The following is a 57671-nucleotide window of genomic DNA, read 5'->3' as shown; positions in this document are numbered from 1 at the left end:
CTGTGAAGATTTGGATGCCGAGTTACTGCGAATGAAAGACGACGGTGCCACCCTGTGCTGCTTATCGTCCCACGCGGAACACTCGCTTTTTGATTACAAAGCACAGGGCAGCATGGTTTATATTCTTGGCAATGAAACTGAGGGCGTGAGTCGCAACTTAGAAAAGCGCTGCAATACCCGCTTAAAAATCCCTATGCACAACGGCGTCGAGTCGCTGAATGTCGCGGTGACAGCTGCATTAATTGCCTTTAGCGGGGTTTGATCGAGCGAGATAAGAGAAGGGCGCAAACGATAGAGGCTAGCGTTTGCGCTTAGATTTATTTAGCTAAATAGGTCATGGCCTGCTCAAGCCCGCCCAAAGTCATCGGGTACATATGCCCTTCAAGCTGCTGTTCAACCATTTTAATAGATTGGGTCCAACCCCAGTCAGATGGCGGCACTGGGTTTAACCAAGCCACTTTATCGTAGGTCTCGCGCAGGCGTCGCATCCACGCCTCCCCCGCCTCCTCATTCCAATGCTCAACACTGCCACCAGGCTGAACAATTTCATAGGGCGACATCGACGCGTCACCCACAAAAATCACTTTATAATCCGAGCTGTATTTATGCAGGATATCCAGCATTTGAATGCGCTTGGCGTGACGGCGCATATTATTATCCCAGACCGACTCATAGATGTAGTTATGGAAGTAATAATACTCCATGTGCTTAAATTCACTGCGCGCAGCCGAGAACAGCTCCTCACAGACTTTAATATGGGGATCCATAGAGCCACCCACATCAAAGAACAACAGCACTTTCACCGCGTTGTGGCGCTCTGGCACCATCTTTAAATCCAGCATGCCGCCATTCTTGGCTGTGGAGGAAATAGTATCGTTGATATCTAATTCGTCGGCAGCGCCAGTGCGCGCAAATTTACGCAGGCGGCGCAAGGCAACCTTGATATTGCGCGTTCCTAGTTCAACGTTGTCGTCGAGATTTTTGAAGTCACGACGCTCCCACACTTTAATCGCTTTTTTATTCTGACTTTCGCCGCCAATGCGAATGCCTTCTGGATTGTAACCACTATGACCATAGGGCGAGGTGCCGCCGGTGCCGATCCATTTGTTACCGCCAGCGTGCCGACCTTTTTGCTCTTCAAGACGCTTTTTAAACTCTTCGATCAGCTTATCTAGGCCGCCCAAAGACTCAATCTTGGCTTTTTCTTCTTCGCTAAGTTGCTTAAGAAACTCCTTACGTAGCCAATCGTCAGGAATCATCGCCTCAATAATATCGTCGAGGCTGCTGAGATCGCTAAAGTAGCGACCAAAGGCTTTATCGAAGCGGTCGTAATACTTCTCATCCTTGACCATGCACAGTCGTGCCAACTGATAAAACTCGTCGACATCGACAAACGCTAGGCGTGCTTGCAGCCCTGCCAATAAATCGAGCAGTTCGCGAATGGTTACCGGCACACCGGCATTGCGTAAACTGAGAAAAAATTGAACTAGCATAATTTAATTGCGGCCATCGCGGCGATGCATAAAGGCCAAACGCTCAAGCAAATGGACATCCTGTTCATTTTTCAACAGCGCGCCGTACAGCGGCGGTATCGCCTTGCTGGCATCACGGTTTTTAAGAATTTCACCTGGAATCTCATCCGCCAGTAGCAACTTCAGCCAGTCTATTAACTCTGAAGTTGAGGGCTTTTTCTTTAAACCAGGAATTTTACGAATTTCAAAGAAAACTTCCATCGCCTCGGCCACCAGCTCTTTAGCGATATTTGGATAATGCACCGCAACAATCTTCTGCATGGTTTCCCGGCTTGGGAAGGTTATAAAGTGGAAAAAGCAGCGGCGCAAAAAGGCGTCTGGCAATTCTTTTTCATTATTACTGGTAATGATAATAATTGGTCGGTGCTTAGCTTTAACGGTTTCGCCCGTCTCATAAACAAAGAATTCCATGCGATCAAGCTCAACAAGCAAATCATTGGGAAATTCAATATCGGCCTTATCAATTTCATCAATCAATAACACCACTTGCTCATCGGCTGCAAAAGCCTCCCAAAGCTTGCCGCGACGGATATAGTTGCTGATATCTTTTACTTTCTCATTACCCAGCTGGGAATCGCGCAAACGTGAAACCGCATCGTACTCATACAAGCCCTGCTGAGCCTTGGTCGTCGATTTAATGTGCCATTGAATTAGGGTTTTGCCCATTGATTCAGCGACTTGTTCAGCCAATAGGGTTTTACCGGTACCCGGCTCACCCTTGATTAACAGCGGACGCTGTAAAGTCACCGCCGCGTTGACAGCCATACTCAGGTCGTCAGTTGAAACATATGAATCCGTACCGGTAAATTTCATTCGTATTCCCTAAAACTTGTCGCACTGTTCTAAACTGCTCAGGCGATGATTAAAATGACTGCGCAGAAGACTACCCAAGCTGGCATTATAAGGCAATTACAAATCAGGCCAGCTATACAATCCACTTTCGGTGCCAGTTTGGCGAAATAAAGCCAGAAGTACCTAATAAATGACATTTCAGGCTATTGGAGACGACCATGACCGCCCCTTACGATGACCTCAGCCTCACCATTGGCAACACCCCCCTCATTAAAGTGAAACGTATCAGCCAGCACAATATTCTGGTGAAAATGGAAAGCCGCAACCCTGCCAATAGCGTCAAGTGCCGTATCGGCGCCAATATGATCTGGCAGGCAGAGCAAGATGGCAGTCTCAAAGCAGGCATGGAGATTGTTGAGCCCACCAGCGGGAACACGGGTATTGCTTTGGCTTTTGTCGCCGCCGCGCGGGGCTACCCAATCACCCTCACCATGCCCAGTACCATGAGCATGGAGCGGCGCAAGGTCTTACTCGCCCTCGGCGCCAAACTGGTTCTGAGCGACGGCAGCAAGGGCATGAAAGCCGCCATTGCGGCCGCTGAAGCCATCGTGGCCAGCGACCCTGAACGCTATTTTATGCCTCAGCAATTTAGCAATCCCGCGAACCCAGCTATTCACGAACGTACCACCGGCCCCGAGATATGGGAGGACACCAAGGGCGAAATTGATATTTTGGTCGCAGGGGTAGGCACCGGTGGCACGCTATCGGGTATATCGCGGTATATTAAAAACCAGTGTGGCAAGGCAATCACCACCATTGCCGTAGAACCCAGCTCTACCAACCTCATTCGCAGTGCTCTCAATGGCGGCGAAGTCCAGCATGCACCCCACAAAATTCAAGGTATCGGCGCCGGTTTTCTGCCCGACAATCTTGATTTGAACATGGTTGATGCAGTGGAAGCCATCGACGACGACGAAGCCATGCAATGGGCACATCGTTTAATGAAAGAGGAAGGTATTTTAGCCGGTATTTCTAGCGGTGCGGCGATGGCGGTCGCTGAGCGCGTCGCCAGTCGACCTGAAAACGCCGGTAAAACGATTGTGGCAATCCTTCCGGATTCGGCGGAACGCTACTTAAGCTCAGCCTTATTTGCCGGTGCCTTTACTGAGATTGATGGCTAAGTAAGGATTTCTTCAGGCCTAGTAACTCCGGGTTCTGGGCCAAAGACTCGTACTTCAAAAGCTCATCTATTTGCTGAACTCGCTGCCTTGGCTCTGCTGACGCAGCGATAATCGCTTCGCTCATCGCCACAACTAAACGGTCTAGCTTTTTCATTACTTCGCGGTTGTGCGGATGCAGCACATAGGCCCGATCTAGGTAGTGCAGCGCACCGTTAATATCGCCAAACTTCAATGCTAAATCGGCTTCAGCTAAATGTGATGTCAACTGTTGCTGCACCGCGACCGGTAACTCGCTAAACGGGATGTCAGGCCCGATTTCCGGCTCATACACGGCAAAGAAAGCAATTGCCGACAGCACGACGACTAACAGCGCAACGCTAAGCTGCTTTACTCGCCGTCCGGCGCCGCTAAATTGCCGATAAAATTGCCCCGCATCAGCACAGCGCGCGTCTCGATCAAAAGCCAAGGCATTGTTTATGGCCTGCCACTGATAAAGTGGAATGCCTTTGATTCGCTTTGGTTTTAAGCCCTGATCACGCGCGAGGGTGGCCTTTTTCTTGGCAAACGGGTGCTCGCCGGTATACAACTGATAGGCAATGATCCCTATCGCATAGACATCGTCTGAGGTGTGCGGTGGCGCCGCGGCAAACATTTCACAGCTTGCGTAGCCTGGGGTCAGGCCGACAACTTCACCAATATCATCTCCGCCCCCATATAAGGCCCGCGCGATGCCAAAATCCAATACCTTTATAACACCTTCGTCGGTTACAAAAATATTCGCGGGTTTAAGATCCGAGTGCACAATATTGCGTTTGTGGGCATAGGCAATCCCTTGCGCGAGAGCCTCAATATAGCTCCGTGCATGACGCTGGCAATGCGCCCTATCATTAATGATTTCATCAAGCGTGCGGCCCTTTAAGGCCTCCATCGTCATGAAGAACACATCACCGTCACGATCAAAATCGTAGACCGTAATAATATTGGGGTGAGCGAGCTTTTGTGACTTATCGGTTTCGCGCTGCAGCGCAATATAGGCCAGCGGGTCTTGCGAAAAGTCACCGGCGATCAGTTTGATCGCCACATAGGGGTCCTTGTGCTTGGCCTCTAATTTGCGTTCATCGACAGCGAGAAACACGGCTCCCATACCGCCCTCTCCAAGCTTTTTCTCCAGGCGAAATCGATCTTTAAGCACACTGCCAACATTAAAGCCCAGGGGCTGGCGCGGGCCATCGGAGCCCCCGTCATCAATAAAAAAAGCGGTATTCTCTTCCGGCACACTAGCCAGCTCAGTGACATCACTTAGCAGGGTCGCGTCATCGTTTACTAACGCTGTTTTATCGTTGTTCGCCTCGATGTCCGCGCCCCCCCTGACCGCGCGGCGATAACAAATCAGTACCGTCTGCATCAAAAGATACTTGTGTTGCATCGTCATCGCGCGCGGAGGGAACGAGGGTACTGATACGGGTTTTGTCCTGTTCACTCATCTTCAATCCTCAGCACCAACACGCCAATTGCTATTAGAACGGCTTAAACAGCCCACTACTATTTGATTAAGTCTGGCCACTGCTCGCGCCAGCAGCAATGATGGCTAAAGTTCGGGACTAGGACTAATTCGCCACCGTGCCGGGCAATAAATGCCCGCGTCAGTTGGGTGGGAACATTATCGTCATGTTCACCAGAAAAATGCCGATACCTGACATGTGTGGGATAACGCAACAGCATGGGATTCAGCGACTCATGCAAGGGCAAATACCCATGATGTTTCGCCCAGCCGTCTGTATCTAAATTCGCAGCCACAGTAACCACTTCGTCTACAGACACCATATAGGCGAGCATTAACATTGCTAAGCTACCGCCGCCACTGAAACCAATCAGGCTGACGCTGTTTGCCCCCCGCTCTTGTATCAACGCCTGCGCGGCAGCTGCCATACTCCGTACCACCGCGTCACCATAACGTGCCGACGTCCACAGATTCTTGTTGCACATTGGCTCATCATGCAAACCCAAATAGCAGGGTCGCCCCAGATAGACGACATCGGCCTCTGTATCAAGACTGGCCAAGCCTAAGACTAAGGGATTTCTGGGCGTCGGGTCATTGGCAATATATCGACCGTGTCGCCAAGGACTACCATCACCGTCGAGATAAATATGCAGTGTTTTTGTCGTTGAGTGAGGCTTGGCGTAAGTAACATGACGGAAGTTAAGCCCCTCAACAAGCCCCTTAGTCATACCCAAACGCTCTGCGGTGACGTCAATACGTTGAGTCGGCGTGGCACAGGCAGCGAGCATTAACATCCATACAATAGTGAAAACATACCCATACCGAGGCGCATTCACTGATAAAGCACTAATTGCTCAGCCCATTAAGGTAATTCAATGCGTAAGCCTATGGTCGCGGTATATTTATTCATATAGTCATGCATTAACAAACGCTCATAAGCCGCATAGGCCGCCAAGCCGCGCTTAAATTGCGCAGCCACGCCGAAGGAAAGCGCTAAGGTACTCGAATCCGGCTCGTCAGACTGATCAGAAATACTCGCGAGGAAGCTTTTATCAGCATCATTCAAGGTCTGGCCATTCGTCTTATAGGCATCACCCTGATCAAAATTAAATTCCGCCCGCACCGATGGTGACAGCACGCCCCAGGACTGCAATAAAGAATAGTCTGCCTGCACAGCCAAACTCAAAACAGTAGAGTCGATATCTTGGGCATTGACACTGCGCACCGCCCCACTACCGGAGGCAGACCGCTCGGTGTAGCTGTCCACCTCACCTCGCATAAATAAGGCCCGCACACTCGGGTTTAATCTCAGCGGGCCGTAGTCATAATCAGCGCCTACGGTAAAATCAGCATACCAATAATCACCCTCGGTTGACGCCGAAAATGCATCGCTTGTGGTGCTGCGATCCACATCAATATCGATTGCCCCATAAGCTAGAAACGCCGATATATAATGGCTGTCCCAATATTTAGCACCGTGGCTTCCCAGCATTAGCGACGACACCTCACTACCACCCAAACGACTGTCTAGATCACTGTCACCATCACTGACACTGATCGACATACCTGCAAAGCTTGCCTCATCAACACGGTAATCGAAGCCTATGGTTATCGCATTGCTCTCTTGATCATAACCACCACTGCTGGCCGTTGCCTCGCGGTCCCGCTTGGTGTATTCCGTAAAACTGAACAGAGACAGGCGACTGTCATCAAGTAGCGCATTATCAGCGCTAGCTGCGCCACCAAGAGGTGAAAAATTCAAACCAGCTGTCTGATTGGTATTGCCTGACCTAGATCGCAAATTATTAATTTTATTGAGAACGGTCATTGCTAACTCTTTCGCTTGACTAGCGCTGCCCTCAGTCACCGTAGCGCCACAGCTATCATTTAATTCCGTCTGCGTCGGCTCTGGGCTCTCGCTTTCGGCGACTCTTACTGCTGTAGGTGATTCAAAGCTCACGTACTCACCACCCGTGCCAACGCCCCCCGTTGGTGGCGGCGGATTCTCGGAATTTGAATCAGTTTGCTTGCGAGCTTGGCAATTTTCGGCTGCACTCGCTGGCAAGACCAGTGTTGTAGCCGCGAACAGCCCCAGCAAAAAGCTCATGTTTAGCGTTAAATTTTTCACTGCCAATCTCCCTATCTAAAAAGCACTCACCCATTTTTATTGTTGCAACAGCCTCCGGCATGTCGACAAGCACTGGGGGCTTATTGCACGAGGCTACTAGGTACAAAGAAAAAATCACCAACTTCGTGCCCAGCACCTTTTATACTTTTATAAACCGGCTCTTGAACAAACTGATTCGCCGCCGCGCGTACTTTTACTGGGCCGCGTATGCTGGCATATAAATCCGGCGCAGAAAGCACGTCTTTATTTTTGCGCAGCACATCGATTAGTTCTTGAGCAAACACGGAATGATCGCCGCCGCCTTCGTCAATAACCGGCTTATCGCCACCCGAGGACAATAATAGGCGCGAGCGGCGTGGTAATTTATATTTTATATATTCACTGCTTGTTGAATTGGCGTTTTGCCCAAAAAACAAGTGCCCCGGTGCAGAAGAAAGTAAGCCGCCATAACAAGAATCAGCAATGACCAAAACCCGCTTCGCCTGAATACGGCCTAAATGATTACTAATAAACTCATTCGAAACCCAAGAAGCGTCATTCGGTGGCGGATCCGCATTAATCGGCAGCCAATAGCCAGTATCGCGCTCGCCAATATTAATCATTGAACCGTGGCCTGCGTAATAAATAAGTAAATTGTCATTTTCGGTCAGCACGCTGTGAAGCTCATTTATCGCTTTCATAACGGTTAAGCGGTCGCTATCCAATAATAGTTGAACGTGAAAACCGTATTGCTTTTCGAGTATTTCGCCCACTTCTCGGGCGTCATTTAGGGGTGTTTGTAAATTCTCTAATTGGGCATAATTTCGGTTGCCAATGACTAAGGCGTAATAACGCCCAAAATCCATGTCCGCCAACTTAATTTCACTGCCGAGCGTGTTCGACGCGGGACTGGATTTGAGCGTTGTTGCGGGCGTACGCAAACGGGGAATAGTTGACAGTTGACGCTCTACGCTAGCGCGATCATCTTGGAGTGACTGAACTAATTGCGCCAAGGTGACTAATTTCTCTGCGCCGCCATCAGCAAGCTTCTGTGATTTATCATTATCGGCTAATTGTTTTTTAAGTGCGTTAAGCTGACGTTCCATTAATGCGAGTTGATTGCTTTTACTCGCCAACTGCTTTTCCAGCTCACTGCGTAAGGCCATTTGTTCAGCGCGTGCAGCATCTTGAAATATCACGCTATCGTCAGGTAGGCCCCAGGCATCGCGATATAAATTAAGGGCTTGTAGTTTATCCTTCTCAACACCGAGGCCCTGCTCGTACATTGTTCCCAAATTAAATTGCGCGCTTTTATTTCCCTGCGCCGCCGCTTTTTGGTACCAAAGCACTGCGGCCTTGTAATTTGGCTCGGTGCCTAGGCCCTTCTCAAAAATCTCGCCGACCGCCAACTGCGCCTCTGCGTCGCCCTGCTCAGCGGCGGGCAGCCAAATTTTTAATGCTGTTTTATAGTTGGCGCGATCATAGGCAACATACTCCCCGCCACGAATATTACAGTCTGCTGCAGTCGTTTTTATTGGCCGTCGCGGCGACAGATACGTCATATTGCCAAGCTTGCGCATTTGCCCCGGTAACAGGCAGTCAACAATTTGCAAGCCCGCTATAATCACTTCCGTGTTGACACTTGGCGACTGCGCACTGCGGTCATCTTGGTTCGCTGCGCAGGACACCAGTATCGCCAAACTGATTGCAACGCTGACTCTTACGAGCCCATATATTATTTTCATACGATCTGCCTCTGTCATCTAATCCCTGATGAGCCGGAGCGTCTATTGGCGACCACTTCGTCTAAACAAACTCAGTGCAATTGACGAAACACCATATCAATACGTCCCAAGCTAAGTAATTGGCCGTCGTGCAACGCGACTTTGCTACTGGCTTCACCATTAATTCTAATACCATTGGTAGAGCCGATATCTTCCAGCCACCAACTGCCACTTTTATGAATTAATTTCGCATGTAACATCGACACACTTGGGTCATCAATTCTTATTTTTAGATTTTCCTGACGCCCAATAGTCCAAAATGTATCGGCATTTTTAGCCGACACCCCGAACACTAAACTACGGCCATCGGCAAAGAAAAACACCAGCGCTACTTCGGTGCTGGTTTGCTTTGCGCTAATCGCTCGTTGAATTCGCTGATCTATCACTTCCTTAGAATATTTTGTGCTACGAATCGCTGTATCGGTCCATCCTGGGGGAAGTTGGTAGGACTGCTGAAATGACGTTAATTCGCTATCGGGCTCATCTTCTATTACAACAGAGCCACCGCCAAAATTATCTTTCTGAGGAAGCCGCGCAGCGACGATAGTGCGCTCTTCTTCGGCAGTACTTTTTAGGTAATATGCCGCTTCGCCAAATCGAATAACATCACCACTTTTAACCGCGGCGGGCTTGTTTAGTAGTCGGTTGTTAACACAGGTGCCGTTAGTCGAGGCAAGATCTTCGAGTATCCATTCCCCAGAGATATAGCTTAACTTAGCGTGATGGCGAGATAACAAGCCTTTGGCAATAGTAATATCGCAGTCGTTATCACGGCCAATAACCACCGACCCGCTTGCAATAGCATAGGCTTCGTTGCCATCCAAGCTGACGAGTTTCAAATCCATTCGCTTACCTACTGAACTGCCTTCAATTGGCTTGAGATCAGCGCAATCTAATTGTTCATTTTGACCAAGCAATGGCTTGGGGTCCAAGCCAAAGTATAGCGAATAAATATCAAGATGGAATCCGCTCTCAGCCGAACCCAAACAAAATAACAGCCATCCTTACAGTGACGGCTCCTTTCGCTCATTATTGGGAGCTAATTTCGCACTTTTTTTCACTGCCGGACGAGATTTAGCCGGTGTCTGCCCTGACGGAACCCAGGTCATGGCCGCTGCAGCCAAAATCAATGCCAATATTTGCCCGGCCGCCAAAACCAGAAGGATAGACATCGCGTCTTCAATGCCCTCGGTCAATACAGTCAGTACCGCCGCGGCACTGCCCGGCACCCACAACTCCGGCGATGCAGGGTGGCGCCCCGGAATAAATAGGAATGCCACCGCCGCGAAAAGCAGCCAATAGCGGACAAACACCGACGAAATTCGCCGTAAAAGCAAGAACCACACTGCAATGGCCAGCGCACCCACGCCCATGTAAACCTGCCACGCCAAGCGGTAATCGTCTAAATTAATCATGTGACACCTTAGTTTACCCAGTGAATAATGTGGTCTTCCAGCGATTCTTCAGCCACTGCCAGCTCACTGACGCAGCGCCCCCGTACCGATATTTTAGCGCGGTGTACACTTTCATCGCTGTCGGACAGCAATGGGTGCCACGGCGCTAACCGCCCACCTTCACTTAGCACCCGATAAGCGCAGGTTTCGGGCAGCCAGTGAAACTCGCTGATATCATCAAGTTTAAGTTGTATGCAATCGGGTACGCGCTCCCGGCGGTGGGAATAATCGCTACAACGACAACTCGTGGTGTCCAGTAAACGACAAGCAACATCGGTATAGAAAATATCGCCGCTGTCCTCGTCCTCAAGTTTCTGTAAACAGCACTTACCACAACCGTCGCAGAGCAACTCCCACTCTTGAGCCGACATTTCGGCCAGAGATTTAACCTCCCAGAACGGTGGTCGCACGACATCAGCCATCGCGTTCGGTCCCCACCATGGGATTTAAACGCTCCGGTTGCGGCGGTAGTTGCAGGTAAAAGCCATTGTCGGCAATCTCTTGCATCACCTTGCCGACGTCGGCGCGGGATAATTTGCGCTCGGCAGTTAACACCAGGGTCATTGCCCGCACTGGTTTACCGAAACGCAGCAATAACGCCTCGGGCACCTTGCTTAAATCTTCCTGATGATCGACATATAAATACATTCCCTCGGTACGAGAGCTGCGGTATACCGCGCAAATACGCTTCATTAATTTTTCCCGCTTAGGCGTAAAAGCCCATCACCAACCAAAGGTTTACGCCAGCCGCTCAGCGCTGGCGGCAAAACACCGGCGCGGATCAACTCTTCTAAATCACGCTTTTTAAGTAGCACTTCCGGCGCCACATCGGCGGCTTCTGCCGCCGCCTCACCCAGCGCCTTCATTTGCTTTAATAGCTGGGTTTGCGCTGGCGTCAGCGGTTTTGGCGCCGCCGCTGGCAAATCGGTGTCGGCGGCCGAGCGCGCCTTACTGATCAACTCCAATATAAGATCACCGTAACGGCGAATACTGCCCGGCGACAGGTCTTTGACACGCCCTAACTGCCCCAAGTCATTAGGCATTTGTCTGGCTACCTCAAAGCACACTGCATCTTTTATTACTCGGCCCCGCGGAATATTGCGCTCTTTGGCTTCAATCTCACGCCAGGCGCAAAGTTGCTGCAGAGCATACTGCTGACGCTGGCTAAGCTTCCACAGCGATTTGATACGCTGATAATAGTCTTGGGGCAATGCTGGGCTTTCCGCTTGCGTCGTGATTGTCGCACAGTCTTCCAACCACCAACTTAAGGCGCCTTTGGCTTCTAAACGCTGTTTGAGTAGGGGATAAACCTTTTGCAAATACAAAACATCCAGCGCCGCATAGGTACACTGACTTTCACTTAAGGGACGGCGCAACCAGTCTGAGCGGGTTTCGCCCTTCTCCACGTGAATCCCGAGGCATTCCATAATCAGTTTTTGATAGCTAAGACCAAAACCCAAGCCTGCCAAGGCCGCGCCAATTTGCGTATCCAACAAGGGCTGCGGCACACATTGGAACAGCACCTGAAAGACCTCTAAATCTTCACTGCAAGAGTGGATGACCTTGGGAATATCCTGGCGCCGCAGTAATTCAGTGAATGCCGACCAATCACTAATCTTAAGGGGGTCAATCAAATACAAACGACCAGCGGCCCCAACTTGCAACAACCCGGCAATGGGGTAAAACGTATCTGTGCGAATAAATTCGGTATCAATAGCCAGAAACTCGGCCTGCGCCCAAATTGCGCAATTTTCATTTAAAACGCTATCGCTATCAATATAGAGACAAGATTCCAGAGGGTCAGTCAATGCGTCGTCGTCCTTTAAGTGCGTGAGCAAGGGTGCCGCTGTCGACGTATTCCAACTCGCCACCCAGTGGTACGCCATGGGCAATCCGGCTTACCGCGATCCCCCGGCTGCGCATTTGTTCGGTAATGTAATAAGCGGTGGCTTCACCCTCAACTGTAGGATTGGTGGCCAAAATCACTTCACTCACCGCCAATTCAGTAGCTCGCGCCAGAAGATGATCGATTCCAATCTCCTCTGGGCCAATACCGTCAATGGGCGATAAATGCCCCATTAACACAAAGTAAAGCCCCTTGTAGTCGCCACTCTGCTCAAAGGCGACAACATCTGCTGGAGACTCAACCACACAGATGGTTTGGCTATCTCGGCGGCTATCGGCGCAGATAAAGCACTGCTCATTCTCAGTTAATGTGCGACAGCTTTTACAGTGCCCCACCTTCTCCACGGCCTTGGCTAAGGCTGCCGATAATCTCGCGGCACCAGGCCGGTTGCGCTCTAATAATTGAAAACTCATACGCTGCGCCGACTTGGCGCCAACCCCAGGCAGACAGCGCAGGGCGTCAATTAATTCATCAATTAAGGGACTGTAGCTCATCGTTAAAACGGCACCTTAAAGCCGGGGGGCATACCCATTCCCGACAACATACCGCCCATTTGATCTTTGTTACTTGCCTCGATCTTCCGCACTGCGTCGTTCATTGCCGCAGCAATTAAGTCTTCAAGTATTTCCTTATCTTCGCTCATTAAGCTCGGATCAATATTCACGCGGCGAACATCATGGCGCCCTGTCATGATCACCTTAACTAGGCCTGCGCCGGACTCGCCCTGCACTTCTGCATTGGCTAATTCCTCTTGGGCTTTTTGCATTTTTTCCTGCATTTCAGCCGCTTTTTTCATTAACTCATTTAAATCTGGTTTCATCTGCCTATCTCTATGTTACTCACACAATTCAACTTACAAGCTGGACCGACTCGATATCCAACACACCGTCAAACTCGGCAATTAATTTATTCACCATTGGGTCGGCAATAAGTGCGTCCTTAGCAATCACCAGACGCTCATCCAAACAGCGCTGACGGTACGCCGCCGGAGTTTCAGTCGGTGTTGGCGCAATATGCACTGAAACCTGCAATTTCGCCGCAAAATACTCACTGAGCATTTCACCTAAGCGCTCAATATGACGATCATTTAACAGTGCTGCATTTGCAGCATCAATATTAAACGTAAGACTACTATCGGTTTTTTCAAGAAGCTGGCAATGACTGGCAATACTGCCGAGCATGCCGGGAAGAGCAAACTTCTCGAATTGCTCTCGCCAAATTTGCTCGGAGAACGCCGCCAAGCTGATTTTTTCTGCACTTACAGCTGCAATTGGCGGTGTTTCAGCCGCTGCAGGCGCAGTGATTTCTGACGCGGCGGGCTGGCTTATTTGCGGTTCAGCAACAGGCGTTTCCGCAGGTGTATTCATCGGCGCAGGATTGGCTGGGGTCACTGCTGCAGACAGCAATTCCGGTTCAGCGGGCTGTTCCTCCCAGGGTGGAAGCGAATCACTTCGCCCAGTATCTGCTACGGGCTCGGCCTGCGTCGGTTGCGTTGGGCTTGGCGCCTCTTCAACGCTAGCGGGCACGATAGCTGCATCGTCAGCGCGCGGCGTGGGCGCCGGCGAACTGGCTACCGCTAGCTCTGGCTTATTCGCTAAAGGCTTTTTTACAGGAGCAGCGGCCTCCGCCGCTGACGGCGCGCGGGCTAATTTTTGCCGAGGGCCATCGATAACACCTTGAGGCTTAAAGGCCAGCATCCTGAGTAACAACATTTCCAAACCGGCTCTAGGGTCAGGGGCTAAACCCATGTCCCGGCGCCCCGCCAAGGCCATTTGATAGTAAAACTGAACATCCTCAGCAGTGACGGTCGCGGCTAAGTCTATAATCCGCTGGCGATCACCCAGGCTATTATCCAAGCCTTCAGCGACCGTTTGTGCCACGGCCAAACGATGCAGCACCACTAATAACTCGCTAACCACACCAGCAAAATCCGCGCCCATCTCCGCCAAATCAGCCACAATCGCTAATAACGCAGCACCATCGCTGGCGGCAAAGGCCTCAATTAAGCGGTACACCGAACCGTGATCTATTGTGCCCAACATTTGGCGCACATCGACTTCGGCCAACTTGCCCGAGCCAAAGGCAATCGCTTGGTCGGTCAAGCTCAAGGCGTCGCGCATACTGCCGTCAGCTGCGCGGCCCAGCAGCCACAGCGAGGGCTCTTCGTAATGAACCATCTCTTTTTCGAGTATGGTTTTAAGGTACTCTACAATACGTTCAGCGGTTAAATTTTTGAGATTGAACTGCAAGCAACGCGACAAAATCGTGGCGGGCAATTTTTGAGGGTCAGTCGTTGCGAGCAAAAATTTAACGTGCGCTGGCGGCTCCTCCAAGGTCTTCAGCAAGGCGTTAAAGCTGCTACTGCTAAGCATGTGCACCTCGTCAATGAGGTAGACTTTGTAGCGACCTTGGCTGGGGGTGTACTGCACGTTGTCGAGTATTTCGCGGGTATCTTCAACCTTAGTCCGCGATGCCGCATCGACCTCGAGCAAATCAACAAAACGGCCTTCATTGATGGCGACACAGGCGTGACATTGACCACAGGGCTCAGAGCTAACCCCAACCTCACAGTTTAAACACTTGGCAAGAATCCGAGCGATAGTGGTTTTACCCACCCCACGGGTGCCAGTAAACAAGTAGGCATGATGCAGACGGTCGTGATCGAGGGCATTAACCAGCGCCTTAAGCACATGATTTTGGCCAGCCATTTCACGGAAGGTTTTCGGGCGCCACTTACGCGCCAACACCTGATAGCTCATTGAATAATTCCTGACGTGGAAGCGGCAAGGATACACCAGCCCTGCGAGGACATAAACCAATGAAAGCAAACAGAAATGAATACAGAAGGAAGGTTTAACGCTCTGGTGGCAGTCCAACCAGCCACACCCCGGCACACGATATGATAACTACCGTTGCTCCCTTCCAGGCCTGGCGGAGTTCGCTATCTCTCGTTGCGGGGGGACCGGAAGGACTACCGCAGAAAACACGTTTTAGGCATGGCCTTAACGCGGGCGCTATTGTCAACGAAAGCCCGTAGACATGCAAGCGACCCACGTAGATATTCCCAAATATTCTCGATTAATCAATGCGCTATCAATCAAGGGTGCTGCTCAGCGCCCGGCGGAAATTTGGCCAACACCGCCGCCACCGTGTCCTGAATATAGCGCCGACGCTCTTCTGGGGTATCCATATTTGGCATGACCCGCTTACTTGTGCCCCGCCACACCAACTTTTTGCTTTTGGCATCAATAATATCGATCATCAGGCTACTCTCTTCGTAGCTACGCACCCAAACATCGTCGTCATAGAAGTGGCCGTGACCAAAATAACCACGACCATAGCCAGGCCGATAATCACAGTAATAACAAGGATAGTAGGAAAAATGGGTATACCACGACCCAAAGCTATTAAAGTTTACTTTTTCCTCTTTACCCAAGTGGTACGTCACCAACACCGAAGCTGGCACGCCGTCGAGCGCTCGACTCAAGCCCTTGGCCGCTAACTGGGCATCAACGGCATCCGTCACTCGCTGACGAACCAAATCATTGTCTAAATCAGCATTATTACCGCCGTCGGCCGCCTCCGTGCGCGGTAGCCAGGCAAATGTCGACACCCCGGCAAAGTCATAGTCTGCGGCGTAATCCGAGCTAACAGGGATACCTGCACAAGCCGATACCAGTGCAACCAATACAACAACAAGCGCTTTCTTAATCATTTCGTCGACTCCGAGCGACAAACTCAACAATAGCTATGGCTGCAAAACAACCCACAAGGCCATTTGCCCACGCAACACTCTAATTAATAAACCACCCTTACTGGCGGCAAGCACAGCGCTGAACTCTTTAACATCTCTTACCCTGCGCTGATTCACCGACACAATCAAATCGCCAGGCAGCAACTTGCTCGCCGCCTCAGCATCACTGGCGACCTCCGCCACCGCCACACCGCGACCATCAGGGGAATCTCGCAGTACAACGCCCTTAAGTAAATGGCTGACATCGCTACCCTGCGCACTTGCCGCCGCCTTCAAAGTAGGTGTCGGCTTTAAGCGCGCGTGCAACGTTTTTCTTTTGCCGTCGCGTAACACAGTAACCGCGATTTTGTCGCCAATCCGGCGCAAACCTACCGCATTGCGTAATTGGGCAGAGTTATAGACGTCTTTATCGTCAATCGCGATCACCAAGTCGCCAGGCTTGATGCCAGCATCATCGGCTGCCGATTTGTCCTGCACTTCCGCAATGATTGCGCCGCGCTGATGCTTGGGAAGTTTAAAAGCCTCGGCCAGCTCTGGGGTAAGATCTTGAATAACCACGCCAAGCTGGCCGCGCTTAACCTCACCATGTTCCAAAATTTGATCAATACTCACTTTGGCCATATTAATCGGAATCGCAAAACCAATCCCGACATTGCCACCGGCAGGCGCCAATATAGCGGTATTCACCCCCACCAGCTCGCCGTGCAAATTCACAAGCGCACCGCCAGAGTTACCCGGATTAATAGACGCATCGGTTTGAATAAAGTTTTCGTAACCCTCAATACCCAAGCCGGTACGCCCCAGCGCGCTCACAATCCCGGTGGTAACCGTTTGACCCAGGCCGAAGGGATTGCCAATCGCCACCACGTAGTCGCCAACTTCCAAGTTCTCGGAGTTAGCAAGCTTGACGCTGCGCAGGTCTTTGGCATCAATTTTTAACACGGCAATATCCACATCTGGATCAGAGCCAATTAACGTGGCAGTAAAGCTGCGTCCATCTTCTAAGGAAACGGTTATCTCATCAGCACCATTGATAACATGGTGATTGGTCAGTACGGTGCCCGCCTTCGAATCAATAATCACACCCGAGCCCGCACTCTGGGTTCGGCGCTGCTGGGGACGCATTTGCTGTTCGGGAACGTTAAAAAAGCGGCGAAAAAAGGGATCGTTTAATAAGGGGTTTTGCTGAATATTTCGGGTGGTGTACGTGGAGATATTGACCACGGCTGGGTTTACGGTTTTCAGCATCGGCGCCAAACTTGGCAGCGTCCGCCCTTCGGCATCTTGCTGGGGAAATAAAGCAACGCCAGCTTGGCTAAGGCCCAATAAAAAACACAAGAAAATGCCCTTAACAAACACCTTGCTACGCCGATCGGCGCGATGATCCAGACTCTTCATAAGTCCCTAAACCCCCTTAGTCACTCAGAATGCTCACACATAACAAGCTTTAGAACAGGCCAGCACTCAAAAATTCCCCACAAACAGAATTTCTTGCTTAATCAATGATTAATATAGGTTTAGCCCAGCTTTTCCGCCATCGACCGAGCAATTTCACTCTGTATTGTCGACTTAAAGGCGCCCATCATTAGCCCTAGCTTTATTTCCACTCGAACCTCGGCCGGCTCAAGTGAAATGCGCCCCTTTATACCAGAGCGCTGCACCACAAGCTCATCGTCATTAACCCAGCTGGATTTAAGCTGATATTTATCGTCCAGTTTAATGGCAAGTTGCCGAATCAAATCACGCAGCTCTTCCGGCGTTTTATTATGGCTTTGACGAAGAGAAATAGTCGACACGAATTAAACACCTCTTATTAACGAGTTTACCCTTAACATCAATAGCTAGTATGCCACAGTCGCTTATAGCGAAATCAATAAACTACAAGCCACTTAAACCACGGACTCCACATAGCTGTATATAAAAGACTTTTCTTCAGGCAAAAAAAAACCGCTTTTCAGCGGTTTTTCAAAACTTTGGTGGAGCTAGGCGGGATCGAACCGCCGACCTCTTGCATGCCATGCAAGCGCTCTCCCAGCTGAGCTATAGCCCCAAAGCAGAGGATGCGCATATTAATGATCACCCTAAGCCTTGTCAACAAGTGGATGAAAAATCTCGTTAAATTCTTTGCGCCACCCACTCACACACAAAGAAAAAACCTTGTTATGCGCGAGCCTCGCAAGCCTGCTGATAACGTTTTTCGAGTTTTTTAAGGCGCTTTTTGCCCACACCGCCCAACACCTCTACCGCGTGACGCAAGCGCGCGCGACTCATATCTGGACCGAGTACCTCCATAGAGTCAACTACCGAAATTGACGACGTAGTGCCTGCAATGGCGATAAACAGCGGCGGCATAAAATCTTTTAACTTTATACCCAAACCGTCTGCAAGAGACTTAATTTCAGCAAAAATAGCATCGCGCTGCCAATCGTTCAGGGCCTCCAAGCGCCATGCTGCGCACTGCAACAAAGTGAGTAGCTCCTCTTCCTCTAAGTTCGAGGCGGCAAAACTCGCTGGCGTCAGTGGCAACATACCGGACAAGAAAAACCCAGCCAAGGGCGCCAAATCACTAAACACCTCAATGCGAGACTGCACATGGGGAATCATTTTCATCAAGGTATCGCGATTCAATGCCCAGGCTTGCAAGCGATCAGCGAGCTGCTCTGGACTGCAGTCTTCGCGCAGCCACAGACCATTGAGCCAGCGCAGTTTCTCCACATCGAAAATCGGCCCACCCAAACTCACCCGGGTGATATCAAAATGCGCAATCATGGTCTCAAGACTAAACTTTTCGCTCTCATCGGGCATAGACCAGCCCATACGCCCTAAATAATTTAACATTGCCTCGGGCAAAAAGCCCATACGCTTATAATAATTGATGCTTGTCGGGTTCTTACGTTTACTGAGCTTACTTTTATCCGGGTTGCGCAACAGCGGCAAATGACACAGCACTGGCATTTCCCAACCAAAATACTGATACAGCAATTTGTGCTTGGGCGCCGAGTTTATCCACTCTTCGCCACGGAGCACGTGAGTGATCGCCATTAAATGATCGTCAACCACATTGGCGAGGTGGTAGGTTGGCAAACCGTCAGACTTCAGCAGTATTTGAGCGTCGACCTGCCCCCACTCCAGTTCAATTTTGCCTCGCAGCATGTCATCGATCTCGCAGTGGCCGTCATCTTCTGGCACAAACATACGAATAACGTAAGGCTCACCGGCGGCCGCTCGGCGCGCGTTCTCAGCATCGTCTAATTTTAAATCAGAGTATTTAAGCGCCGTGTGACCGCCCGCTTCGCGACGAGCTTCACGCAGTGCATCTAGCTCTGCTGGCGTTCGGTAACAGCGAAAAGCATGGCCTGCGGCAATCAATTGCTCGCAGTGCTCACGATATATCTCGCTGCGTTCACTTTGCCGATAAGGCCCGTGGGGACCGCCCACATCCGGACCTTCATCCCAATCCAAACCCAACCAGCGCAGCGAATCAAAGATCGCCTGTTCCGACGCCGCTGTCGAGCGCTGCTGATCGGTATCTTCAATGCGTAGCAAAAATTCCCCACCCTGACTTTTGGCAAAGCAATAATTGAACAAAGCGATATAAGCAGTACCCACATGTGGGTCACCGGTGGGCGATGGAGCAATACGAGTGCGAACAGTCATGGAGAGTTTATTACCATTTGAATACAATAGGGTTTTCAGCCCGCCACCAATAATGGCAGCAAGCTCATGCTGGGGTCATTATACGTGTCGACACGGCCAATATTCATCCATCCGCAGAGGTATTTCAGCGCAGATGAGCAAAAAAATTCTCGACCGTCGCTTCTGCGTCGCCCCGATGCTGGATTGGTCAGATCGCCACTGCCGCGTTTTCTGGCGTCAACTTAGCCATCACGCAGTACTGTATACCGAAATGATCACCACCGGGGCATTGATTCACGGCGACCACAAGCGTCATTTAGATTACAGCGATATTGAGCACCCTGTCGCGCTCCAGCTTGGCGGCAGCGACCCCGAAGCCCTCGCAATATCAGTGCGCATGGCCGAGCAATGGCATTACGATGAAGTTAACTTAAATTGCGGCTGCCCCTCCGACCGAGTTCAAAACGGCTTTTTCGGTGCATGCTTAATGGCCCGACCCACTTTAGTAGCCGATTGCGTTAAGGCAATGAAAGACGCGGGCGACCTCCCGATTACCGTAAAGCACCGCATCGGGATTGACGAACAAGAGGGCTACGGGCCGCTGCAAGAATTTGTTGGCGCCATTGCCGACGCCGGAACTGACGCCATTATCGTTCACGCTCGCAAAGCCTGGCTCCAAGGGCTAAGCCCAAAAGAAAATCGAGAAATACCGCCCTTAAATTACGATTTGGTATACCAACTTAAAAAAGATTTCCCTGACTTGGAAATTATCATAAACGGCGGCATCCAAACCCTTGAAGATGCCCGTTCGCAATTGTCATATGTCGATGGCATTATGATGGGCCGCAGTGCATACCAAACACCGTATTTATTGGCTGAGGTAGATGAACACTTTTACCAGCAAGCCGCGACAGGCAAAACTCGGCGTGACATTATTCACGACTTTTTGCCTTATATTGAAGCGGAGCTGAGCAAGGGCACCCGGCTCAATCATATGACTCGGCATATATTAGGCCTCTTTAATGGCCAAGCTGGCGGCAAGCTATTTCGTCGCCATATCAGTGAACATGCGCACCGTCCAGGCGCTGGCCTCGAAGTCCTCCACGACGCCTTGGCCTTTGTAGAGCGCAGCTGGTAGCAAACTAAATAAAGGATTAACAACAATGAGTAATAAACTCGAGCAGTTAAAGGCAATGACCGATGTGGTTGCCGATACCGGTGATATAGAAGCCATCGCCCGCTTTACGCCGCAGGATGCAACAACCAACCCTTCTTTAATTCTAAAGGCTGCAGCGCTTCCCCAGTACAGCAAACTAATTAGCGACATCGTCTCGAGCAGCCTTAAAGATCGCAGCAACCCTGAACTGCTACAGCGCGCGGCCACTCAACTCGCGGTAGAAATTGGCGCCGAAATCACCAAACTGGTGCCAGGCAAAGTATCTACTGAAGTAGACGCTCGCCTGTCCTTTAATACAGCCGCCATGATTAACGAAGGTCGGCGCATCGTTGAGCTTTATCAAGCAAAAGGTATCGATAAACGTCGCCTACTGATAAAGATAGCCTCAACTTGGGAAGGTATTGAAGCGGCGAAGGTACTTGAGCAGGAAGGCATTGAGTGTAATCTAACCCTGCTTTTCAGCCTTATGCAGGCCGCAGCGTGCGCCGAAGCCGGTGCCACCTTAATTTCACCGTTTGTTGGTCGTATTCTCGACTGGCACCTAGCCCATGGCGCCACACCCGCCAACGCCGATGAAGATCCCGGCGTGCAATCGGTTAGCGCGATTTACAGCTATTACAAGCAACACGGTTATCAGACCATTGTCATGGGCGCTAGCTTTCGCAACTGCGGCGAGATCGAAGCACTGGCCGGCTGCGACCGACTTACCATTAGCCCCGCCTTGCTGAGTGAGCTAAAAGACGATTCCGGCACACTCCCCCGCCGCCTTACACCCGATATGGCGTTCACTCCCCACGCCAAACTTGCCACCAGCGAAACCGACTTCCGCTGGGCAATGAATGAAGACGCCATGGCCACTGAAAAATTGGCAGAAGGTATTCGCGCCTTTGCGGCAGACCAAGTCAAATTAGAAAGTTTATTGCGGGAGTGGAAGTAGCATGTTCGAAAAACTAATGCAGCTGTTCACGGTTGCTGACGACAGCACTGGCGATGACAAAATGACGCTAGAGCTGGTCACTGCCGCCCTGCTACTTGAAGTCAGCAAAGCTGATTTTCAGGAAGATCCTGCGGAAATTGACAAAATTCGCACTATTTTACTGCAGCACTTTTCGGTGAGTCTTGGTGATATCAATGCGTTTATCGATCAGGCTAGGAATACCAGCGCGGACAGCACCTCGCTTTACCCTTTTACCCGCTACATTAATGACAACTGCAATAATATTGAAAAATACCAGCTTGTCTTAGCACTGTGGGATGTTGCACTGGAAGATGGTCGAATAGACAAATACGAAGATCACCTGATCCGTAAAATAGCCGATTTAATTTATTTGCCCCACAGTGAATTTATCAGGGCTAAATTAAGCGTGATTGGCAAGGAAACCAGCTAAAAGCACTGGCCTTCCAGCAGGGAAACTAACTCTCTAAATTTAGCGTGGTTACTCTCACTTAAGCCCATCAACGTCCGATGGGCTTCAAGCACCCGCTCCCGAACACCTTCTTCGCTGGCATCCAGCACCGGCAACTCGCCAAGATCTTCATCATTTAACAGGGGTTCTTGGCGAATACGGAACACGCGATCAAAGCCCATGCTCTGTAGCACGCGGGTAATATCGGGATTAGTAGATAAAATCAAAGGCACGAACTGGAATTTTTCCTTCGCTTTAATCGCTAATTTAGCTAGCAGCCCCAAGGTCGTGCTATCGACGTTGATGGCATCAGACAAATCGACGACCACACTGGCAAAGCCCTCTACCGAGAACATCTCGTCAAAGAACTCGTCCAACGTGGTACAAAGGGTCAGCCGCACATCGCCAACCAGCTTTATAACAAAGGCCCCGTCCTGTCCCGCTACTAATATTCGACCAGGCTGCATTCGCCTATAACCTACTTACTACTAAAATTGCGATATCGTCCGGAGCCTCATCTATATCGAATAAACCAAAGACCTCGGCGAGCTCGATTGAGGAGTTTTGACCCTGCTTTAATAAATCGAGCAGAAGCTGTTCTTTATTTTCCAAGGTGTCGCTGTTCAAGACCTCCAATATACCATCAGAGAATAGACTCAGCACAGCCCCCGGCGGAAAACTGATCATATGGTCACTGAATTGGGCATCAGTAAACAGGCCAACCGGCATATCATGCTCCGGTAAGAATGTCGCCGTGCCATTAACCGCAAGCACAGGAGCAGGCAAATGACCGGCAACCGAATAAGACAATTGATTACATTTTAAATCGAATGCCCCCACACAAAGGGTGACATGCTTGCCAATGCCCATTTCAAGCAATTCGCGATTCGCAATCGCCAGCATTTTGGCTGGCGACAGTATGGCGGTCGACCCACGATGCAAAAAATCACTGCGCTTGCGCGCAAAGAGGTTCTTCAAGAACACCGTAACAAAGGCTGAGCTCGCGCCATGCCCTGACACGTCAGCAACAAAAAAGACGGCGTGATCTTCCCCGACCACAAAATAGTCGACAAAATCACCGCTCAGATAGAGCGACGGCAATATATAGTGACAAAATTGATAGTTCGCTATTTGCTTGGGGGTATCTGGCAGAAGCAATTGCTGCACGTGCTTACCGGCTTGCTGATCCTGCTGTAACAGGGTCAAGCTCTCCAATAACTCTCGGTTAGCACTTTCTAATTTATTACGGTACGCCAAATTTTCGCGCTTTAAGGCACCCCGCTCCAACGCCCGATCGAGTACATGCTTTATAACAGCATGTTTTTCAGTCGGTAGCATCAGGTAGTCGCTTGCACCATGGCGCACTGCCGCCAAGACGTCGGCCATACTCTTGCGGCGAGAAAGGCCGATAAGAGGTAGCTCGCGCGGGTCTGCGGCCATTTTTCCCAGCAAATCTATACCGCGATCCTCCGGAAAATCGATATCGATCATAACGATATCGATATCTTCTTCACGGAAACTCGGCATCGCCAAAGCGCAGTCCGCGATAGACACTACGTCCATACCGAGTTGTTCTAGGGAGGCTACGAGCTGAGCTTGAATTGCATCGGTCTGCTGAACCAGCAGTATCCGATGGGGTAAGGAGTTATTCATTCAGCCTTTTTACCCGCAACGGGACAGACACACAAGCAGCAATCGTGTGGAGGAATTACAGCCTTCTGGACGAAAACTCTATTAGAAGTCGAATGACTCGAAATCTTCGTCGCCAAAGTCATCTTTGAGCTGACCGTCATTTATCAAGAACTCTCTACGCTGTAGATAGGCATCTTTGAAAAAAGTGTATTTATCACCCGACACAAGGCCTTCGGTGCCCAATAAACTCGCCCTAACTTGCAGTAAATCCAATAAGCTCATACCGTAGCGCGCCGCTTCGGGGTCAACTGCGCCCGTCACTGACACGTAGGAATCAACGCCTTGACCGGCACCATCGCGGAGGTTGCTCGGCCCTAAAAACGGCAACACCAAATACGGCCCAGGCCCAACGCCCCACACGGCCATTGTTTGGCCAAAATCTTCAGATTCGCGTTTTAAACCAATATAGCTAGCTACATCAAAAAAGCCGATGACGCCAACGGTAGTATTAATAATAAAACGACCACCATCCACAAGCGCGTCACTGGCTTTACCCTGCAATAAATCATTGGCCATATTTTTGATTTCGCCAATATTATTAAAGAAATTGGCGATACCCTGATCAACAATTGCAGGCGTAACCTGGCGATAGCCTCGGGCAACTGGCTGCACCAAGTATTCATCGGCCGTATTATTAAAAGCAAATACCCCGCGATTGAAACCTTCCCAAGGGTCACGGGGATCGCCGTCACTCTCTGCGTTCACCCCAGCCACCCCTAGTACTGAGAACAACATCAGCAAAGCACAGACTTTTCGTTGCATTGGCATCATCTACCCAAATCACTCTTTAAGTCTAAAACCGGCCAATACTATACCTAATAGGTCAGAAATTGGCACCAATTGGATTATTACCACTAATTCACCAGCAAAATATCCAGTTCCCGCATCTGGGCTAAAATCTCGCTACCAAAACCGACCACCGAGGCGTACTCAACGTGCAACTCACGCGCAATTTCAGCGAGAATTTCAGCACCATTTAATTCTGGCCGCTCAACGATAATGCTCAGCAACCTCGCCGTTACCTGATTGATTTCAAGAAACTGCACCTCGTCCTGGCGGTTTCGGTACACCACGATAAATGTCGGTTCAGCGCTCGGCGCTGTAGGCTGAAAATCACCACTAATGTGCTGAACCGGAAACTGGTAAGCCAAGGACCAGGCAAGTGGCGATACAGCCCAACAAAGCTTAAGTACATCTCCCACCGGCACGGCTGGGGGTAATTCTTGTTCGGCAATGTCTAAGGCCAGCTCCACCCATTCGTAATGGGCCAACTCTCGCAAGAACACGGGATCAGTTTGTGAGTCTCGCTCCTCACCAAGATAAGCGAGAAACTCCTCAGCAATCTGCAAAAAATAAGGACTTTGGCAGCGGTGACGACACATAAAATCTCGGACCAAGCTATACCATGCATCGTCGCAATATAAACTTCGGCACACCGGGAATCCGTTGCTGAGAAAGCCCTCAATATTATTAAAGAACAGATCTCGATAAATCGCCATCCGCCGAGCTTCTATACCTTCTGGGCCTGAACAAGTATCAGGGTCGCGTACAAAGCGCGTCATACTCGCTTGGATTTGCTGAAAGGCCATCATTACTCCGCGCACCCACTGCTAAGGGCGCCGGCAAAATCCACCTTCGCTTGTGCTTGACGAATTTGCTGTACTTCCTGCAGTAGGTCCGCCATCGCAGGAAAGTTAAAATCCCGCTCTAATAACGTCGGCAGCGGCCCACAGAGTCGATAGGCCTCATCAAGTAAGGCCCACACCGGCTCAATAACATCAGCCCCGTGGGTGTCCACCCGCAAGTCTTCAGCCTCATCAAAATGCCCGGCAATATGAATATAACGCGCTCTCGCCAGGGGTAAGGACCGCATAAACTGGTAAGGATCGTAATTGTGATTTACGCTATTCACAAAAACATTATTCACATCGAGCAGCAAATCACAGTCGGCCTCTGCCAGTACCGCGTTGATAAATTCGCTTTCAGACATTGCCTGGCCTGGCGCCGCATAATACGAGGCATTTTCCAATAAAATTCGCTGCCCTAACACATCCTGAACCTGCCGAACCCGCGCCGCCACGTGGTGTACCGCCTCTTCCGTAAAGGGAATGGGCAATAAATCATAGAGCTGACCTTCATCACCACAATAGGTCAGGTGCTCTGAATACAAAGGGCAGTCAAAATCCCGCATAAATTGTTTAATATCGCTTAATAAGCGGGTATCGAGTGGCGCGAAGCCACCAATATTTAAAGACAAACCATGTAGGTAAATTGGGTAGCGCGCTGCTAACTCCCGAAATGAGCGGCCGAAACGGCCGCCAATATGCAGCCAGTTTTCAGGGGCGACCTCAAGAAAATCCAGCTCCTTGCTCGCCAGAGATTTTAGCGCCGGCATTAAGCCGCGCCGCAAGCCCAAGCCCGCAAGTGCACTGGTTTGTTTACTCATGAGACTCGCCCATTCGCACTGACCGCCTGTTGGATATGAAGCCCCTAATTAGCCATGTGTCCGGCGCCACACTTACCTTCACCGCATTTGCCCTCGGTGGCTGCCTTGCTTTTATCGGCACCGCATTTGGCTTCTCCACACTTGCCCTCATGCGCGGCTTTGGCTTTTTCAGCGCCACACTTACCGTCTCCGCATTTACCTTCATGCCCTACTTTGGCAGCATCTGCCCCACATTTTGCTTCGCCGCATTTGCCTTCATGTGCCGCTTTGGCTTTGTCGGCACCACACTGCGCTTCAGTACCGGCCTTATCAGCGCCACATTTAGCTTCTGCTTTGGCGGCCTTATCGGCATTGCCCATCGCCAACTCATAGCCAGACGCCATCGCTTTAGCCGCGAAGGGGTTTTCACCCGCCATCGCCGGATGCATTGCGGATACCAAAAGCGCCGCGCCAAATGCAGCCGCCATTGGATTTTTAGTAAAGGCTTTCTGGGTCATTGTTATTCTCCATATCGGATCAGCAAGTAATTATTACGTCTACAACGACATGAGCATAGCAGTTTTAGCCAACACCATTCATACGCAGCTTTAGTCGAATTCGATCTAGCAAAATACAGACGCGCTCAATTCAATAATGTTACATCTTGCACTAAGGCTTTCCAGAGAACCTTTAAACGCTTTTCCGAAACCGGCGTTCGGGTGCCCATATTCTGAGCAAACAGCGAAATGCGCAGCTCCTCCAGTTGCCAACGATAATCCATTACCAGCCGGTGACGACGATGTTTGTCTGGCAGCTTCTTAACAAATTCTGAAAATTGCTGCTGCAGCGGCTCAAGCACCAAGGTCGACTGCCGATCTCGTTGATAGGCGCCGTCCAGTTTACTAATCCGCTGCAAAATTGCTTGTAAATAACGCGGGTATTGCGCCAGTTCATCGCGACTGAGGTCGGTGATAAAACCATCAAAAAACAAAGCGTCTAACTGACGATTGATGTCATTGATACTATGGATCCAGCTAAGCGAATTCAGCTTTTTAAGGCTGCGACGAATATCCGCGTAATTGGCCAGTATTTTATTTAACAACTCAGCGCAGGCCTCGGCATCGGCAACAAAGCCCGCGCGCCCCTGCTCCCAAACTTGTTCAAATTCCGTCTGGGTGTGGGGCAAGTTCTCCTCGCTCAATGCAAAGCAATTTTGGCTTGCAGCGAGCAGACAATCTTCCAACCAACGCTTTTTTTGCTCACCCACCGCAGACAATTGTAATTGAACCGTGTTGCTGCGAAACAAGCTCGCCCGCAAGCTCTTGCACTGCTGAGCCAAGCGCAATAAGAGTAGGCGCTGAACGCCGCGCAAATTTGCCTGCCGAGCGTCGGTCTCGGTCTCGGCAAGACTTAGTTCAACACTCTCGCCCTGATCCCGTAAACAGGGATAGGCGACCAAGGTTGCTCCGCCCTGCTTAAATTCGTAACGAGACTCTAAGCGATCGAAATCCCAACTAGTGAGAACCTTGGTTTCAAAGCCACTACCACGCTCTTCGGCAATGCCCTGCTGCACCTGCACCGCGAGCTCGGCGCACAGCGCCCGCAAATCGCGGCTTTGGGCCAGTAATTTACCGGCGTTGTCCAGCACCCGAATATTCATACGGTAAAAATTATCGATGTTATTGCGCGACCACTCGGCCACGTCGATTTGCAGACCGCTGATTTTGCGCAGCGCGTCCGCCAAGCTGGGCAATAGACCCACGTCATTGACCGCGAGCATTGGCAAGGCCTTGTCGACAAAGTCCGGCACCGGTACCAATTGTTTACGCTGGGCTTTTGGCAGATTTTTGAGCAGCGCAATGCACTTGTCTCGCAACAAGCCAGGTACCAGCCACTCCAAACGCCCCTCAGGTAGCTTTGGCAGATTCGCCAGCGGCACAGACACACTAACCCCGTCGGCGGGGTGATTCGGCTCAAAATGATAGCTCAGCGCCAGTATCATGCCTGCGCAGTGCAGGGTATCCGGGAACTGCTCCTCGGTGACATCGCTGCCGGCATGACGCATTAATTCGCCACGGCTCAAAAATAAAGTCCGTGGCGCTGCGGTGCTTTTTAACCAACTTTCCAGATGGGCGGCGGTAATGGTGCCCTCGGGAATACGCTCGTCGTAGTAACGAAATAACTCATCGTCGGATATGAGAATATCTCGCCGCCGAGCCTTGTCTTCTAGCTCACCAATCTCCGCAATCAGCTTGCGGTTGTGGCGAAAGAATTCCGCTTTACCCAGATAGCGCCCCTCCACCAAGGCTTGGCGAATAAGAATTTCGCGACTTTCTACCGGCGAGATCGGACCATAGTGCACCCGCTTTTTATCGCGAATCAGCAAGCCGTAAAGCATGGTCTGTTCGAAGGCCATCACCCGACCACTGCGACTATGCCAATGGGGTTCGTAATAGCTGCGTTTTAACAGCTCGTCGTTAATGCCAAACACCCACTCAGGATCAATTTTCGCCACACAGCGCGCATAGAGCTGGGTGGTTTCGGCTAGTTCGGCAGCCACAATCCATTTTGGCGCTTTCTTAAATAACGAGGAGCCGGGGAATATCCGCAATTTACGATTGCGCGCACCGAGATACTCCCGCTCTTCGTCTTTGCAGGCTATCTGGCCCAAAAAGCCCGGCAACAAGGCGCGGTGAATGCTGTCAAAATCAGCGGGCTCGCGATTGACCGGTAGCTTTAGTTGCCGACACATCAAGGTGATTTGGTGGTGGACTTCCCGCCACTCCCGCATCCGCGTCCACGACAAAAACTCCCGCTGACAGAGTTTGCGCCACTGGCTGGCCGACAATGCTTGGCGCTGCTCCTCGGCGTAGTCCCACAGGCCGACAAAAGCCATAAAATCGGAATCTGGCTGCCAAAAGCGACGGTGTTTTTCATCGGCAGCTTGCTGCTTATCCGCTGGACGGTCGCGAGGATCTTGAATACTTAACGCGCTGGCAATAATCAGCATTTCCCGCAAACAGCCGCCATCGGCGGCGGCCAGTAGCAAACGGCCAATCCGTGGGTCAACTGGAAAGCGGCCCAGTTGCTGACCGAGTTTATTGAGTTTACCGTCACGCACCGCGCCTAATTCGGCCAACAGCGCAAAGCCGTCGTTCACAAATTTGTTGTCCGGCGCGTCTACAAAGGGAAAGGCGCTGATATCCCCTAGTTTGAGCTGAAGCATTTGCAGTATAACGGCGGCGAGATTGGTGCGCTGAATCTCGGGTTCGGTATACACCGGCCGACTTAAATAATCTGCTTCGCTATACAGACGATAGGCAATACCCGCAGCCACCCGTCCACAGCGACCGGCGCGCTGATTGGCGCTGGCTTGCGATATCGCTTCAATCGGCAAGCGCTGCACCTTGCTCCGCACGCTATAGCGACTAATACGCGCGGTACCGCCGTCGATTACATAGCGGATTCCCGGCACCGTCAGCGAGGTTTCGGCGACGTTGGTCGCTAATACCACCCGCCAGCCCCGCCGCCCGCGCAAGTCAAAAATCCGCTGTTGCTCGGCGGTACTCAGGCGTGAGTACAGTGGCAGGACCTCTGCGCCCGGCAAATCGGCCTTGCGCAAATGGCGGGTCACATCACGAATATCCCGCTCGCCGCTGAGAAACACCAAGGTGTCGCCGCTGCGCTGGGCACCCTCAGCGATTAATTCGCGCAATACCGCTTCTACCGCCTCGCCAATATCATTGTCGGCACTCAGTTCTTCTTGGGGACGATAGCGATATTCAACGGGAAAGCTCCGACCAGACACTTCAATAACCGGCGCATTATTAAAGTGTTCAGAGAAGCGTGCCACATCAATGGTGGCCGAGGTGATGATCAGCTTTAAATCGGGGCGTTTAGGCAGCAGGGTTTTTAAATAACCCAGCAAAAAATCGATGTTTAGGCTGCGCTCATGGGCCTCGTCGATAATGATGGTGTCGTATTCACTTAAAAAACGGTCGCGCTGAATAGCCGCCAGCAAAATACCGTCAGTCATTAATTTGATATAGCTATTGGGCGAGCTAACTTCTTGAAAGCGTATTTGAAAAGCCACGCCCTCACCCAGGGTGGTATCCAGCTCCTCGGCCAAACGCTGGGCAACGGCCCGCGCAGCCAAACGCCGGGGCTGAGTATGGGCGATTAAACCGGCAACCCCACGGCCCATAGCCAAACAAATTTTGGGGATTTGCGTGGTTTTACCCGAGCCGGTCTCCCCCGCCACAACCACGACCTGGTGAGCGGCGATGGCCGCGCGAATATCGTCGACCCGCTGACTAACCGGCAAATCTGGCGGATACGCCACCGTCGGCAAATTAGCACGCCGTTGTAGAACTCTCGTTTGGGAGGCCGTAAACCGCTCAACCAGTGCTGCCAGCTTTTGACTAATGTCAGTACCCGCCGCCGCTTGTTGCTGCAATTGGCGACAGGCGCGACCAAGCGCGAAGCGGTCCGCTTGCAAACAGCTCTCTAGCTGCCCCATTAACGACTGCGGGTCCACGGCGACAACAGCGGCTGAGCTTATTTCTGATCGAGTTTCAGACATACATTCCAATAAAAACAAAAAAGGCGCCATTTGGCGCCTTTTTACGATTACATAACAGCTAAACGATTATTTGTTAGCCTTGGCGAGCTTGGCAAGCTCCTCGTCGCGAAGTGAGCGACGCAATACCTTGCCCACATTGGTCTTAGGCAGTTCGTCACGCACTTCAATATACCGAGGCATTTTATAGCCGGTGAGGCGTTCACGCAAAAATGCTTTTAGCTCAGTCACATCAATATCGCCTTTTTTAGCCGCGACAAAGATTTTAACCGCTTCCCCAGACTTCTCGTCAGGCACACCAATTGCCGCACATTCAGCAATATTCGGGTGTCCGCTTAAGACGTCTTCAATTTCATTGGGGTAAACATTAAAGCCAGAGACGATAATCATGTCTTTCATGCGATCGACAATGCGCATATAGCCATCTTCTTGCACAACAGCGACGTCACCCGTGTGCAGCCAGCCATCGATGATGGTCTTTTCGGTCTCGTCGGGACGCTGCCAATACCCCATCATTACCTGTGGGCCACGCACGCACAATTCACCGCGCTCACCAACGCCTTTATCGACACCTTCAACAACTATACGGATATCGGTGCCTGGCAGGGCCACACCTATCGTACCGATTTGATTATTACCACCCGGATTAATAGATACGACCGGCGAGGTTTCGGTTAGACCATAACCTTCGTAAACCTCGGCGCCAGTGACTTCCATCCATTCTTTCGCTGCGCCTGCGGTTAGCGCCATACCACCAGACATGGTGGCTTTCACCGAGGAAAAGTCTAAAGCCCGAAATTCGTCGTTATTGCACAGCTGCACAAACAGGGTGTTAATCCCGCTCATCCCGCTCCAGCGATAGCGCTTCATTTCTTTAATGACACTGCTAAGATCACGAGGATTAGCAATTAACACGCCGTGATTGCCCTGCAACATGACGCAGAACGACAGCATAAAGGAGTAAATATGGTATAGCGGCAGTGGCGACAGGAAGGTTTCTTCGCCTTCTTTAAGGCCAAAACTTTCAAACAGATTCTTACTCTGCAGAATATTAGCCATTAGATTGCGGTGGCTAATCATGGCGCCTTTCGACACGCCCGTTGTACCACCGGTGTACTGCAGCAATGCAACTTCTTCAGCACCAGGGTTTGCTTGGGTAAATTGCCCGCTCTTGCCCTTGGCTAAAACACTGCGATATTTAATCGCATTTTTAAATTTAAACTTGGGCACCATCTTTTTAACGTGTTTAACGACATTATTGATGAGTAGCCGTTTTACCGTTGGGTGCAAGTCGCCTATTTCAGTAACAATCACAAACTCGACTGGGGTTTCGTCGACAACCGCTGCCGCCGCTTCGGCAACATTGGCAAGGACGACCAGTGCTTTGGCGCCGGAATCATTTAGCTGGTGCTTTAGCTCACGCTGACTATAAAGTGGGTTGGTATTCACCACGATCAAGCCTGCGCGAATAGCGCCAAAGAGCGCTACCGGGTATTGCAAAATATTGGGCATTTGCAGGGCAATCCTGTCGCCCACACGCAAATTGGTGTTTTTTTGTAAATATGTCGCAAACTGCGCAGAGAGCTTATCAAGTTCGTTGTAAGTGATGGTTTCACCCATACACGACATGGCAGGCAAATCACCAAACTTGCTGACGCAGTAATTAAACATCGCCCCCAAATTCGCATGCTGCGTCAAATCCACATCGTCAGGCATGCCCACTTTCGCGCGTGCTGCTTTAATAACTGCTGCAATACTTTCCATTTCTGCTGACAAAGTCGCCCCCTAATATAGTGCTTGTTGTTATTGGCGCCGCACCCAAAAAATTCAGGCAAGCCGACCACTGATATTCAGCTAGGCAAGCTATCGACATTTGTATTCACTGTCAACACTAGCTATTTGCTGTTTTGACCTCTGCGGCCCGATATTGGTCAGGATCGATAAACATCAACTGTAATACCAATGCCCCCGGCCGCCGCAAATCCGCCCCCAGTACCAGTGCATTCAAGACCCCATCAATATGGGTCAGCGCAGGAATATTAAAGAGTAGTTGACTACCCTCGTCATCGCTCATTACCAAGGGCTCAGTTTTTGAATTAACAACCTTAGCTAGCTCTGCAGTTAAAAATAGCAGATGCTCTTTAAACGCACTGAAATTCAAATTACCTCGGAACTCTTGGGGCAATAATTGCAGTTTTATGCGCATTGTCGATTTATCGGGCATTGCCATATCGGACAAAATTAATTCTCGCCCCGCCTCCAGCTCACGGAAATAGCGTTTGGCTTCGGTACGCCCCGCATCGAGTAGGCCTGTTTTAAAAAGCGTTGCCGCTATAGCCAGCACACTCGGTGCATCCATTTTTACTTTCATTAATTATCGGTCCGTATTGTTAAATTTCGTTGAGCTCAGACCACAAGCTTACTTTCTGAGCTTTAAGATCTCTACATCTGCCAAGCGGTGGCAGGCCGCTTCAGTGTCCACTTTTGTCGCTCGCAACCACGGCGGATTGGCACCGCATGCTGGTTCGGCCATTGGGCAACGCGGCGCAAACCGGCAGCCACTGTCCGTGGCCAATGGTGCCTTGTGGCCCGCCGCTTTGCCAGTATTGGCAGCGATAACCTTCCGCGCCTTAATATTGCCATCTAAATGCGCCGCCAATAGTCGCGCGGTATAGGGGTGTCTAGGCCCCTCAAACAAGGCTGGGGTTGGCCCCAGTTCCACAATCTCACCTAGGTACATTACCGCTGTGCGCGTTGCTAAAAATCGCACCACCGCCAAGTCGTGGGCTATAAATAACATAGCGGTATTGTGCTCAGTTTGCAGCTCTTGCAATAAATTAATAATTTGCGCCTGTACCGACACGTCCAATGCGGAGACCGGTTCGTCGCAGATCACCAGTTTTGGCTCGGCAATAAATGCCCTTGCTATGCCAATGCGCTGGCGCTGCCCCCCGGAGAGCTCATGGGGGTAACGCTCACCGGCAGATTGGGGTAAACCAACCCGCTCTAGCCAATAACAAGCCTTGTCACGCGCCACGGCCCCCGTCACCCCTTGGCTCCACAGGGGTTCCTGCAGGCTGGCGAGAATCGTCATTCGCGGGTTCAGGCTGGCGTAGCTGTCTTGGAATACCATTTGAACCTGGGTGGACATCGCTTTAAATTGGCGACGACTATAATGACGTGGCATAGCTTGCCCGCCAATAATCAAGTCCCCCGCCGAACGCGGTTGTAAACCGGCAATAATTCGCCCCAAGGTCGATTTTCCGGAGCCGCTCTCCCCCACTACCCCCAAAACCTCACCGGCCTGAATGTCGAGGTTAACGCCGTCGACTGCCGCCAATAAGCCCTCACCGCTAGCAAAGTGACAGCGCAACTCCCGCAGCTGAACAATTGCCCCACTCATTGCTCGTTCTCCCGCCAGCGTGCCGGGTGTTCTGGGTGCCACAACCAACACCGAGCCTGATGTGCCGCGGTGGATTCGCAGGGAAAATTCGGCGGCAACTGATCGCAAATCGCCATGCGCTCACAGCAGCGCGCCGCAAAACCGCAGCCCTTAGGGGGGTGGCGTAAGTCCGGCGGGGTTCCGGCAATTGCCTCTAGGCGATGCGGGTTTTCCATATTCGGTACCGCACGCTTTAGGGCCTGGGTGTAGGGGTGGGCCTGGCGGCTAAACACATCTTGCAACGAGCCGGTTTCGACAGTTTGACCTGCGTACATCACCGACACAGAGTCGGCAATTTCAGCGACCACACCTAGATCGTGAGTAATAAATAACATCGCGGTGCCGCTGGATTCTCGCAATTCCCGCAAAATACTCAGCACCTCCGCTTGGACGGTAACATCGAGGGCGGTTGTTGGCTCGTCGGCAATCAATAACTGCGGCTCACAGACCACGGCCATCGCGATCATGGCGCGCTGTAACATGCCCCCAGAAAACTCAAACGGGTATTGCGCAGCGCGCTGGGCGGGGTTGGCAATGGCCAGACGTTCCAAGAGCGCAATGGCCCGCATACGCGCCTCACGCTTCGACAAACCCTTGTGAATGCGCAGAGGTTCGGCAATTTGACTGCCTATGGTCTGAGTGGGGTCGAGGGCGGTCATGGGGTTTTGAAAGATCATCGCGATCTCATTTCCCCTTATTCGACGCCATTCGCGTTCGCTCAACTGACGCATGTCGCGACCGGCAAAGTCCCAGCGCGCAGCATTGGTCTGCGCTGCAGGCGGCATTAAATTCAATAAACTCATAGCCGTTACGGATTTACCGCAGCCCGACTCCCCCACCAAGGCTCGGCACTCGCCCGGCGCCAAACTCAGGGATACATCACGCACTGCTTGCACCGGCCCGATACTCACCTGCAAATTGTCCAGCTCAAGTAACTTCATGCCTTTGCCACCCCCGCCCGTCGATCGGTGGCATCTCGCAAGGCGTCGCCGAGTAAATTAAAGGCCAACACCGATACACTGATAAACAATGCGGGCAGCAGCAATTGCCGAGGGTGGGACAATAAGGTTTTTATGCCGTCGTTACACAGCGCGCCCCAGGACGTGGTCGGCGGCGACACGCCCATACCAATAAACGATAAGAAGGCCTCGGTAAAAATCGCCTGGGGAATAGCAAAGCTAAACGCAACCAAGATCATCGGCAGGACATTGGGTAGCATATGCCTAAGGATGACTCGACTGGTGCTGACCCCCGCTAGCTTTGCCGCCTCAACAAAGGCTTGACCACGCAAAGCCAGCACCTGACCGCGAATGAGCCTGGCGCTTCCTGGCCAGCTCAGCATTAGCATGGCAACAATCAAGGGCATAATGCCGTTTTCACCCGGACCAATACCAAAGGCAACGCGAAATAAAATCATAAACAGCAAAAATGGCAGCGCGACGACAAAATCGACAAAGCGCATGGCAACTTGATCGACCCAGCCCCCAGCCAAGCCCGCAATTGCACCAAATATGCAACCAAAACTGATGTACAACAACGGCGCCACGACGCCAACAAACAGCGAGGTGCGACCACCCGCCATCAATCTGGCCAAAATATCGCGGCCCAAAGCGTCAGTGCCTAAAGGGTGTCCGGGCATTTCAAGCCATTTGGCATGACGGCTCGACTTGCCCACCGGCACCAAACCTTGCAGTTGCGCTTCAAACAACGATATTGCCGCTTCAGGGCGAACCTCACGCGCCAGCAGTAGCAAGCCGCTATCCGCATCGGCAATGGTATAACGGTAAATTTGGTAGCTCAGCTGTAATTGATCCTGATAGTAGGACTTATCCGTTTCCGCAATCGCCAAGCCCAAACCCGCCTTGTGGGCGGAGGCGCGGTACACTCGGTAACGCTTAACCCCCTCTATCTGCGGCCATTGCAGGCGGACAAACTCAGTATTGGCATCATGCACTACCAAGCTCTTCACCGGTTCGCTCACAGGCGGCTGCCACGGGCCGTTATCGCGGATTAAACGCACCGAATGCGGGGCGCTGGGGCCTGCCGATATTTGGGAGAGCCATTGCTGCGAGGGATCTTGACGCCACACCAGTGGCCCAATGCTCACAAACAATAATAGGGCGATCACTACCAATGAAGATAACACGACGGCGGGGGTGGCCATCTTCGGCAGCGGGACCGGTGCGATGTGTTCAAGGTCCTCACTCGCCCAAGTGCGCCGCGCAAAGCGGAATACCGACATCGCCATTAGCGACCACCCCCGCCATGGAGCCGAATACGCGGGTCAATTAGGCCATAACTGATATCCACCAACACCACCACCAAGACTAAGAACGCGCCGTAAAAGACTGTCGTGCCCATGATCACGGTGTAGTCCAATTGCTGAACCGCTTGCACAAAGTAACGGCCCAGACCGGGAATCGCAAAAATTAACTCCACCACAAAACCGCCCGTAGTCACCCCGGCAATCGTCGGCCCCAACTCAGTGACCACCGGCAATACCGCATTGCGCAATTGATGATGCCAAAACAAGCGCAAACCATGGACACCCTTGGCCTTGGCTGCGGTATTAAAATCTGCGCTCAAAACCTCCAACATCGAGGCTCGCATAATGCGGCTCAAATACGCCATGGTGCCCAAGCCCAAGACCAGCGCCGGCACCCAAATATGATTGACACTTCCCCAGCCAGCCACGGGCAGCAAGGTTTTGCCTGCGGCATTATTCATGGCCACAATAATTAACTGCGCCAAGCCAGCGATGACAAACCCCGGCACGGAAATCGCGGCAATAACCCCGATCATCACCAAACGATCTGGCCAACGATTCCGGTAATAGGCAGCCACAGTGCCCGCCGCCACCCCGCCGACCAGGGCAATCAGCACCGCGGCAAGGCCCAAAATTGCGGAAATGGGGAAATGCTTACTAATAATGTCGTTAACTTTGCGGTTTTCTTGGGTAAAGGAAATACCAAAATCACCCTGCAGCATATTGCCCAAAAACAACTGGTACTGCTCAATCAAGGGTTTGTCTAAACCGTAGCGCGCCTCTAACTGCGCTCTCACTGCAGGTGACATGGCCTTTTCTTGGGTCAAAGGGTCGCCCGGCACCGCGTGCATGGCAAAAAAGGTTGCTGTTGCGATAAACCAAATGGTTATCGCACCGGACAAAAGTCGCTTAGCAATAAATTTCAGCATGGTTTAGCGCTCGATCCATGCATAGCGAAACAAGGGATCGCCGCCAAAAATATTGCGGCGCACGCCGCGCAATCGCGGGTTTTGCACATACAGTGCGCCGTTTTCATAGGTGGGTAATATAGGCACGTCGTCAACCACAATGCGTTGGATCTGGGCCATGGCATTAAAACGCGTACGGGGGTCGTTACTGTTCTGGGCGACACGAATCCAGCGATCGTAGAGCGCGTTATTATAGCGGCCACGGTTATTGTCATTCCACGAGGCAAACAAATCGGCAAAGGTCATAATGTCGTCATAGTCTGGCCCCCAGGCCGCCGACACTAAATCGAAGTCGCCGCGCCGCATTTTTTCTAGGCGCTGTTTAAAAACCTGCTGGTCAATACGCAGCTCTATGCCCAAGCCATTTTTAAATAAATATTGATAGTACTCGGCCTCTTGCAAGGCGCGCGGACTGTCTCCTGCCAACAACATTAACGGCGGTATTTCACTTATTCCCAATTCAGCTTTGGCTTTGCGAATATAGGCCCGGGCTGCGGCAATATCAGGATCAACCCGCAAGACTGGGTACTCTTCGCGAAAGCTGCGCTTTAAACCCTTAACCGTAACCGGAAACAATGAATACGCGGGCTGAATACCCGGCAAGCCAATAATTTTATTTACCAGCACGGCGGGGTCAATCAAACGTTGAACCGCTTTACGAAAGGCCCGATTGGCCGTTATCCGACCCTCACGGAAATTAAACTCCAAAAAATAAAGGGAACCGGTGTGAAAATACTCAATATCAAAACCCCGTTTTACCGCCTCGCTTAATAGCCCGGTATCCAGCGGGGCCATGGCAATTTGCTGATCGCGAAATAGATTAAACTGGGAGCTTGGGTCGGCGGTAATATACGGCATATCAATTTCGTTAATCCGCACCGACGCCGAATGCCAATACTGGGGATTTTTACGCAGTTGCAAATGAGCGCCGTGTACCCACTTGGTTAATAGGTATGGCCCATTTACCGTAAGTTTATCCGCGTCGGCGGCATAGCGCCCACCCCACTGCGCCAACACATCCTCACGTAGCGGTAAAAACGTCATGAACGCCGTCAAGCTCAGGAAGTAGGGACAGGGGCTGCCAAATTCTACTTTTAGTTCAGTATCTGAAATGGCACGCACACCGAGTTCACTTGGGGCGAGTTTGCCCTCATTCACCGCCTCAGCGTTTTTAATTGGATAAAAAATAAACGCGTATTGTGACGCCGTTTTCGGATTTAAAGCATGCCGCCAGGCAAACACAAAGTCGTGCGCGGTCACCGGCTTGCCGTCGCTCCAGCGGGCGTCCTCTCGCAACCAGAAGTGCGCGCCATCGGCATCTAATTGCCAGCGCAGCGCCACACCGGGCGCAAGTTCACCGTCGGGGCCGTAGACGAGAAGGCCTTCCATTAAGTGCGCCAGGATAAAACTCGCAATTGTGTCGGTAGCCACCGCACTATTGAGGGTTGGCGGCTCAGTGGCGAGCGCCAAAGTGACCTTAGCCTTGTCTGCATCCACGGCCTGGGTCCACCCCTGACCGGCCACAAGCAGCAAAACACACACCGCAAGGCTGTTACACCACCGTTTCCAAATCAACAAAATTTATACACCAAGGTTTTGCTCATATTCACTGTTACAATACTTTCCCTGCTAGTGCTGACATCCACTTTATAATGGCCACCAAACAAAACAATCCTTACTCGATACCCAGCGCAAAACCAGTTTGGGGCGATAATGGCCCAGCCTCCAGCGAAATGCATGGCCCCCATGAAGGCGAGCTTGATAAATGCCGCCATGTATTTTTGTCCCACAATAGACTCGCCGAACGTTGGTCTGCTCTGGACAGAGAAACTGCAGGAAGATTCACTATTATTGAAACAGGTTTCGGCACCGGCCTGAACTTTCTACTGGCGTGGCAATTATGGCAGCAAACGGCGCCCCCAAACTGGCAACTTCACTACGTTTCAATAGAGGAGCGCCCCTACTCCGCAGAGCAATTACGCCGCGTCCACGCGAGCTGGCCAGAACTCGCATCTCTGGCCGCTATACTACAGCACAATTATCCACCGCTGTTACTGGGCCATCACCGTAGATTGTTGAATAGTGCACAAGTTTGCTTGGATTTGCTGTTTGGCAATGCGCACGACTGCCTTCCCGCCTTGCTTGACGCGCCGAGTTCGGCCGCTAACGATAAGCTTAACAGTGTAGCGTATGCCGATGCGTGGTTTTTAAATGACGCGCCCCCCGCCAATAATGAAGTCAAGCCGCAAGAGACGCTGTTTGCCAGTATGGCCGCCTTAAGCAAGCCGGGCAGTAGTTTTGCCGCCGCAGCTGATTTTTGGGAACCAGGCTTGCGCGCCCAGGGCTTTAGTCTAGAAAAAATCAAGGCGTATGACGCCACGCAGCAAATCCTATGGGGCCACCTGCCTCATGACATCGCCAGCAGCACCCCGCAACCCGCTCCGGTTAATGTGCCCTGGCATTTACCTAGACCTAAACAGCAGGCTAAACATATTGTAGTGATTGGCGCCGGCCTTGCCGGTTGCAGCACTGCCAACGCGCTCGCACAGCGCGGCTATCGGGTCACGGTTATTGAACGCCATACGCCCGCCAGCGGCGCTTCGGGAAACCCCCAAGGTATTTTGTATACCAAGCTGTCTGCCGCCCCTGGCGACCTAAATCAATTTAACCTCGGCAGTTTTCTGTTTGCCCTCAATCATTACCGAAGCCTATTGAGCCAGGGGCGCATAGACGGTGAACTCTGTGGCGTTCTGCAGCTAGTAAAATCTGAGCGCGAAATAAAGCAATTTAACAAACTCAAAGTGCTGCTAAATAATCAAGATTGGCTGCAATTTCTCAGCGACGACGAGCTCTACGCCAAGTCTGGGGTCTCCCTTAGCGGCCAGGCATTTTATTACCCCGACGCTGGTTGGTTGTCGCCGCCGAGCGTTTGCCATGCCATGCTCAACCACCCCAATATTACACTGCTTAACAATACTGCAGCCTTAGCGCTGACTCACCACGAGGGCGTATGGCAACTTTTAGATGATCAGCAGCACTGTATTCAGCAAGCTGACACTGTCGTTATTGCCAATAGCAATGACGCTAGCCATTTTGCCCAAACCAGCCCCCTGCCCCTGAAAAGTATTCGTGGGCAACTGAGTTATTTGCCTGCCGAGGCACTAAACCAGTCCCCAACATGCGTGATTTGCCATGAAGGGTATTTAGCACCAGCGATGAATGAACAGTTTTGTATCGGTGCGAGCTTTGATCTTCACAATAAAGACTGTGCGCTAATGCCTGTCGATCACGACTGGAACCTCAAGCAACTTAGTCATCTCGCCGCCGGTTTGCTCAAACCCGACGCAGTGGCAGTTGGTGGCCGCGCGGCACTGCGCTGCGCGAGCACGGACTATATGCCAATCGTTGGCGCAGTGCCCCGCATAGAAGAATTCAAAACAAACTACAAGGGCTTAACAAAGGACGCCCGCCGCAAAATCCCTATTGCTGCGGCCAACCACCCCAATCTATACATTAATGTCGCCCATGGCTCCCGTGGCCTAACGTCCACACCACTCTGCGCCGAATTGCTGGCAAGTTATATTGCCAATGAAGTTCGCCCACTGCCCAGACAGCTGTGCGAAGCGCTCTCTCCTGCACGTTTTATTATTCGCAAGCTGATTCGCTCCCAGCTAGTTTAAATCGCAACAAGAGCAGACGCGCTAGCGAATGCCCGCACAGTCTGTATGATAGACACACTAACTTGACGATGATGTCGCCATGCGCAAATCCACTCGACTAGCAAATCGCTTATTTTATCAATCCACCACACACCTACTTTGCCTGTTGGCCGCGCTATTTGGCTCGGTTAACGCCCTTGCGGCCAAAAGTATCGACTACACCCTGATCGGCAGCTACCCCCACCAACCCGCTTTATTCACGCAGGGCCTCGAGCTTTATCAGGGCAGGCTCTACGAAAGCAGCGGCTTATACGGCCACTCAAAAATTGTGTCCCGCGCCTTCCCACCCAAGCCTGAAGACAGCATTACCGGCACGGTGCTGCCAAGCAACCTCTTCGCAGAAGGCCTAAGCCTATACCGCGGCAAGCTTTATATTCTCACTTGGCGTGCAGGCAAAGGCTTAGTAGTGGACCCCCATCACTTTACGTTACTGGGTGTTTTCAACTATGAGGGCCAAGGCTGGGGCTTGTGCGCCAGTATTCATAAGGAGCGTGGTGATTATCTAGTAATGAGTAACGGTAGCGATCAACTGCAGTGGTTCGATGCCAACACCCTCACACTCAGTCACACGCTAAGCGTTAGCGATAATGGCGCCCCGGTGGATCAATTAAACGAGCTAGAATGCCGAGGCGACTACATTATTGCCAATCAATGGCATAAGCAGCACCTACTTATTATTCACGCCTTCACTGGCGAGGTATTCGCCAAAGTCGATCTCAGCGTCCTCGCCCTTGACGCCGCGCAGTCGACCACTCTCGACCCCGAGGCGGTATTAAATGGCGTTGCCTACGACCCAGACGACGACAGCTGGCTGGTTACCGGAAAACTCTGGCCAAAGATTTACCGTATTAAATTTGACCTAGACAAACTCAGTGCCTCACCAAGAGCGGCCGCGCGATAAGTCATAGGCAAGCCCTTTCTCACCCGCTAGAATGCTAGACTTATTAATAGCACCGCCCAACACTCTGACATTTGGATAAAGCATGACTCAAGCAGCGCCTGTCGCAACAGCAAATCCCACAAGCCCCGCAGCCTTCCCCAGTTTTACCTTAATCAGTAGCGAAGAAATACCTGCTCTCGGCGTGAGTATCGCGGAGTATCAACACATCAAAACCGGTGCTAGCCACTACCACATTGCCAGCGACAACCCCGAGAACGTTTTTTTAGTGGCGCTGCGCACCGTGCCCAAAGATTCCAGTGGCGTGGCTCATATATTGGAGCACACGGCGCTGTGCGGCAGCGAAAAATACCCTGTTCGCGACCCATTTTTCATGATGATCCGGCGCTCGCTGAACAGCTTCATGAACGCCTTTACCAGCTCCGACTGGACGGCCTACCCCTTTGCCAGCAGCAATCGCAAAGATTTTGAAAACCTGCTACAGGTTTATATGGACGCGGTGTTTTTCTCCCGTCTCCACCCCCTAGATTTCGCCCAAGAAGGCCACCGCCTCGAATTCAAAGAGGCGGGCAACCCTGATTCTGAGTTGGAATATAAGGGTGTCGTGTTCAATGAAATGAAAGGTGCAATGAGCTCGATTTCCAGCCAGCTCTGGCACACGCTCTGCAAATACTTATTCCCCAGCACCACCTACCACTACAACAGCGGCGGGGAACCTGAAGACATCCCCGATCTCAGCTATGACCAGCTCAAGTCCTTTTATGAGAGTCACTACCATCCTAGCAATGCCATTTTCATGACCTTTGGCGACATACCCGCCGCCGAACATCAGGCGCGCTTTGAAGAACTGGCCTTGGCGCGCTTTGAGGCCATCGACAGCCATATTGCCGTCGGTAACGAGAAGCGCTACCACGCGCCGATTCGCGTGCAAGAGAGCTACCCACTGCCGGCCGCTGAAAACAAAGGCGACAAAACCCATATCGTGGTCTCGTGGCTGCTGGGCAAAAGCACCCAATTAGAGACCTTATTGGAAGCCCAACTGCTTGCCGGGGTTTTACTCGACAATAGCGCCAGCCCTTTGCTCCACGCCCTAGAGACCAGCACCTTGGGGAGTTCGCCCTCGCCCATGTGCGGGCTAGAAGACTCCATGCGAGAAATGGTGTTTGCCTGTGGACTCGAAGGCAGCAGCGCCGCCAAAGTAGAAGAAGTCGAAGCCTTGGTTTTAGACACCCTGCGCGATGTTGCTAAAAACGGCATTGCCAAAGAGGATGTTGATGCGGTTTTGCATCAATTAGAACTGCAGCAGCGGGAAATCGGCGGCGACGGCTATCCCTATGGCCTGCAACTTATTTTAACGGCACTGGGCAGTGCTACTCACCGTGGCAAGCCCATTGAACTGCTGAATTTAGACCCGGCATTACAAGCTTTGCGCGAACGAGCAGCAAAACCTGACTACATTAAACAATTGGCGCAATCGCTAATAGACAACCCCCATCGCGTCACCTTGGTGATGAGCCCCGACGAAAATATTCAGCAGCGCATTGAACAGGCTGAGAAACAGCGCTTAGCTGATATTAAGGCCAATTTAAGTGCTGAAGAAAAACAAGCCATTATCGACCAGGCAAGCGCCTTAATTGAACGCCAAGCCCTTGAAGAAGATGACAGCATACTGCCCAAAGTGACTTTGGCAGACGTGCCCTTAGACATGCCGGCCCTCCACAGCGAGCAGGCCCAATTCGGCAGCTTGCCCTATACCCGGTACGGCCGCGGCACCAACGGGTTGGTATATCAGCAATTATTGATTGCCCTGCCAGATTTGGATGACGAAGAGCTATCCCTGCTCTCCATATACACCCAAGTGCTGACTGAACTGGGCCTCGGCGATCAAGACTATCTCCAAGTGCAAGCGCGCCAAGCGCAAGTCTGTGGTGGCATCAGCGCCTATACCAGCATGCGTGGCGATATTAATGACGAACAGCAACTAAAAGCCTATTTGGTATTGTCATCTAAAGCCCTGCTGCGCAACGCCAGCGCGCAAGCCCAGCTTATGCGTGACACCTTAGAAACCCTGCGCTTTGATGAGTCTGATCGAGTTCAAGACTTAGTTGCTCAGCTCAAAGCCCGCCGCGAGTCCAGCATCACCGGCAATGGCCACAGCCTCGCCATGACTGCCGCCAGCGCAGGCATGAGCCCCATCGCTAAAATCAGTGAGGCTTTAGGCGGCTTAAGCGGTATCCGCCAGCTTAAAAGCCTGAGCGAGCGCATTGACGCTCCTGCGGAATTAAGCAAACTCATGAGTCAACTTGCTGCCATTCACAGCAAAATGCTCAAGGCTGAACGCCAGCTATTGATTATTGCCGAAGCCGACCGTCTCGCCGCTTCGTGTGATGAAATCGCGCCACTCTGGCACGATTTTAATGCGCAAGCCAAAAGCAATTTTAGTTACCCGGCAGTGCGAGAAGTTAAAAAAGCATTTTGGGTGGCGAACTCGCAGGTGAACTTCTGTGCCAAAGCCTATCCGACCGTGCCCTCCGATCATCCTGACGCACCGATATTAACGGTACTTGCCACCTATATGAAAAACGGGTTTTTACACCGGGTTATTCGCGAGCAAGGTGGCGCCTACGGCGGCGGTGCATCACAAGACTCAAACATCGCCGCATTCCGCTTTTACTCTTACCGAGACCCACGCCTTAAGGACACACTGGCTGATTTCGATAAATCCATAGACTGGATGCTCAACACCGCGGTATCGGATCAGGGGCTTGAGGAGGCAGTTTTAGGGGTGGTCAGCAGTATTGATAAGCCCGGCTCTCCGGCGGGTGAAGCCAAACAAGATCACCACAGCAATGTCTTTGGCCGCACCTTAGCGCAACGCAGACTTTTTCGGCAGCGCGTGCTCGCGGTCACTGCTACAGATTTACAACGAGTCTGTGATTGCTATCTTAACAAGGGCGGCGCCAGCGTTGCCGTGCTGAGTAATGCCGCCAAGGCAGCAGAACTCAGCGACTGGTTAGTGGCGGAACACTTCAGTATTGAACAACTGTAATGCTCACTTGTTTGGGAGCGTCGCCTGTTGAGCCAAAGCTTCAGAGCGCATTTTATTGTATTCGCGCTTTTGCTTGGCACTGAGCAAGGCGTAAAAATCGCGCTGTGTTTTTAGTAAACTTTCGGTATGAGCAGCAGATAAGCGCCCCGCTTCGCTGCTCATACGCAGAATAGCCGCGTTGTCGAGCCGCGCCAAATTGGCAGTGCGAATATTTTGCTGTACCGCAATTAATCCCTCCCGAACGCTGGCCGCATCTTCAGCGAAACGTGCCATTAAAACCTTTACCTTTTGCTGCTGAGGGTCAGACAAATTTAACTTTGTCGTTAGCTCATCAAATCGCGCCGCGTCTACGCCCCCAACTTGCGCAATGACCGGAGCTCCACTGCTACTTAGCGCAAGCGCTAACACCAAGGCGTTCAATTTTTTCATTTCATTAAGTCCTAATAGCAATAAACGTATAAATAAACCACCACCTGCCGTGCAAGGTGCCTTAGAGCAAGGCGTTAATATGCTCTATGTCATAACCTTTATACTGCAAATAGCGTATGCATTTAGCCCGCTCTCGGGGGTCATCTAAATTAACATTGGCGTATTTTTTCAGGAATACCGCCTCGGCAACTGCGAACCAATCGACATCCTGTTCACTAAATTGTTCAACAATTAACGCATCACTGATGCCACGTTGCCGAAGCTCGGCGCGAATCCGCTGGGGCCCATAACCGCCCTGCACCCGCAGGCGAATAAAGGAGCCCGTGAATCGCCGGTCTGACTGTAGACCGTCTGCCGCCAGCGTATCCAAAACCCGATCAAGCTCATCGCTATCAGGGAATTTACGCGCAAGTTTAAGCGCCAATTCGCGGCGAGAATGCTCACGCCGTGCCAGATAATCCATTGCCTTTAAACGCACCGTTTTGGTATCAACCTGCTTCAAAATACCCTTTTCACCTCAAAACGTCGCTAATCCGCTATATAAAGTGCCGAAATTCCCTAAGCCAACTTCGGCAACTACTTATTTCTTTCACTCTGTGTAACGCCCACAGTAAGTACCAAGGTCGAGAGGGAAAAAACTGCGCTATTCGACCCACCCTTTTACTCACGGAGAATGACCCATGTTAAACAAAATTACTAGCAAGCTGGCTGCACTGAAAAATGACGAAAGTGGCGCCAGTGCAATTGAATACGCCGTTATGGCTGCCTTGCTCGTTGTCATCATTGTGTTCGGCCTTGGCTTACTTGGTGATGGCACTACCACCACAGGTATGGGAAAAGCCTTTAATGACATCAAAACAACCCTAGAATAGTAATGATTTTTTAATGCTTCTCATTGCTATAGCCCCTCTCATTGCAATTGGGTATATCGACTGGCAGCACCGTCGAATACCCAATAGTTATTTACTTGTTTTGCTGGGGCTCGGCACTTATTCAATGTTAATCATTGAAGGCAGCAGTTTAACAACAGTATTAATAAATATCGTCATTGCCTTGGCGCTCACACTTCCCGGTTATATTAGGGGTTTACTAGGCGGAGGCGATGTAAAACTAATGCTGGCAATAACGCCGCTCTATGCGCCGCTGCAATTGTTACTGGTGTTTTCTATTGGCATAGGCAGTTTACTGTTGTTAATGGCATTCCTCCATATTGCGCAGCGGATGTCATTAACAAAAGCGTATTGCTCGAATATGGCAGTTCAACAAAGCCCTTTTCAGCGCGGCTTACCGCTGGGCACCGCAATCGCATTAGGAGCAGTAATCTTACATTTCCAAAGCAGTTTTTAAGGTAGCACCACCCCGGTTGTACCTTTGTAATATTGAGCACAGCATGGAGCACCGCAATGGTAAGACCTAATTTTTCTCGCGCTATTCAGCAGCGGCAAAAAGGCGCTGTCGCCATCGAATTTGTTTTCATCTTTCCGGTATTTTTCATTATTTGCTACGCCATAATCGTCTACGGCCTCGCATTCATGTTAGTGCAAAACTTTACCTATGCGAGCGAAGAAGTCCTGCGCGCCGCCCTTGCTTGCGAAGACTGTTCAAGCGTTGAGGAATGGGAAACACAAATCAACAATATCGCCAGTGTTCGTCTCAAAATAAACGACACCGACGGCCTACTCATTTATTCACCCGACTCCTTAAGCTGGGCAAGTGACTGCCACGACGCCGCTGCACCCGCCGCCGGCCAGCCTGCACTGGACGGCATTATATGTGAGCTGACGGTGAGCTCCGCGCCACTACTAGACGGAATTACGATGCCCGGCTTCGGCAAACTGCCTGACTTGCCCAACCTGCTGCGCGGTAAAGCCAGCCTGTTATTTTGACGTCATCTGGCCAAACAAATTGCCACTAAGAGCAGGTGTTTCATGTGCACAAGCCAATACGACGTACTCGCCACAGGCCGTATACGTAGCACTCACAATAGCATCACTATGACACAGCGCTTAATATCAAATTATGCCAGCAACAACGAATAGAAAACCGTTATCGACACCTTTCAGGGACACGACTATGCAAGCAAGGACTTTAAAGATCATCGCAGCACTGCTTATAATTAGTGCGGTGTTTATGGGGGTAATCGGCTACAAAATAAGCCAAGAAGACACATCAAAAAGCCGTGCACTCACGAAAACGAGCCCGGCATCCGAACCAAGTGACTTCACCTACGCGCAAAAGCTCCTTATTGTTAATCGCAGTATGGCAAAGGGCGAAACCATCACCGTAGAGGACGTTCAACTCATCCCCTACCCCCTTTTGATTGAAGATAGCTTTAGCAAGGCTGAAGATATTCTCAACAAAAAGCTCGAATCCAAAATTCCCGTGGGGGCGGTCATCCGCCAAAGTCACTTTGACAAGCAAAGCAAACTTTCCCCACATATTAACTCTGGCTACCGCGCACTCGCCATCAAGGTGAATGAAACCTCTAGCGCAGGCGGCTTTTTACAACCCGGTGACCGCGTTGACGTTATCTTCACTGCCAGAGCGTCGAAAGATACCTACAACAAAAGTATGTCTCGCCGCTTACTACAGAATATCCGTCTACTTGCTTTTGGCACTGACCTTGAGCGAGATGACAAAACCGTAGTCGTCACCAACGGCAAAAAATCATCTCAATCAAAAGAAGATCAAGAATCCGGAAAAAGCAGCCGCTCAGCGGTGCTTGAAATTGCCTTGGACGATATCGCCGTACTCACCCTGGCCGAGGAAAGCGGTGAATTGCGCTTAGTTGCGATCGGTGAAAACGACATGCTCGAAGAGAGCCTGGCAGCCGATACCGAGCCCAGCACAATGGACCCCAGTGTCGCAGCAAAACAACACATTAGTGATGCCGATAAAACCGCTTTTATTCGCGATGTTACCGGCCTCAAGCCGCCACCAGCCCCTAAGTCAGTCTACGTATACAGCGGCGACACTGTCGAAACCATTAAGGTAAGAAACTAATGAACGCGAGCGAAATCTCAGGCAAAGGAGTATCCATAATGAAAAACGGAATTATTTTCGGCTTGCTTCTCACGCTCATTAGTGTGGCGCAGGCAGACCCGTACAAAACCTTGCGTATGACCTTGGGCGAGCAACAGGCTTTAACAACTCAGCACAGTGTAAAGCGCAGCGCGATCGGCAACCCTGGCATTGCGAGCTTGCGAGTACTTAACTCTAAGCAGTTTTTAATTACTGCAAAGCAAATAGGCTCTACTCAGTTGCTGTTGTGGCAGGGTAGCGGTGAACCGACCACCTTCAAAATTGACGTAATCCCTGATATTGCCAGTTCAAGCACCAGCGGCGTGGCCGTCGATGTTGTTGGCGATAGAACCGTCCTTCACGGCAAAACTCACTCCCTTAGCCAACACGCTCAGCTATTAGCCGCCGCGGGTGAGAATGTCGTCGATAACACTGTTCAGCAAGGCGCAATACAAGTTCAAACTGATATTCGCATTATTGAATACAGTCGTTCACAGCTAAAACAAATAGGTACTGCGTTGGCCTACTCGGGTGGCGATACGGCCCTAGCGATGGGCGCCGCCAACTTACTACCGACAATCTCTGGCATGAGTGAAATTGCATCGTTGATGGGTGGACTGGTGACCTCAGGAAACAGCTCATCTATTCTCATTGGTCATGCCGGTAAAAACTTTAGCGCGGCGGTCAATGCACTTCAGCAAAATGGCTATGCTTACACCTTGGCGGAACCCTCCTTGGTGAGCCTGTCTGGGCAAACTGCAAGTTTCTTAGCCGGGGGCGAATTTCCTTACCCGGTATCGAATCAAGACGGACAAGTGCAAATTGAATTTAAAGAATTCGGTGTGCGCCTTCGCCTGACGCCAACCATATTAAGTGAAAATAGTATTATGTTGAAAGTCGCGCCTGAAGTGAGTGACTTAGACTTCAGCAGTGGCGTACAAACCAGTGGGGTATCGGTGCCAGCACTGCGCGTGCGCAGAACAGACACCACAATTCAGCTCGCTCCCGGTGAAAGTTTTATTATCAGTGGTTTGGTCAGCCGCAACACTTACAACAACGCCGACAAGATCCCCGGTCTTGGCGACATCCCCATTCTCGGTGCCCTCTTCCGCTCAACCCGCTTTGAGCAAGATGACAAAGAACTCGTGATGGTTGTAACACCGCACTTGGTTAAACCCATGGCAAAAAACACCGAACTTAGAGAATTACCTGGGGAAACATACCAAGATTACACCCCCACTTTCACCTCAATGCTATTCGGCGACCCCCAAAAGGGTACTAAAAAACCAAGTACTCGGCCTACCAGCGCCGGTGTCGGCTTCGCTAACTAATGACCAGGCAGGTATATCGCCATGAGATTAATTGAACGCAGAACATCACCGAGCAAAGCGGAACACAGTGACGACTACGAAAAGCTGAAATCTGAGCTGCATAAATTTGTGATTGATCGCATTGAAGATGACAAGATCATCTACGACGACAATCAAAAAAAACTCGAAGAGGCCATTTCCGCCTACATTCGCCAGTATTGCCGAATCTATGAAGCAGTTATTGATCGAGACACCTTCGTCGCGCTAGAAAAGCATATGTTAAATGAAATCGTCGGCTATGGGCCCCTGCAGGGCCTACTCGATGATCCGACCATCAACGACATACTGATTAATGGGCCACGCAATATCTACATCGAGCGTGCGGGCGTGCTAGAAAAAGCCGATATGCGCTTTTTAGACAACCGCCATGTATTGCGTGTTATACGCCGCATGATCTCGCCGCTAGGACGCCGTATTGATGAATCCAGCCCTATTGTGGACGGACGTCTTGAGGACGGTAGCCGCATCAATGCTATCGTGCCACCACTTGCCTTAGACGGGCCATGCCTGTCTATTCGTAAATTCAGAAAAGACCCTCTCACCGCTCAGGAATTATTGGCAAGCGGATCTATTAGCGAAGACGTACTCGAATACTTAACAAATGCCGTTGCGAACAGAACCAACATTCTCATCAGCGGCGCAACCGGCTCGGGTAAAACCACATTACTCAATATTTTGAGTCAGTTTATTCCAGCCACTGAGCGCATTGTCACCATAGAAGACGCCGCCGAATTGCAGCTACGCAACGGCCACGTAGTACGTCTAGAAACGCGCCCAGAAAACAACGAAGGTGTCGGGGAAGTCACCGCCCGCGAACTCGTTAAGAACGCACTGCGTATGCGGCCAGACCGCATCATTGTCGGTGAGAGCCGCGGCGGTGAGATTCTCGATGTTTTACAGGCAATGAATACCGGCCACAACGGTTCTATGAGCACCGTTCACGCTAATTCCGCCCGTGACGCCATCACCCGCTTAGAGATGATGGTCGGCATTTCTGGTTTCAAGGGTAGCGGCGATTTGATCCTCAAAATGATTGGCAGTGCCTTGGATTTAATTGTTCATATTGGCCGTAAAGCAGACGGCCGCCGCTGTGTACTCCAAATAGCAGAGCTGCACGTGATTAATAATGAACTAAGCTTAAAAGATATTTTCATCTACGACGACGCCACCCGAAAAGTGTTGCGCGTTGATGGCGCTAATAATACAGCACGGTCTCCAGACCTAGCTCACATCTAAGCCAAAGGAGTAAACGCTATGTTATGGATTGCACTAGCTCTGCTCTTGGCTGGACTGGCCTTTGTCGTGCTAATGATCAGCAGCGAATCAACTGACCCGATTCCGGAAGATGAAATCGTCGCCGAAGTCGGCCCGAGACTTCCAGCATTTATAGAAAACTATTTGGGCAGTAACGGCGTCGAATTACCGCCAAGTATTGTGTACGCGGGCATCGCCATTACCGCGACCGGAATCGCCTTAAGTCTGTTGATTTTACCGGCTAAGATAAATATTATTTCTGCCGTTACATTTTTGCTCGTTGCGTTTTCACTGGTTAAAGTAATCGGTGCGCAACGCCGTGCAAAAATGCTCGCCCAGCTACCCTCTTTTATCAATCAAGTGACCCGACGCTTATCTGCAGGCGTATCTGTTGAAAACGCCTTTGCAGACTCCGTCGAAACCTTAGAGCGACCTCTTGGAACGGTAATGCGGCGTATTGTTCGCCGCGTTCACTTTGGTTACGACCTGCACCAAGCCTTTGAGCGAGAAGCCCGAGTTAACAAATTAAACGAATTTGACGTCTTGGCAACGGCATTGCGTATAAACGAACAATATGGCGGCAGCATACGTTCGATTCTTGAAGATATTGTCGACATTCTCAGAATGCAGGATTCAGGGAAACGTGAACTGAGCGCCATGACAGGAGAAACCAGAGTTACGGCGGCGATTCTAGCTGCACTACCACCGGGCATCGCCGCTTATACCTTTTACAATAACCCAAAATTTTTAACCGACATGTGGCAAAACCCAGGCGGTCAGCAAACGCTTATGGTCGCGGTCACTATGCAAATAGTCGGCGTCATCGTTCTGTGGCGCATGATTAAATCGATTGGCAGCTGAGGAATACGTCATGGAAGTGCATCACCTCTATTATATTATTGGCGCCATCATACTCTGCACCGCACCGGTCATACTGTTGGCTATTGCCCACCTAGAAACGGCAGAACCAACTAAAAGCAAGGAGTTTGAATTTAGCTCAAAGGATATGTGGCGGCAATTGCGTGAGGAAAACACGCATATCGCCTCGCTATCTCAGCTGCTTCGCCGCGCCGGATTATTAAATACTGAGCAGCAGGTCAACACCATTTCGATTACGCTAATTGCAATTATCGCTACCGCTATATGCCTTGGTATATATACATATTTCAATGGAACCCCACCAACAACCATACTGTTCATCATTACACTTGGCATTGTGTTGCTGGCTTATTTAGCCTATTTCTTTTTAAAGAAGATCGCCCAACAACGCCAAGAAAAATTAAATCAAGAAACTCTGATTTTAGTTCAAACCACAAGGATGCTTTGGCGAGTGGGACTTTCACTACCAAGAACACTGGCGATTATTTGCGATCAATTGCGCAATCTCGCGCCCACCTGCTCCCAGGAGCTGCAGCTCGCCGTAAACAAAATTGAATCTGGACAAAGCCAAGAAGAGTCGCTCTACGAGCTTATTGGCTGCACCAATGCCGAAGGCTTTAAAGAATACCTTATCGTTGTACGCCAACAGGCCATAACCGGTGGCAGTATCGACAAAGCACTCGACGAATTGTATCGACTATTACAGAACCGCCGTAAATTGGATTTACAAGAGCAAGTTAACAAGATGTCGGGAAAGATGTCCTTAGTCATGATGATTTTCTTATTTCCCGCCCTATTGATCGTTGTTGCCGGCCCAGCACTTATGTCGATCTCAAATGCACTGAGTAATCTAGGCTAATAACGCAGGAGCGTAAAAGCATGAAAAAATTGACCCTGTCGACAACTGTTGTACTGTTTGCATTGCTGGCTGGCTGTGCAAGTACATCTGTTAATCGACAAACGAGCGCGAGCAACTGTGATGTGCCAACCAGCAAGGAAGAGAGCATTAGCTTGGCGTTAATTGAACAGCAAGTGCTAGAAAAGCAGTACTACTCGGCATTGGCGTATTTAGAAAACGCCTCAGATACCAACCCAAGAGTATTGCGGCTTCGCGCCGAGGCGCAGCGCAACACCGGCATGCTCAGTGAAGCCTACGCCAGCTACCGTGATCTCAGCCTGACCTGCCTAACCGCCTACGGCCACGCCGGTATGGCAAAAATCCTCGCCACCCGCGGTGATTTACCACAAGCCCACCAGCAAATGCTGAAAGCCAGGCGACTGGCGCCAAGCAATGCGGACATCCGCAACGATTACGGTTTTATATTACTCGCGCATAAAAACTTCAAAGAAGCCCAGCGCGAATTTATGACTGCCCTGCAGTTGCAGCCAGGCCATCCTGTTGCCATAAGGAATATGGTCATAAGCCTCATATTAGATGGCGACAGCCGCACGGCGGTGCGCATGGCAAAAAATAATGGCATCGACTCATCTGAGTTTAAATTTTTATTGAGTCAAGCCAATGCGTTTAAACAACCTGCTCTGGCAGGCAGCAACAATATCTATCATGGAGCACCACTATGAAGCCCGTAATACTTGCCCTAGCACTAAGCGCCGCCACCGCTATTCCAAGCTTCGCTGAACCGGAGATTGTGTACACCCCAAATGCAAAGTTTGAAACGGTGACCAGTCGCTTACTAGCACAACAAAGCTCTGGCCAAAATGCCAGCACGCAAGAGCAGCATCTAAGCGGCAAGGTCAGCACCGAGGTGTATGAGCGCTATATTAAAAGTTTTTCGCACCCTATTCCTGAGCGCTTCAGCAAAGACTCATTTAAAACAGAGTAATCAGCATGCGAGCACAGCAAAAATTTAATCACCACCCTACTAAGCAGGCCGGTGTCATCACAATTTTGGCTGTGCTGATGATGTTGAGTTTATTTACCTTTGTCGCGGTGGTTGCTGATACTGGTCGACTTTATTTAGAAAAGCGCAGCCTGCAAAAAAATGCCGACTTAGCGGCGATGGAGACGGCATTAATCTACTGTCGAGATCAAAGCCTCGACGTAGAAGCCATGAGCATGGCAGATATGTACGTATTGTCGGCAAGCCGAAATGATTTTAAAGGCAACGATACCAATAGCAGCATCGCAATCAGTCGCACCGGAAATGCCGTTACCGTCAATCTTGTACATACCGTGCCCGCCTCACTATTTGCTCAGTTACTTCCCTCTGAAGATAATGAGATCAGCCTCAGCGCAACGGCGACAGCAAAGGCTTGTGAACCAACCGCGCAAATTGCTATACGCAGCAACCTTATTTCCATAAACAGTCAACAAAGCAGCCTGCTGAATGCCGTGCTGGGCGATATACTTGGCGGAACACTCAATTTAAATATTGCCGCTTGGCAAGGCCTACTGAATACTAATGTCAATCTACTAGACTTACTCGATGCATTATCTATTAGCCTAGGAATCTCGGCTGGAGACTACGATAGCGTTCTAACAACCGCGCTTTCGGTTGGTACCTTGCTAGACTTAACCGCGACTGTTTTAGACAACTCTGGCGCGACTACCGTAGCAACTAGCGTTGAAGACATCAGCAGCCTTGTGCCAGGCGACTTTGACAGCATTGCGCTCGGAGATCTGTTAAAGATCGGCGACGACCTGCCCGCAGCCGCACTTGACGTTCCTATAAACGTACTCAATCTAGTACAAGGTGGGCTCCAACTTGCAAATGAGAACAGCTTTGTAGCACTTAACCAAGCGGTGAATGTGTTTGGTCTCCTCAATGGAGAAATGGGGATAAAAATCATCGAAGCCGCACAATTTTCGGCCATCGGTAACCCAGACTTTGACGACATTACCGCAAGAACTTCTCAGGCTGATATTTTTATTTCGCTAAGGTCTAGTTTGCTCAATGGTCTCGGTTTGGCAAGTATCTCACCACTACCAGCTCAAATAGACGTCATTGTTAAAGCGGCAACCGCAAATGCCAGCATCGTAAATGAAAGCCAAAATTGCGACGGTGGGCCAAGCAGCATAAATAGCAATACTAATACCAGTGCCGCGACGATCCAAATAGGCAGAATCGGTAATACCCCCGCTGCATCACGGGCTAATTTTGCGGCTGGTAGCTACACACTTAACCGTACACCTATCGCAAACATTACCGTATTAGGCATTCCAATCTTCCGACTTGAAATGAAGGCAACATTGACAGTGGCTAGTGGGACAACATTCATAAACCACGAACAGTCACCGTCCGAAGAATACCTACCAGAAGTTAAAGACGGAATTGGCGAAAACGCCTACTCTCCTACCGGCACAAATCTTGGCAACGTGCTCAGCTTACAGATCGACCTTAATCCTGTATTAATAGGTATAATCCCATTAGGATTTGTATTGAACCCGATTCTTAATTCGGTAACTGCGGTATTAGATGGCGTCCTTTCCGCTCTGTTAATCCCAATCATAAACCCGTTGCTAAGCAGCCTTGGAACTAGCTTAGCTGGTGCCAATGTTGGCGCTGCCCTGACCTGTGAAAATGATAAAGTCAGACTGGTAAATTAAGCCCTCGGCTCGCCCTCTAGTAAATGAGGGTGAGCCAACACACCCTTCAACTCCGTACCACATACTTGTTAGACACGAAAATTAAAAGTGCATACGCGCGCCAAAGGCTATTCCAACTCTACGTTAAGACTTATAAAGCTCACTATCGGGTTTATACAGTATTTAAATATCAATACTTGAATAGCTAGCTCATCGCGCAGGACTCAGTGCAGGCGAGGACGATGTCCTAAATTTGCAAACTTGCTGCTCCATGCCTACTGATTCTTTTAGAGTGCCCCCACACAATCGTGTTGCGTTCCCACTATTTGGGACTATATTTCTACTATTGGTTCTATTCCTGTCGGTTCAGCTAAGCAGACACTCGAGCTTTTACGGGTGTTTATGGGCGATTTCAAGGACATTGGTTTGAAGAAGGAGTGCTAATATTGTCTCCATTCGCGATTGCTAACATAATACAATGCTTAACAAACTCAACACACAGGGCTTGCTGCCAATGACTATGTAAGTGCCGAGCAGGATCGCCCTATGAAATAGCACCTCGCTGTTCATTACGGCAAGTATTGCGTACACCGTAACATTCGTCACTTGCACCTTATTTATTGCATCACTGCCAACACACTGCCTGCTTATGAGAGCCAGCCATGACGTTTAATGACTACCTCACCGTCCTCGCCAAAAATGACGGCTCCGATCTATTCCTCAGCACAGGGGCCCCCCCCTGCGCGAAATTCCACGGTAAATTGAAACCCCTAGATAAAGACAGCTTTTCACCGGGCGACATTAAAAAAATTGCCTATTCGATTATGGATGCCGGCCAGATCGAAGAATTTGAACAAGAGCTAGAGATGAATCTCGCCTATCATATTCCTGGCGTAGGTCGCTTCAGAGTAAATATTTTTAAGCAACGCAATGAAATATCAATGGTAGCTAGGAATATCGTTACCGACATCCCTAATGTCGACGCTCTAGGCCTACCCCCTATATTAAAAGACGTAATAATGACCAAGCGTGGTTTGGTGTTATTCGTCGGCGCCACCGGCTCAGGTAAATCTACGTCCCTAGCTGCGCTTATCGATCACCGCAACACTAATAGCAGTGGCCACATCATCACCATTGAAGACCCTATAGAATTTATTCACCGCCACAAGCGCAGTATCGTCAACCAACGTGAAATTGGTATGGATACTAGGAGCTTTCACCAAGCCTTAAAGAACACCCTTCGTCAGGCGCCCGACGTTATTCTTATTGGTGAGATTCGCGACCGCGAAACCATGGAGCACGCCCTCGCCTTCGCAGAAACCGGCCATCTCTGTATTTCCACACTACACGCGAATAATGCTAACCAAGCTTTAGACCGTATTATCAATTTTTTCCCAGAAGAGCGCCGCAATCAGTTACTGCAAGACCTGTCGATGAACTTAAAGTGTTTTGTATCACAACGATTAGTGCCCACTGAGGACGGCAAACGGGCCGCAGCTATTGAGATTCTTCTCGGCACACCCACCGTCGCCCAAGCAATTCATAAAGGTGAAATTGAAACTATCAAAGAAATCATGCACAAGTCTGAAAACGTGGGCATGCAAACCTTTGACCTCGCCCTCTTCAATCTTTACGAGGCCGGTAAAATATCATTTGCGGAAGCCTTAAAAAATGCAGACTCAGCGAACAACCTCCGGCTGCGAATAAAACTGCATAGCAAACGTGGCATCCCCGCTGACGCGGTAGAAGACAGCAATACCGACGACAAAAAGTCTATATCAGCAATGAGTTTAAGCTTAGAAATGGATAATGACGAAGAAGAACTGCCTGAGTAAAAGGCTAGACATGTACTAAAATAAATCCTGCAGCCGCCAAGGCTGCAGGATTATGATTAGTGCTTAAG

At 50.7% G+C, this 57671-nt stretch carries 54 protein-coding genes, 1 tRNA gene and 1 other RNA gene (1 of these 56 cut by a window edge); 20 read left to right on the top strand and 36 right to left on the bottom strand.

The window, feature by feature from the left end:
• A protein-coding gene (locus AZF00_RS07770) for a TrmH family RNA methyltransferase (protein ID WP_008247620.1) crosses the window boundary here: on the top strand, positions 1 to 262 show its 3' portion. 506 nt of this gene lie to the left of the window's left edge; only the last 262 of its 768 coding nucleotides appear in the window; its start codon lies beyond the left edge, outside the window; its stop codon occupies positions 260 to 262.
• Between the two features lie 55 nt (positions 263 to 317).
• Here the strand turns inward: AZF00_RS07770 and AZF00_RS07765 are convergent, their stop codons facing one another.
• On the bottom strand, positions 318 to 1493 hold the full coding sequence (locus tag AZF00_RS07765; protein WP_062383512.1) for a vWA domain-containing protein: 1176 nt from the start codon (positions 1491 to 1493) through the stop codon (positions 318 to 320).
• A 3-nt stretch (positions 1494 to 1496) separates the two neighbouring features.
• Positions 1497 to 2345: an AAA family ATPase gene (locus tag AZF00_RS07760; protein ID WP_008247618.1), complete on the bottom strand. Its 849-nt coding sequence runs from the start codon at positions 2343 to 2345 to the stop codon at positions 1497 to 1499.
• Positions 2346 to 2542: 197 nt separating this feature from the next.
• On the opposite strand from AZF00_RS07760, the gene cysK reads away from it, so the two are divergent.
• Positions 2543 to 3505: a cysteine synthase A gene (cysK, locus tag AZF00_RS07755; RefSeq protein WP_008247617.1), complete on the top strand. Its 963-nt coding sequence runs from the start codon at positions 2543 to 2545 to the stop codon at positions 3503 to 3505.
• Here the strand turns inward: cysK and AZF00_RS07750 are convergent.
• The 18 genes from AZF00_RS07750 to gltX all read right to left on the bottom strand — a co-directional run bounded on the left by AZF00_RS07750 (position 3486) and on the right by gltX (position 19668).
• Positions 3486 to 4910, bottom strand: a complete 1425-nt coding sequence (locus AZF00_RS07750; protein WP_008247615.1) for a serine/threonine-protein kinase — start codon at positions 4908 to 4910, stop codon at positions 3486 to 3488. The genes cysK and AZF00_RS07750 overlap by 20 nt on opposite strands.
• A 137-nt stretch (positions 4911 to 5047) precedes the next feature.
• Positions 5048 to 5794: an alpha/beta fold hydrolase gene (locus AZF00_RS07745; protein ID WP_008247614.1), complete on the bottom strand. Its 747-nt coding sequence runs from the start codon at positions 5792 to 5794 to the stop codon at positions 5048 to 5050.
• Between the two features lie 74 nt (positions 5795 to 5868).
• Positions 5869 to 7134: an autotransporter outer membrane beta-barrel domain-containing protein gene (locus tag AZF00_RS07740; protein WP_008247613.1), complete on the bottom strand. Its 1266-nt coding sequence runs from the start codon at positions 7132 to 7134 to the stop codon at positions 5869 to 5871.
• 80 nt (positions 7135 to 7214) lie between these two features.
• Complete coding sequence (locus tag AZF00_RS07735) at positions 7215 to 8858, bottom strand: caspase family protein (RefSeq protein WP_008247612.1); 1644 nt, start codon at positions 8856 to 8858, stop codon at positions 7215 to 7217.
• 71 nt (positions 8859 to 8929) lie between these two features.
• A complete protein-coding gene (locus AZF00_RS07730; protein WP_143829332.1) occupies positions 8930 to 9742 on the bottom strand; it encodes an FHA domain-containing protein in 813 nt (270 codons plus the stop codon).
• A 159-nt stretch (positions 9743 to 9901) separates the two neighbouring features.
• Positions 9902 to 10312, bottom strand: coding sequence for a hypothetical protein (locus AZF00_RS07725; RefSeq protein WP_008247610.1), 411 nt, complete (start codon positions 10310 to 10312; stop codon positions 9902 to 9904).
• 8 nt (positions 10313 to 10320) lie between these two features.
• Positions 10321 to 10773 carry a YcgN family cysteine cluster protein gene (locus AZF00_RS07720; protein ID WP_008247609.1) on the bottom strand — a complete coding sequence of 151 codons (453 nt, stop codon included), beginning with the start codon at positions 10771 to 10773 and terminating at the stop codon, positions 10321 to 10323.
• On the bottom strand, positions 10766 to 11044 hold the full coding sequence (locus AZF00_RS07715; protein WP_008247608.1) for a YcgL domain-containing protein: 279 nt from the start codon (positions 11042 to 11044) through the stop codon (positions 10766 to 10768). The genes AZF00_RS07720 and AZF00_RS07715 overlap by 8 nt, the downstream gene beginning before the upstream one ends.
• Positions 11044 to 12237: a ribonuclease D gene (rnd, locus tag AZF00_RS07710; RefSeq protein WP_143829331.1), complete on the bottom strand. Its 1194-nt coding sequence runs from the start codon at positions 12235 to 12237 to the stop codon at positions 11044 to 11046. Before rnd ends, AZF00_RS07715 begins: the two co-directional genes overlap by 1 nt.
• Positions 12152 to 12751, bottom strand: coding sequence for a recombination mediator RecR (gene recR / locus AZF00_RS07705; RefSeq protein ID WP_008247605.1), 600 nt, complete (start codon positions 12749 to 12751; stop codon positions 12152 to 12154). Before recR ends, rnd begins: the two co-directional genes overlap by 86 nt.
• A 2-nt stretch (positions 12752 to 12753) precedes the next feature.
• Positions 12754 to 13077, bottom strand: coding sequence for a YbaB/EbfC family nucleoid-associated protein (locus AZF00_RS07700; RefSeq protein WP_008247604.1), 324 nt, complete (start codon positions 13075 to 13077; stop codon positions 12754 to 12756).
• A 28-nt stretch (positions 13078 to 13105) separates the two neighbouring features.
• Positions 13106 to 15016 carry a DNA polymerase III subunit gamma/tau gene (dnaX, locus tag AZF00_RS07695; RefSeq protein WP_008247603.1) on the bottom strand — a complete coding sequence of 637 codons (1911 nt, stop codon included), beginning with the start codon at positions 15014 to 15016 and terminating at the stop codon, positions 13106 to 13108.
• Positions 15017 to 15128: 112 nt separating this feature from the next.
• An RNA gene (ffs, locus tag AZF00_RS07690) (signal recognition particle sRNA small type) lies at positions 15129 to 15225 on the bottom strand.
• A 129-nt stretch (positions 15226 to 15354) separates the two neighbouring features.
• On the bottom strand, positions 15355 to 15972 hold the full coding sequence (locus tag AZF00_RS07685) for a DUF4136 domain-containing protein (RefSeq protein ID WP_008247602.1): 618 nt from the start codon (positions 15970 to 15972) through the stop codon (positions 15355 to 15357).
• 33 nt (positions 15973 to 16005) lie between these two features.
• Entirely contained in the window at positions 16006 to 17409 is a 1404-nt protein-coding gene (locus tag AZF00_RS07680) for a DegQ family serine endoprotease (RefSeq protein WP_008247594.1), read from the bottom strand.
• A gap of 119 nt (positions 17410 to 17528) precedes the next feature.
• Positions 17529 to 17807 carry a polyhydroxyalkanoic acid system family protein gene (locus tag AZF00_RS07675; protein WP_008247580.1) on the bottom strand — a complete coding sequence of 93 codons (279 nt, stop codon included), beginning with the start codon at positions 17805 to 17807 and terminating at the stop codon, positions 17529 to 17531.
• Between the two features lie 178 nt (positions 17808 to 17985).
• Positions 17986 to 18061 (bottom strand) — tRNA-Ala (locus AZF00_RS07670).
• 110 nt (positions 18062 to 18171) lie between these two features.
• Positions 18172 to 19668, bottom strand: coding sequence for a glutamate--tRNA ligase (gene gltX / locus AZF00_RS07665; protein ID WP_008247578.1), 1497 nt, complete (start codon positions 19666 to 19668; stop codon positions 18172 to 18174).
• A 133-nt stretch (positions 19669 to 19801) separates the two neighbouring features.
• On the opposite strand from gltX, the gene dusA reads away from it, so the two are divergent.
• The 3 genes from dusA to AZF00_RS07650 are packed head-to-tail and all read left to right on the top strand — an operon-like array spanning position 19802 to position 22212.
• Complete coding sequence (gene dusA / locus AZF00_RS07660) at positions 19802 to 20785, top strand: tRNA dihydrouridine(20/20a) synthase DusA (RefSeq protein ID WP_008247577.1); 984 nt, start codon at positions 19802 to 19804, stop codon at positions 20783 to 20785.
• Between the two features lie 25 nt (positions 20786 to 20810).
• Entirely contained in the window at positions 20811 to 21761 is a 951-nt protein-coding gene (gene tal, locus AZF00_RS07655; RefSeq protein WP_008247576.1) for a transaldolase, read from the top strand.
• A gap of 1 nt (position 21762) precedes the next feature.
• Entirely contained in the window at positions 21763 to 22212 is a 450-nt protein-coding gene (locus AZF00_RS07650; protein ID WP_008247575.1) for a tellurite resistance TerB family protein, read from the top strand.
• Here the strand turns inward: AZF00_RS07650 and AZF00_RS07645 are convergent.
• From AZF00_RS07645 to AZF00_RS07580, 14 genes are all read right to left on the bottom strand, one after another.
• Positions 22209 to 22697: an STAS domain-containing protein gene (locus AZF00_RS07645; protein ID WP_008247574.1), complete on the bottom strand. Its 489-nt coding sequence runs from the start codon at positions 22695 to 22697 to the stop codon at positions 22209 to 22211. The genes AZF00_RS07650 and AZF00_RS07645 overlap by 4 nt on opposite strands.
• Before the next feature lie 4 nt (positions 22698 to 22701).
• Positions 22702 to 23883: a PP2C family protein-serine/threonine phosphatase gene (locus AZF00_RS07640; RefSeq protein ID WP_008247573.1), complete on the bottom strand. Its 1182-nt coding sequence runs from the start codon at positions 23881 to 23883 to the stop codon at positions 22702 to 22704.
• 81 nt (positions 23884 to 23964) lie between these two features.
• On the bottom strand, positions 23965 to 24684 hold the full coding sequence (locus tag AZF00_RS07635) for an MlaA family lipoprotein (protein WP_231856194.1): 720 nt from the start codon (positions 24682 to 24684) through the stop codon (positions 23965 to 23967).
• Between the two features lie 92 nt (positions 24685 to 24776).
• The gene (locus tag AZF00_RS07630; protein WP_008247571.1) at positions 24777 to 25514 is read right to left on the bottom strand and encodes an HvfC family RiPP maturation protein; all 738 of its coding nucleotides are present in this window, start codon (positions 25512 to 25514) and stop codon (positions 24777 to 24779) included.
• Entirely contained in the window at positions 25514 to 26368 is an 855-nt protein-coding gene (locus AZF00_RS07625; RefSeq protein WP_008247569.1) for an HvfB family MNIO-type RiPP peptide maturase, read from the bottom strand. The genes AZF00_RS07630 and AZF00_RS07625 overlap by 1 nt, the downstream gene beginning before the upstream one ends.
• A gap of 44 nt (positions 26369 to 26412) precedes the next feature.
• Positions 26413 to 26865: an HvfA family oxazolone/thioamide-modified RiPP metallophore gene (locus AZF00_RS07620; RefSeq protein ID WP_008247566.1), complete on the bottom strand. Its 453-nt coding sequence runs from the start codon at positions 26863 to 26865 to the stop codon at positions 26413 to 26415.
• Between the two features lie 125 nt (positions 26866 to 26990).
• On the bottom strand, positions 26991 to 30929 hold the full coding sequence (gene hrpA, locus AZF00_RS07615) for an ATP-dependent RNA helicase HrpA (RefSeq protein WP_231856193.1): 3939 nt from the start codon (positions 30927 to 30929) through the stop codon (positions 26991 to 26993).
• A gap of 66 nt (positions 30930 to 30995) precedes the next feature.
• Entirely contained in the window at positions 30996 to 32690 is a 1695-nt protein-coding gene (locus AZF00_RS07610) for an AMP-binding protein (protein ID WP_008247563.1), read from the bottom strand.
• Positions 32691 to 32817: 127 nt separating this feature from the next.
• Entirely contained in the window at positions 32818 to 33297 is a 480-nt protein-coding gene (locus AZF00_RS07605) for a hypothetical protein (protein WP_008247562.1), read from the bottom strand.
• A 48-nt stretch (positions 33298 to 33345) separates the two neighbouring features.
• Positions 33346 to 34329, bottom strand: coding sequence for an oligopeptide/dipeptide ABC transporter ATP-binding protein (locus tag AZF00_RS07600; protein ID WP_062383509.1), 984 nt, complete (start codon positions 34327 to 34329; stop codon positions 33346 to 33348).
• Positions 34326 to 35309 carry an ABC transporter ATP-binding protein gene (locus AZF00_RS07595; protein WP_008247559.1) on the bottom strand — a complete coding sequence of 328 codons (984 nt, stop codon included), beginning with the start codon at positions 35307 to 35309 and terminating at the stop codon, positions 34326 to 34328. The genes AZF00_RS07600 and AZF00_RS07595 overlap by 4 nt, the downstream gene beginning before the upstream one ends.
• Positions 35306 to 36616 carry an ABC transporter permease gene (locus AZF00_RS07590; protein ID WP_008247557.1) on the bottom strand — a complete coding sequence of 437 codons (1311 nt, stop codon included), beginning with the start codon at positions 36614 to 36616 and terminating at the stop codon, positions 35306 to 35308. The genes AZF00_RS07595 and AZF00_RS07590 overlap by 4 nt, the downstream gene beginning before the upstream one ends.
• Positions 36616 to 37563 (bottom strand): ABC transporter permease, encoded by a 948-nt coding sequence (locus AZF00_RS07585; RefSeq protein ID WP_008247554.1) that lies wholly within the window; start codon positions 37561 to 37563, stop codon positions 36616 to 36618. Before AZF00_RS07585 ends, AZF00_RS07590 begins: the two co-directional genes overlap by 1 nt.
• Positions 37564 to 37566: 3 nt before the next feature.
• Positions 37567 to 39099 carry a peptide ABC transporter substrate-binding protein gene (locus tag AZF00_RS07580; protein ID WP_156474853.1) on the bottom strand — a complete coding sequence of 511 codons (1533 nt, stop codon included), beginning with the start codon at positions 39097 to 39099 and terminating at the stop codon, positions 37567 to 37569.
• 155 nt (positions 39100 to 39254) lie between these two features.
• Between AZF00_RS07580 and mnmC the strand changes: the two genes are divergently transcribed.
• From mnmC to AZF00_RS07565, 3 genes are all read left to right on the top strand, one after another.
• Positions 39255 to 41282, top strand: a complete 2028-nt coding sequence (mnmC, locus tag AZF00_RS07575; protein WP_008247551.1) for a bifunctional tRNA (5-methylaminomethyl-2-thiouridine)(34)-methyltransferase MnmC2/FAD-dependent 5-carboxymethylaminomethyl-2-thiouridine(34) oxidoreductase MnmC1 — start codon at positions 39255 to 39257, stop codon at positions 41280 to 41282.
• A gap of 79 nt (positions 41283 to 41361) precedes the next feature.
• On the top strand, positions 41362 to 42222 hold the full coding sequence (locus AZF00_RS07570; RefSeq protein WP_008247549.1) for a glutaminyl-peptide cyclotransferase: 861 nt from the start codon (positions 41362 to 41364) through the stop codon (positions 42220 to 42222).
• A gap of 82 nt (positions 42223 to 42304) precedes the next feature.
• Positions 42305 to 45268: an insulinase family protein gene (locus AZF00_RS07565; protein WP_008247547.1), complete on the top strand. Its 2964-nt coding sequence runs from the start codon at positions 42305 to 42307 to the stop codon at positions 45266 to 45268.
• A gap of 3 nt (positions 45269 to 45271) precedes the next feature.
• Here the strand turns inward: AZF00_RS07565 and AZF00_RS07560 are convergent, their stop codons facing one another.
• Positions 45272 to 45697, bottom strand: coding sequence for a Spy/CpxP family protein refolding chaperone (locus tag AZF00_RS07560; protein WP_008247545.1), 426 nt, complete (start codon positions 45695 to 45697; stop codon positions 45272 to 45274).
• 61 nt (positions 45698 to 45758) lie between these two features.
• Complete coding sequence (locus AZF00_RS07555; protein WP_008247544.1) at positions 45759 to 46199, bottom strand: regulatory protein RecX; 441 nt, start codon at positions 46197 to 46199, stop codon at positions 45759 to 45761.
• A 178-nt stretch (positions 46200 to 46377) separates the two neighbouring features.
• On the opposite strand from AZF00_RS07555, the gene AZF00_RS07550 reads away from it, so the two are divergent.
• The 12 genes from AZF00_RS07550 (at position 46378) to AZF00_RS07495 (ending at position 57603) form a co-directional block, all read left to right on the top strand.
• Positions 46378 to 46569 (top strand): Flp family type IVb pilin, encoded by a 192-nt coding sequence (locus AZF00_RS07550; RefSeq protein WP_008247541.1) that lies wholly within the window; start codon positions 46378 to 46380, stop codon positions 46567 to 46569.
• A 13-nt stretch (positions 46570 to 46582) separates the two neighbouring features.
• On the top strand, positions 46583 to 47044 hold the full coding sequence (locus tag AZF00_RS07545) for a prepilin peptidase (RefSeq protein ID WP_008247539.1): 462 nt from the start codon (positions 46583 to 46585) through the stop codon (positions 47042 to 47044).
• A 56-nt stretch (positions 47045 to 47100) separates the two neighbouring features.
• The gene (locus AZF00_RS07540; protein WP_008247537.1) at positions 47101 to 47583 is read left to right on the top strand and encodes a TadE/TadG family type IV pilus assembly protein; all 483 of its coding nucleotides are present in this window, start codon (positions 47101 to 47103) and stop codon (positions 47581 to 47583) included.
• Positions 47584 to 47770: 187 nt separating this feature from the next.
• Positions 47771 to 48700 (top strand): Flp pilus assembly protein CpaB, encoded by a 930-nt coding sequence (cpaB, locus tag AZF00_RS07535; RefSeq protein ID WP_008247536.1) that lies wholly within the window; start codon positions 47771 to 47773, stop codon positions 48698 to 48700.
• 38 nt (positions 48701 to 48738) lie between these two features.
• Positions 48739 to 50049: a type II and III secretion system protein family protein gene (locus AZF00_RS07530; RefSeq protein WP_008247535.1), complete on the top strand. Its 1311-nt coding sequence runs from the start codon at positions 48739 to 48741 to the stop codon at positions 50047 to 50049.
• Between the two features lie 21 nt (positions 50050 to 50070).
• Positions 50071 to 51324, top strand: a complete 1254-nt coding sequence (locus AZF00_RS07525; RefSeq protein ID WP_008247534.1) for a TadA family conjugal transfer-associated ATPase — start codon at positions 50071 to 50073, stop codon at positions 51322 to 51324.
• Positions 51325 to 51342: 18 nt separating this feature from the next.
• Positions 51343 to 52203, top strand: a complete 861-nt coding sequence (locus AZF00_RS07520) for a type II secretion system F family protein (RefSeq protein ID WP_008247533.1) — start codon at positions 51343 to 51345, stop codon at positions 52201 to 52203.
• 10 nt (positions 52204 to 52213) lie between these two features.
• Positions 52214 to 53080 (top strand): type II secretion system F family protein, encoded by an 867-nt coding sequence (locus AZF00_RS07515; protein WP_008247532.1) that lies wholly within the window; start codon positions 52214 to 52216, stop codon positions 53078 to 53080.
• Positions 53081 to 53100: 20 nt separating this feature from the next.
• Entirely contained in the window at positions 53101 to 53802 is a 702-nt protein-coding gene (locus tag AZF00_RS07510; RefSeq protein ID WP_008247531.1) for a tetratricopeptide repeat protein, read from the top strand.
• Positions 53799 to 54065 (top strand): DUF3613 domain-containing protein, encoded by a 267-nt coding sequence (locus AZF00_RS07505; protein WP_008247530.1) that lies wholly within the window; start codon positions 53799 to 53801, stop codon positions 54063 to 54065. Before AZF00_RS07510 ends, AZF00_RS07505 begins: the two co-directional genes overlap by 4 nt.
• 5 nt (positions 54066 to 54070) lie before the next feature.
• A complete protein-coding gene (locus AZF00_RS07500; protein WP_008247528.1) occupies positions 54071 to 55789 on the top strand; it encodes a pilus assembly protein TadG-related protein in 1719 nt (572 codons plus the stop codon).
• A gap of 641 nt (positions 55790 to 56430) precedes the next feature.
• Positions 56431 to 57603: a PilT/PilU family type 4a pilus ATPase gene (locus tag AZF00_RS07495; RefSeq protein WP_008247522.1), complete on the top strand. Its 1173-nt coding sequence runs from the start codon at positions 56431 to 56433 to the stop codon at positions 57601 to 57603.
• Positions 57604 to 57671 lie beyond the last annotated feature (68 nt).

Source organism: Zhongshania aliphaticivorans, assembly GCF_001586255.1.
Classification (GTDB): Bacteria; Pseudomonadota; Gammaproteobacteria; order Pseudomonadales; family Spongiibacteraceae; genus Spongiibacter; species Spongiibacter aliphaticivorans.
This window is presented reverse-complemented; position numbering and strand designations above follow the sequence as displayed.

Coding starts and splice junctions, on each gene's coding strand:
- AZF00_RS07765 (WP_062383512.1), bottom strand. CDS start 1,493: ATGCTAGTTCAATTTTTTCTCAGTTTACGCAATGCCGGTGTGCCGGTA.
- AZF00_RS07760 (WP_008247618.1), bottom strand. CDS start 2,345: ATGAAATTTACCGGTACGGATTCATATGTTTCAACTGACGACCTGAGT.
- cysK (WP_008247617.1), top strand. CDS start 2,543: ATGACCGCCCCTTACGATGACCTCAGCCTCACCATTGGCAACACCCCC.
- AZF00_RS07750 (WP_008247615.1), bottom strand. CDS start 4,910: ATGCAGACGGTACTGATTTGTTATCGCCGCGCGGTCAGGGGGGGCGCG.
- AZF00_RS07745 (WP_008247614.1), bottom strand. CDS start 5,794: ATGCTCGCTGCCTGTGCCACGCCGACTCAACGTATTGACGTCACCGCA.
- AZF00_RS07735 (WP_008247612.1), bottom strand. CDS start 8,858: ATGAAAATAATATATGGGCTCGTAAGAGTCAGCGTTGCAATCAGTTTG.
- AZF00_RS07730 (WP_143829332.1), bottom strand. CDS start 9,742: ATGGATTTGAAACTCGTCAGCTTGGATGGCAACGAAGCCTATGCTATT.
- AZF00_RS07725 (WP_008247610.1), bottom strand. CDS start 10,312: ATGATTAATTTAGACGATTACCGCTTGGCGTGGCAGGTTTACATGGGC.
- AZF00_RS07720 (WP_008247609.1), bottom strand. CDS start 10,773: ATGGCTGATGTCGTGCGACCACCGTTCTGGGAGGTTAAATCTCTGGCC.
- AZF00_RS07715 (WP_008247608.1), bottom strand. CDS start 11,044: ATGAAGCGTATTTGCGCGGTATACCGCAGCTCTCGTACCGAGGGAATG.
- rnd (WP_143829331.1), bottom strand. CDS start 12,237: ATGGCGTACCACTGGGTGGCGAGTTGGAATACGTCGACAGCGGCACCC.
- recR (WP_008247605.1), bottom strand. CDS start 12,751: ATGAGCTACAGTCCCTTAATTGATGAATTAATTGACGCCCTGCGCTGT.
- AZF00_RS07700 (WP_008247604.1), bottom strand. CDS start 13,077: ATGAAACCAGATTTAAATGAGTTAATGAAAAAAGCGGCTGAAATGCAG.
- dnaX (WP_008247603.1), bottom strand. CDS start 15,016: ATGAGCTATCAGGTGTTGGCGCGTAAGTGGCGCCCGAAAACCTTCCGT.
- AZF00_RS07685 (WP_008247602.1), bottom strand. CDS start 15,972: ATGATTAAGAAAGCGCTTGTTGTTGTATTGGTTGCACTGGTATCGGCT.
- AZF00_RS07680 (WP_008247594.1), bottom strand. CDS start 17,409: ATGAAGAGTCTGGATCATCGCGCCGATCGGCGTAGCAAGGTGTTTGTT.
- gltX (WP_008247578.1), bottom strand. CDS start 19,668: ATGACTGTTCGCACTCGTATTGCTCCATCGCCCACCGGTGACCCACAT.
- dusA (WP_008247577.1), top strand. CDS start 19,802: ATGAGCAAAAAAATTCTCGACCGTCGCTTCTGCGTCGCCCCGATGCTG.
- tal (WP_008247576.1), top strand. CDS start 20,811: ATGAGTAATAAACTCGAGCAGTTAAAGGCAATGACCGATGTGGTTGCC.
- AZF00_RS07650 (WP_008247575.1), top strand. CDS start 21,763: ATGTTCGAAAAACTAATGCAGCTGTTCACGGTTGCTGACGACAGCACT.
- AZF00_RS07645 (WP_008247574.1), bottom strand. CDS start 22,697: ATGCAGCCTGGTCGAATATTAGTAGCGGGACAGGACGGGGCCTTTGTT.
- AZF00_RS07640 (WP_008247573.1), bottom strand. CDS start 23,883: ATGAATAACTCCTTACCCCATCGGATACTGCTGGTTCAGCAGACCGAT.
- AZF00_RS07635 (WP_231856194.1), bottom strand. CDS start 24,684: ATGCAACGAAAAGTCTGTGCTTTGCTGATGTTGTTCTCAGTACTAGGG.
- AZF00_RS07630 (WP_008247571.1), bottom strand. CDS start 25,514: ATGATGGCCTTTCAGCAAATCCAAGCGAGTATGACGCGCTTTGTACGC.
- AZF00_RS07625 (WP_008247569.1), bottom strand. CDS start 26,368: ATGAGTAAACAAACCAGTGCACTTGCGGGCTTGGGCTTGCGGCGCGGC.
- AZF00_RS07620 (WP_008247566.1), bottom strand. CDS start 26,865: ATGACCCAGAAAGCCTTTACTAAAAATCCAATGGCGGCTGCATTTGGC.
- hrpA (WP_231856193.1), bottom strand. CDS start 30,929: ATGTCTGAAACTCGATCAGAAATAAGCTCAGCCGCTGTTGTCGCCGTG.
- AZF00_RS07610 (WP_008247563.1), bottom strand. CDS start 32,690: ATGGAAAGTATTGCAGCAGTTATTAAAGCAGCACGCGCGAAAGTGGGC.
- AZF00_RS07605 (WP_008247562.1), bottom strand. CDS start 33,297: ATGAAAGTAAAAATGGATGCACCGAGTGTGCTGGCTATAGCGGCAACG.
- AZF00_RS07600 (WP_062383509.1), bottom strand. CDS start 34,329: ATGAGTGGGGCAATTGTTCAGCTGCGGGAGTTGCGCTGTCACTTTGCT.
- AZF00_RS07595 (WP_008247559.1), bottom strand. CDS start 35,309: ATGAAGTTACTTGAGCTGGACAATTTGCAGGTGAGTATCGGGCCGGTG.
- AZF00_RS07590 (WP_008247557.1), bottom strand. CDS start 36,616: ATGGCGATGTCGGTATTCCGCTTTGCGCGGCGCACTTGGGCGAGTGAG.
- AZF00_RS07585 (WP_008247554.1), bottom strand. CDS start 37,563: ATGCTGAAATTTATTGCTAAGCGACTTTTGTCCGGTGCGATAACCATT.
- mnmC (WP_008247551.1), top strand. CDS start 39,255: ATGGCCACCAAACAAAACAATCCTTACTCGATACCCAGCGCAAAACCA.
- AZF00_RS07570 (WP_008247549.1), top strand. CDS start 41,362: ATGCGCAAATCCACTCGACTAGCAAATCGCTTATTTTATCAATCCACC.
- AZF00_RS07565 (WP_008247547.1), top strand. CDS start 42,305: ATGACTCAAGCAGCGCCTGTCGCAACAGCAAATCCCACAAGCCCCGCA.
- AZF00_RS07560 (WP_008247545.1), bottom strand. CDS start 45,697: ATGAAAAAATTGAACGCCTTGGTGTTAGCGCTTGCGCTAAGTAGCAGT.
- AZF00_RS07550 (WP_008247541.1), top strand. CDS start 46,378: ATGTTAAACAAAATTACTAGCAAGCTGGCTGCACTGAAAAATGACGAA.
- AZF00_RS07545 (WP_008247539.1), top strand. CDS start 46,583: ATGCTTCTCATTGCTATAGCCCCTCTCATTGCAATTGGGTATATCGAC.
- AZF00_RS07540 (WP_008247537.1), top strand. CDS start 47,101: ATGGTAAGACCTAATTTTTCTCGCGCTATTCAGCAGCGGCAAAAAGGC.
- cpaB (WP_008247536.1), top strand. CDS start 47,771: ATGCAAGCAAGGACTTTAAAGATCATCGCAGCACTGCTTATAATTAGT.
- AZF00_RS07530 (WP_008247535.1), top strand. CDS start 48,739: ATGAAAAACGGAATTATTTTCGGCTTGCTTCTCACGCTCATTAGTGTG.
- AZF00_RS07525 (WP_008247534.1), top strand. CDS start 50,071: ATGAGATTAATTGAACGCAGAACATCACCGAGCAAAGCGGAACACAGT.
- AZF00_RS07520 (WP_008247533.1), top strand. CDS start 51,343: ATGTTATGGATTGCACTAGCTCTGCTCTTGGCTGGACTGGCCTTTGTC.
- AZF00_RS07515 (WP_008247532.1), top strand. CDS start 52,214: ATGGAAGTGCATCACCTCTATTATATTATTGGCGCCATCATACTCTGC.
- AZF00_RS07510 (WP_008247531.1), top strand. CDS start 53,101: ATGAAAAAATTGACCCTGTCGACAACTGTTGTACTGTTTGCATTGCTG.
- AZF00_RS07505 (WP_008247530.1), top strand. CDS start 53,799: ATGAAGCCCGTAATACTTGCCCTAGCACTAAGCGCCGCCACCGCTATT.
- AZF00_RS07500 (WP_008247528.1), top strand. CDS start 54,071: ATGCGAGCACAGCAAAAATTTAATCACCACCCTACTAAGCAGGCCGGT.
- AZF00_RS07495 (WP_008247522.1), top strand. CDS start 56,431: ATGACGTTTAATGACTACCTCACCGTCCTCGCCAAAAATGACGGCTCC.